The 46,207-nt window shown below is 62.8% G+C and carries 41 protein-coding genes and 2 tRNA genes; 20 read left to right on the top strand and 23 right to left on the bottom strand.

What is annotated here, in order from left to right:
- Positions 1 to 128: 128 nt before the first annotated feature.
- Positions 129 to 746 carry a 30S ribosomal protein S4 gene (gene rpsD, locus NKH95_RS31780; RefSeq protein ID WP_023759539.1) on the bottom strand — a complete coding sequence of 206 codons (618 nt, stop codon included), beginning with the start codon at positions 744 to 746 and terminating at the stop codon, positions 129 to 131.
- A 375-nt stretch (positions 747 to 1,121) separates the two neighbouring features.
- Here rpsD and NKH95_RS31775 point away from each other — a divergent pair, with 375 nt between their 5' ends.
- Positions 1,122 to 1,331 carry a hypothetical protein gene (locus NKH95_RS31775; protein ID WP_023810329.1) on the top strand — a complete coding sequence of 70 codons (210 nt, stop codon included), beginning with the start codon at positions 1,122 to 1,124 and terminating at the stop codon, positions 1,329 to 1,331.
- Between the two features lie 84 nt (positions 1,332 to 1,415).
- Here NKH95_RS31775 and NKH95_RS31770 read toward each other — a convergent pair whose 3' ends face one another.
- The 3 genes from NKH95_RS31770 to NKH95_RS31760 form a co-directional block, all read right to left on the bottom strand.
- Positions 1,416 to 1,604 (bottom strand): DUF3008 family protein, encoded by a 189-nt coding sequence (locus NKH95_RS31770; RefSeq protein WP_023810328.1) that lies wholly within the window; start codon positions 1,602 to 1,604, stop codon positions 1,416 to 1,418.
- Between the two features lie 64 nt (positions 1,605 to 1,668).
- Positions 1,669 to 2,469 carry a glutamate racemase gene (murI, locus tag NKH95_RS31765; RefSeq protein ID WP_023810327.1) on the bottom strand — a complete coding sequence of 267 codons (801 nt, stop codon included), beginning with the start codon at positions 2,467 to 2,469 and terminating at the stop codon, positions 1,669 to 1,671.
- A complete protein-coding gene (locus NKH95_RS31760; RefSeq protein WP_128303273.1) occupies positions 2,462 to 3,376 on the bottom strand; it encodes an RNA methyltransferase in 915 nt (304 codons plus the stop codon). Before NKH95_RS31760 ends, murI begins: the two co-directional genes overlap by 8 nt.
- Positions 3,377 to 3,591: 215 nt before the next feature.
- Here NKH95_RS31760 and NKH95_RS31755 point away from each other — a divergent pair, with 215 nt between their 5' ends.
- Entirely contained in the window at positions 3,592 to 4,803 is a 1,212-nt protein-coding gene (locus NKH95_RS31755; RefSeq protein ID WP_127321786.1) for an NADP-dependent isocitrate dehydrogenase, read from the top strand.
- A 12-nt stretch (positions 4,804 to 4,815) separates the two neighbouring features.
- Positions 4,816 to 5,451 carry a glutathione S-transferase family protein gene (locus NKH95_RS31750; protein WP_352440145.1) on the top strand — a complete coding sequence of 212 codons (636 nt, stop codon included), beginning with the start codon at positions 4,816 to 4,818 and terminating at the stop codon, positions 5,449 to 5,451.
- Positions 5,452 to 5,678: 227 nt separating this feature from the next.
- On the opposite strand, the gene alaS is transcribed toward NKH95_RS31750, so the two are convergent.
- Both alaS and recA read right to left on the bottom strand, forming a co-directional pair.
- Positions 5,679 to 8,345: an alanine--tRNA ligase gene (gene alaS, locus NKH95_RS31745; protein ID WP_352440144.1), complete on the bottom strand. Its 2,667-nt coding sequence runs from the start codon at positions 8,343 to 8,345 to the stop codon at positions 5,679 to 5,681.
- 298 nt (positions 8,346 to 8,643) lie between these two features.
- Complete coding sequence (gene recA, locus NKH95_RS31740; RefSeq protein WP_023810321.1) at positions 8,644 to 9,744, bottom strand: recombinase RecA; 1,101 nt, start codon at positions 9,742 to 9,744, stop codon at positions 8,644 to 8,646.
- 280 nt (positions 9,745 to 10,024) lie between these two features.
- Between recA and NKH95_RS31735 the strand changes: the two genes are divergently transcribed.
- Positions 10,025 to 10,969 (top strand): carbohydrate kinase family protein, encoded by a 945-nt coding sequence (locus NKH95_RS31735; protein ID WP_352894344.1) that lies wholly within the window; start codon positions 10,025 to 10,027, stop codon positions 10,967 to 10,969.
- 75 nt (positions 10,970 to 11,044) lie between these two features.
- On the top strand, positions 11,045 to 11,962 hold the full coding sequence (locus NKH95_RS31730; RefSeq protein ID WP_352440142.1) for a pseudouridine-5'-phosphate glycosidase: 918 nt from the start codon (positions 11,045 to 11,047) through the stop codon (positions 11,960 to 11,962).
- A 205-nt stretch (positions 11,963 to 12,167) separates the two neighbouring features.
- Here the strand turns inward: NKH95_RS31730 and NKH95_RS31725 are convergent, their stop codons facing one another.
- Positions 12,168 to 12,491: a TfoX/Sxy family protein gene (locus NKH95_RS31725; protein WP_128303267.1), complete on the bottom strand. Its 324-nt coding sequence runs from the start codon at positions 12,489 to 12,491 to the stop codon at positions 12,168 to 12,170.
- A 91-nt stretch (positions 12,492 to 12,582) separates the two neighbouring features.
- Between NKH95_RS31725 and NKH95_RS31720 the strand changes: the two genes are divergently transcribed.
- Positions 12,583 to 13,080 (top strand): GFA family protein, encoded by a 498-nt coding sequence (locus NKH95_RS31720; RefSeq protein ID WP_352894341.1) that lies wholly within the window; start codon positions 12,583 to 12,585, stop codon positions 13,078 to 13,080.
- 249 nt (positions 13,081 to 13,329) lie between these two features.
- Here the strand turns inward: NKH95_RS31720 and sufA are convergent, their stop codons facing one another.
- The 7 genes from sufA to NKH95_RS31685 form a co-directional block, all read right to left on the bottom strand.
- Positions 13,330 to 13,710 carry a Fe-S cluster assembly scaffold SufA gene (gene sufA, locus NKH95_RS31715; protein ID WP_023810316.1) on the bottom strand — a complete coding sequence of 127 codons (381 nt, stop codon included), beginning with the start codon at positions 13,708 to 13,710 and terminating at the stop codon, positions 13,330 to 13,332.
- A 103-nt stretch (positions 13,711 to 13,813) separates the two neighbouring features.
- Positions 13,814 to 14,206 (bottom strand): SUF system Fe-S cluster assembly protein, encoded by a 393-nt coding sequence (locus NKH95_RS31710; RefSeq protein ID WP_352673838.1) that lies wholly within the window; start codon positions 14,204 to 14,206, stop codon positions 13,814 to 13,816.
- Between the two features lie 21 nt (positions 14,207 to 14,227).
- On the bottom strand, positions 14,228 to 15,472 hold the full coding sequence (locus NKH95_RS31705; protein WP_352894339.1) for a cysteine desulfurase: 1,245 nt from the start codon (positions 15,470 to 15,472) through the stop codon (positions 14,228 to 14,230).
- A gap of 4 nt (positions 15,473 to 15,476) precedes the next feature.
- On the bottom strand, positions 15,477 to 16,745 hold the full coding sequence (gene sufD, locus NKH95_RS31700) for a Fe-S cluster assembly protein SufD (RefSeq protein ID WP_352751548.1): 1,269 nt from the start codon (positions 16,743 to 16,745) through the stop codon (positions 15,477 to 15,479).
- A 19-nt stretch (positions 16,746 to 16,764) separates the two neighbouring features.
- A complete protein-coding gene (gene sufC, locus NKH95_RS31695; protein ID WP_352894336.1) occupies positions 16,765 to 17,520 on the bottom strand; it encodes a Fe-S cluster assembly ATPase SufC in 756 nt (251 codons plus the stop codon).
- Positions 17,521 to 17,547: 27 nt separating this feature from the next.
- Positions 17,548 to 19,065: a Fe-S cluster assembly protein SufB gene (sufB, locus tag NKH95_RS31690; RefSeq protein ID WP_352610551.1), complete on the bottom strand. Its 1,518-nt coding sequence runs from the start codon at positions 19,063 to 19,065 to the stop codon at positions 17,548 to 17,550.
- A gap of 186 nt (positions 19,066 to 19,251) precedes the next feature.
- A complete protein-coding gene (locus NKH95_RS31685; protein ID WP_352610550.1) occupies positions 19,252 to 20,415 on the bottom strand; it encodes a cysteine desulfurase family protein in 1,164 nt (387 codons plus the stop codon).
- Positions 20,416 to 20,651: 236 nt separating this feature from the next.
- Between NKH95_RS31685 and NKH95_RS31680 the strand changes: the two genes are divergently transcribed.
- Both NKH95_RS31680 and NKH95_RS31675 read left to right on the top strand, forming a co-directional pair.
- Entirely contained in the window at positions 20,652 to 21,326 is a 675-nt protein-coding gene (locus tag NKH95_RS31680; protein WP_023669128.1) for an alpha/beta hydrolase, read from the top strand.
- A gap of 21 nt (positions 21,327 to 21,347) precedes the next feature.
- Positions 21,348 to 21,998 carry an FMN-binding negative transcriptional regulator gene (locus NKH95_RS31675; protein ID WP_352440138.1) on the top strand — a complete coding sequence of 217 codons (651 nt, stop codon included), beginning with the start codon at positions 21,348 to 21,350 and terminating at the stop codon, positions 21,996 to 21,998.
- A gap of 11 nt (positions 21,999 to 22,009) precedes the next feature.
- On the opposite strand, the gene NKH95_RS31670 is transcribed toward NKH95_RS31675, so the two are convergent.
- Both NKH95_RS31670 and NKH95_RS31665 read right to left on the bottom strand, forming a co-directional pair.
- Entirely contained in the window at positions 22,010 to 22,840 is an 831-nt protein-coding gene (locus tag NKH95_RS31670) for a phosphatase PAP2 family protein (protein ID WP_352610549.1), read from the bottom strand.
- Between the two features lie 45 nt (positions 22,841 to 22,885).
- Complete coding sequence (locus NKH95_RS31665) at positions 22,886 to 24,529, bottom strand: ArnT family glycosyltransferase (protein WP_352610548.1); 1,644 nt, start codon at positions 24,527 to 24,529, stop codon at positions 22,886 to 22,888.
- A 288-nt stretch (positions 24,530 to 24,817) separates the two neighbouring features.
- Between NKH95_RS31665 and tyrS the strand changes: the two genes are divergently transcribed.
- Entirely contained in the window at positions 24,818 to 26,071 is a 1,254-nt protein-coding gene (gene tyrS / locus NKH95_RS31660) for a tyrosine--tRNA ligase (RefSeq protein WP_352610547.1), read from the top strand.
- Between the two features lie 6 nt (positions 26,072 to 26,077).
- On the opposite strand, the gene NKH95_RS31655 is transcribed toward tyrS, so the two are convergent.
- Positions 26,078 to 29,458: a hypothetical protein gene (locus tag NKH95_RS31655; protein WP_352894332.1), complete on the bottom strand. Its 3,381-nt coding sequence runs from the start codon at positions 29,456 to 29,458 to the stop codon at positions 26,078 to 26,080.
- Positions 29,459 to 29,553: 95 nt separating this feature from the next.
- Between NKH95_RS31655 and NKH95_RS31650 the strand changes: the two genes are divergently transcribed.
- The gene (locus tag NKH95_RS31650) at positions 29,554 to 30,021 is read left to right on the top strand and encodes a peroxiredoxin (protein ID WP_128305433.1); all 468 of its coding nucleotides are present in this window, start codon (positions 29,554 to 29,556) and stop codon (positions 30,019 to 30,021) included.
- Between the two features lie 151 nt (positions 30,022 to 30,172).
- Positions 30,173 to 31,477: a M23 family metallopeptidase gene (locus NKH95_RS31645; RefSeq protein WP_352894329.1), complete on the top strand. Its 1,305-nt coding sequence runs from the start codon at positions 30,173 to 30,175 to the stop codon at positions 31,475 to 31,477.
- A gap of 49 nt (positions 31,478 to 31,526) precedes the next feature.
- Here the strand turns inward: NKH95_RS31645 and NKH95_RS31640 are convergent, their stop codons facing one another.
- Positions 31,527 to 32,756: a M20 metallopeptidase family protein gene (locus tag NKH95_RS31640; protein ID WP_352894327.1), complete on the bottom strand. Its 1,230-nt coding sequence runs from the start codon at positions 32,754 to 32,756 to the stop codon at positions 31,527 to 31,529.
- Positions 32,743 to 33,921 carry a M24 family metallopeptidase gene (locus NKH95_RS31635; RefSeq protein ID WP_352894325.1) on the bottom strand — a complete coding sequence of 393 codons (1,179 nt, stop codon included), beginning with the start codon at positions 33,919 to 33,921 and terminating at the stop codon, positions 32,743 to 32,745. Before NKH95_RS31635 ends, NKH95_RS31640 begins: the two co-directional genes overlap by 14 nt.
- Before the next feature lie 224 nt (positions 33,922 to 34,145).
- Between NKH95_RS31635 and NKH95_RS31630 the strand changes: the two genes are divergently transcribed.
- From NKH95_RS31630 to NKH95_RS31610, 5 genes are all read left to right on the top strand, one after another.
- Positions 34,146 to 35,312, top strand: coding sequence for an ROK family transcriptional regulator (locus NKH95_RS31630; RefSeq protein ID WP_352894323.1), 1,167 nt, complete (start codon positions 34,146 to 34,148; stop codon positions 35,310 to 35,312).
- Positions 35,309 to 36,073, top strand: a complete 765-nt coding sequence (locus NKH95_RS31625; RefSeq protein WP_352894321.1) for an ATP-binding cassette domain-containing protein — start codon at positions 35,309 to 35,311, stop codon at positions 36,071 to 36,073. Before NKH95_RS31630 ends, NKH95_RS31625 begins: the two co-directional genes overlap by 4 nt.
- Positions 36,074 to 36,111: 38 nt before the next feature.
- A complete protein-coding gene (locus NKH95_RS31620) occupies positions 36,112 to 37,152 on the top strand; it encodes a sugar ABC transporter substrate-binding protein (protein ID WP_013532176.1) in 1,041 nt (346 codons plus the stop codon).
- A 144-nt stretch (positions 37,153 to 37,296) separates the two neighbouring features.
- Positions 37,297 to 38,292, top strand: coding sequence for an ABC transporter permease (locus tag NKH95_RS31615; protein WP_023810300.1), 996 nt, complete (start codon positions 37,297 to 37,299; stop codon positions 38,290 to 38,292).
- Between the two features lie 13 nt (positions 38,293 to 38,305).
- Positions 38,306 to 39,076, top strand: a complete 771-nt coding sequence (locus NKH95_RS31610) for an SDR family oxidoreductase (protein WP_023810299.1) — start codon at positions 38,306 to 38,308, stop codon at positions 39,074 to 39,076.
- A 61-nt stretch (positions 39,077 to 39,137) separates the two neighbouring features.
- Here the strand turns inward: NKH95_RS31610 and NKH95_RS31605 are convergent.
- Positions 39,138 to 39,213: transfer RNA gene (locus tag NKH95_RS31605), tRNA-Val, on the bottom strand.
- 216 nt (positions 39,214 to 39,429) lie between these two features.
- Here NKH95_RS31605 and NKH95_RS31600 point away from each other — a divergent pair.
- The 3 genes from NKH95_RS31600 to NKH95_RS31590 all read left to right on the top strand — a co-directional run bounded on the left by NKH95_RS31600 (position 39,430) and on the right by NKH95_RS31590 (position 41,568).
- Positions 39,430 to 39,506 (top strand) — tRNA-Asp (locus tag NKH95_RS31600).
- Between the two features lie 386 nt (positions 39,507 to 39,892).
- Positions 39,893 to 40,453, top strand: coding sequence for a polysaccharide biosynthesis C-terminal domain-containing protein (locus NKH95_RS31595; RefSeq protein ID WP_023810298.1), 561 nt, complete (start codon positions 39,893 to 39,895; stop codon positions 40,451 to 40,453).
- A complete protein-coding gene (locus NKH95_RS31590) occupies positions 40,447 to 41,568 on the top strand; it encodes a glycosyltransferase family 2 protein (protein WP_023810297.1) in 1,122 nt (373 codons plus the stop codon). Before NKH95_RS31595 ends, NKH95_RS31590 begins: the two co-directional genes overlap by 7 nt.
- Before the next feature lie 53 nt (positions 41,569 to 41,621).
- Here the strand turns inward: NKH95_RS31590 and rbsK are convergent, their stop codons facing one another.
- Genes rbsK through NKH95_RS31575 form a run of 3 tightly spaced genes read right to left on the bottom strand, consistent with a single transcriptional unit; the run spans position 41,622 to position 44,103 of the window.
- Positions 41,622 to 42,566 (bottom strand): ribokinase, encoded by a 945-nt coding sequence (rbsK, locus tag NKH95_RS31585; RefSeq protein WP_023810296.1) that lies wholly within the window; start codon positions 42,564 to 42,566, stop codon positions 41,622 to 41,624.
- Positions 42,567 to 42,570: 4 nt separating this feature from the next.
- Positions 42,571 to 43,023, bottom strand: coding sequence for an RbsD/FucU family protein (locus tag NKH95_RS31580; RefSeq protein ID WP_023810295.1), 453 nt, complete (start codon positions 43,021 to 43,023; stop codon positions 42,571 to 42,573).
- Between the two features lie 21 nt (positions 43,024 to 43,044).
- On the bottom strand, positions 43,045 to 44,103 hold the full coding sequence (locus tag NKH95_RS31575; protein ID WP_023810294.1) for an ABC transporter ATP-binding protein: 1,059 nt from the start codon (positions 44,101 to 44,103) through the stop codon (positions 43,045 to 43,047).
- A 289-nt stretch (positions 44,104 to 44,392) separates the two neighbouring features.
- Between NKH95_RS31575 and NKH95_RS31570 the strand changes: the two genes are divergently transcribed.
- Positions 44,393 to 46,057 (top strand): ABC transporter substrate-binding protein, encoded by a 1,665-nt coding sequence (locus NKH95_RS31570; RefSeq protein WP_023810293.1) that lies wholly within the window; start codon positions 44,393 to 44,395, stop codon positions 46,055 to 46,057.
- Positions 46,058 to 46,207 lie beyond the last annotated feature (150 nt).

Here is a 46,207-nt window from a genome sequence, read left to right as displayed (position 1 = left end):
GGCGATCATGCCCCCGTGTCGTCAAAAAGCTACCAGCCAAATATCCTGTCAGAACACTGAAGGTGCCTAAGTGAACTGCATTAGCCTCGACGGGCGGCCTTTGCTTGGTATCGCAGAACGCGCTCGTTTTAGCGCGAATAGAATTCGACGACCAGGTTCGGTTCCATCTGCACGGCGAACGGAACGTCCGCAAGGCCAGGGATGCGCGAGAAGGTCGCGACCATCTTGTTGTGATCGGCTTCGATGTAGTCCGGCACGTCGCGCTCGGCGAGACCGACCGCTTCCAGAACGATGACCAGCTGCTTGGACTTTTCGCGCACTTCGACGACATCGCCCGGCTTGCAGCGATACGAGCCGATATTGACACGCTTGCCGTTGACGTTGACGTGGCCGTGGTTGACGAACTGACGGGCGGCGAAAATGGTCGGCACGAACTTGGCGCGGTAGACGACCGCGTCGAGACGCGATTCGAGCAGGCCGATCAGGTTCTCCGAGGTGTCGCCCTTGCGGCGGTCAGCCTCTTCATAGACCTTGCGGAACTGCTTTTCCGAAACATCGCCATAGTGACCCTTCAGCTTCTGCTTGGCGCGCAGCTGCAGGCCGAAATCGGAAAGCTTGCCCTTGCGGCGCTGGCCATGCTGGCCAGGACCGTATTCACGCTTGTTGACCGGGGACTTCGGGCGGCCCCAGATATTTTCGCCGAGACGGCGGTCGATCTTGTACTTCGCGGATTCGCGCTTGCTCATCGCATTCCCTTTTCAAAACAATACACCCGGAACCTCATGGTCCGGGTGAAGGAAACGCGCCCTCCTCTGGCCTCCGTTTTCGAGACCTGACAGGGTTTTCCCACGCAACGCGGCGGAAAACCCACGGGACACGTCAGTTCAAACAAGATAGTAGAATTGGATTTCCACGCATCTTGCCCACATAAAGAAAACCACCGGGCATTGCGGCCCGGTGTTGGCGCGCTGATTAAACGGAGATTTAACCGGTGTCAAGCTTGTGGCTGGCGTAGGCCATGGCGACGATATAGCGTCTCTGGGTTGAGTACAGTGCCGGATGTGGCGGGAGGTTGCGCCAGCGGCATCAGGAAGGGACCGGAGCAGAGGAGCTACATTCGCATGAAGAAATTCTTCCTTACCCTGACAGGAGCCGCTGTGTTGGCGGGATCCATGGCGGTCCTGACACCGGAGCCGGCGGAGGCCAGGCATTGGCAAGGACACCGGCATCACCAGGCTTGCCGCATCGTGATCAAGAAGAAGGTTATCTGGCGGCACGGCCACAAGAAGGTCATACGCTACAAGATCAAGCGCTGCAGCGGGCGCTGGTAGGCTCCTATCCGGTCTCAGGCGGCCGATATCATTTCAAAGCCCGCGGTCTTGGCCGCGGGCTCTTTGATTCCGGATGCTTAACCCTTAGTCTTTCGACTTCTTCTCCGGCAGGCCCTTGCGCTTCGTCTCGGCGAATTCCTCGAGCTGCTTTTCGCTCATCGATTCGTACATTCCCTTGGAAGCGCCCTGGAGTTCGCTCTTCTTGGTCTCGCCGCGCTTGGCCGACAGAGCCGCGCCGGCGGCTTTCTGCTGGGCTTTCGAGGTGGCTGGCATGGCTCTTTCTCCCGTTAGAATCTGGAGAAAAACGCAACGACTGCCGTGATGTTCCGCTTCGGAATCACGACATCGCCAGCCCGAAGCCCTGTATTAGGCGACGGGTCGGAAAATCGGCTCTTTTCGATGTGAAGACGGCAAGGTCGGGGCCTTCAGGCAGCATCTCGCCACGACCGCTCGGATCGATGTCGGCGAGAAGCGACAGCGCCCGGCGCGCGATCGCTTCAGCGGGGTCGAGCCAATCGACCGGCCAGGGCGCCGTCTTGCGCATGCGATTGGCCAGAAAGGGGTAGTGTGTGCAGGCGAGCACGACGATATCCGTACGCAGCGCATCATGTTCGACGAAGCACGGCGTAATCTCGGTGCGCACGGCTTCTTCATCGACGAAGCCCTCACGCATGTAGATCTCAGCCAGTCCCGCCAGCCTGTCGCTGCCGACCAGGCGGACATGGCATTTCTGCGCCCATTTGCTGATCAGGTCGCGCGTGTATTGGCGCTTGACGGTGCCAGGCGTCGCCAGCACCGAAACCAGCCCTGAGCGCGTGCGTTCCGCCGCCGGCTTGATCGCAGGCACCATGCCGACGAAAGGATGCTCGGGAAATCTATCGCGCAACGCATCGATCACCAACGTCGAGGCGGTGTTGCAGGCGATGACGGAAATGGCCGGCGCAAAGCGCTCCAGCAGTTTGCCGAACAATTCGAGTATATGCGCCCTCAGCGCCGGCTCTTCCCAAGCGCCGTAGGGAAACGCAGCGTCGTCGGCGACATAGATGAAGCGGCGGTCGGGCATCAGCACGCGTGCCTCGCGCAGCACGGTAAGCCCGCCGATGCCCGAATCGAACATCAGGATCGGCCGCTCAGTCATTGTCGGTTCCTTTTCCGCCAAGCGGCGGTATGTCATCGTCCTTGCCGGTGTCGGCAAAGCGCGCCGCCTCCGCCTTGCGGGCACGCGCGGCGGCCGCGGGCAAGCGCCGCGGATCGTCGCCAGGGGACCCGTCGCCGCGCGGCATCGCCGGAGAAAACCTGTCGAGCGACGAGATGATGCCGCGCAGCACCTTGAGCTCCGGTTCGGCAAAGCCGGGGCGTGTGAGCACCGCGCGCAGATTGTCGACCATTTTCGGCTTCTTCGGCGCCGGCCGGAAATAGCCGCGCGCTTCCAATGCGCCTTCCAGATACGCAAACAGGCCGTGCAATTCTTCCTTGCTTGCCGGCTTCATGTCCGGGCCGGAAAAATTGGTCTTGGTCTCATCTTCCAGGCCGGACTTCATCCATTCATAGGACATCAGCAGCGCGGCCTGGGCGATGTTGAGCGAGGAGAAATCGGGATCGACCGGGAAAGTGACGATCTCGTCGGCCAAGCCGACCTCGTCATTGTAGAGGCCGAAGCGTTCGCGTCCGAACAGGATGCCAGTGCGTTGTCCCATTGCATGATGGGTCCGAAGCATCCTGCCCGCCTCCACCGGCCCGCGCACGGATTTGAAGCCGTCGCGCTGCCTGGCCGTGGTTGCGAAGACAAAATTCAAGTCGGCGAGCGCCGAGGCCAGGTCGTCGAACACTCTCACGGCGTCGATGACATGGTCGGCGCGGCTGGCCGCCGCGCGTGCCTTCTCGCTCGGCCAACCATCACGCGGGTTGACCAGGCGCAGCTCCGACAGACCGAAATTGGCCATGGCGCGCGCGACCATGCCGATGTTCTCGCCAAGCTGCGGCTCGACGAGGATGATCGCCGGGCCGGCGACTGCAATGCTATCGGGATCTTTGATGACGGGCATGATTGTCAATGAACTGCTGTTTGCGGCATTTCAGCGTCCCTGCCATATTCGGCCGGGAAAATGAAGCATTCGCAAATGACGACGGCTCTGGCCTCCAATTCGTGACCGATCGCCGTTTGCGTGGCCAAAAGCGCTTTGATATACGGGCGACATCTCCCGGCCCAACGCCACGCGGGCAAGGCCGTCCCATATCCCAGCAACGAGGCATTCTTTCCATGGCGAAGATCAAGGTGGCGAACCCGGTCGTCGAACTCGACGGCGACGAGATGACCCGCATCATCTGGCAGTTCATCAAGGACAAGCTGATCCACCCTTATCTCGACCTCAAGCTTGAATATTACGACCTCGGCATCGAGCATCGCGACGCCACCAACGACCAGGTGACCATCGATTCGGCCAACGCCATCAAGAAACACGGCGTCGGCGTGAAATGCGCGACGATCACGCCCGACGAACAGCGCGTCGAGGAGTTCAAGCTGAAGAAGATGTGGAAGTCGCCGAACGGCACCATCCGCAACATCCTCGGCGGCACCATCTTCCGCGAGCCGATCATCATGAAGAACGTGCCGCGCCTGGTGCCCGGCTGGACCAAGCCGATCATCGTCGGCCGTCATGCCTTCGGCGACCAGTACCGCGCCACCGATTTCCGCTTCCCCGGCAAGGGCAAGCTGACCATCAAATTCGTGGGTGAGGACGGCCAGGTGATCGAGCACGATGTGTACGACGCGCCCGGCGCCGGTGTCGCCATGGCCATGTACAATCTCGACGACTCGATCCGCGAGTTTGCCCGCGCCTCGCTGAACTACGGCCTGCTGCGCAACTATCCGGTCTATCTGTCGACCAAGAACACTATCCTCAAGGCCTATGACGGCCGCTTCAAGGACATCTTCCAGGAGGTCTACGAGGCTGAATTCGAGGCCGAGTTCAAGTCGAAGAAGCTGTGGTACGAGCACCGCCTGATCGACGACATGGTGGCCTCCGCCCTGAAATGGTCGGGCGGCTATGTCTGGGCCTGCAAGAACTATGACGGTGACGTGCAGTCCGACACGGTTGCTCAGGGTTTCGGCTCGCTCGGCCTGATGACATCGGTGCTGATGACACCGGACGGCAAGACCGTGGAAGCCGAAGCCGCGCATGGCACCGTCACCCGCCATTATCGCCAGCATCAGAAGGGCGAGGAAACCTCGACCAATTCGATCGCCTCGATCTTCGCCTGGACGCGCGGCCTCGCGCACCGCGCCAAGCTCGACGACAATGCCGACCTAAAGCGTTTCTCCGAAACGCTGGAAAAGGTCTGCATCCAGACGGTCGAGTCCGGCTTCATGACCAAGGACCTGTCGCTCTTGATCGGCCCCGACCAGCCCTGGCTGTCGACCACCGGTTTCCTCGACAAGATCGACGAGAACCTGCAGAAGGCGATGGCCTGACAAGTAAGCAAGATGGGCAAGCCCATCGTCTACGGGGCGGAGTACAGCGTCTATCTACGCATCGTCCGCCTCGTACTCGCGGAAAAAGGCATCGACTACGAGCTTGTGCCGGTCGATGTCTTTGCCGCCGATGGCGTTCCCGCCTGGTATTTCGAGCATCATCCGTTCGGCCGCATCCCGGCCTTCGAGCATGACGGGTTTCGCCTCTTCGAGACAAGCGCGATTGCGCGCTATGTCGAGGAGGCGTTCGACGGGCCGACGCTGCAGCCTGCCGACGCGCGCGGCCGCGCCAGGATGGGCCAGATCATCGGCATGCTCGACGCCTATGGCTATCGCGCGATGGTCTGGGATGTTGCCGTCGAGCGGCTGGAGAAAGAGGCCCCCGACGAGGCGCTGATCGCCAGCGGGCTGCGCCAGGCCGAAACGGTGCTCGGGGTGCTTACCTCACTCAAGGCTCCCGGACCGTGGCTGCTCGGCGACCAGCTCACGCTGGCCGACCTGCACGCGGCACCCATCATCGCCTATTTCCTCAATGTCGCCGAAGGGCAAGGCCTGTTGGCACGGTTCGCGGACATCCAGGACTGGTATGCGCGCATTGCGGCTCGGCCGAGCTTCGTGCGGACTGAACAAGCCCGCGATAAGTATTGAGAGGCCTGCGGGACAGCGCCCCCCTCTGTCCTGCCGGACATCTCCCCCACGAGTGGGGAGATTGGCAGCGTCCGCTAAGGCGCCTATTCCGGCGCGGTTTTATTTCCACGTGGGAGATTGGCGAAAGCCGACGCGACGTCCGATCTCCCCCCAAGTGGGGGAGATGTCCGGCAGGACAGAGGGGGGCGCTGGCCCTCCAACCGTTGCTATAAATTCAGCCCACTAGCCTACGCCGCTTCGAGTGCCGCCCTCACCGCTGCAATCGCATCATCGGCCTTGGAAGCGTCGGGGCCACCGGCCTGGGCCATGTCGGGCCGCCCGCCGCCGCCCTGCCCGCCCAATGCGGCGGAGGCCACGCGGACAAGGTCGACGGCGCTGAAGCGGCCGATGAGGTCGTCGGTGACGGCCACCACGACGCTTGCCTTGTTGTCTTCGCCGGCGCCGACGAAGACGACGACGCCGGAGCCGAGCGAGCTCTTGCCGGCATCGGCCAGCGGCTTCAAATCCTTCGGCGAGACACCGGAGACCGTCTTGCCGAGGAAGCCGACACCGGCGACCGTCTCATTGGCGGCTGGAGCATCGGCTGACGATCCCCCGCCCAGCGCCAGCTTCTTGCGCGCCTCGGTCAATTCCTTCTCGAGCTTCTTGCGCTCTTCGAGCAGCGTCTCGACGCGCGCCGGCACATCGGCCGGCGAAATCTTGAGCACGGCCGCCGTCGCCTTCAAACGCCGGTCCTGCTCGTCGAGATGTTTGCGCGCGGCTTCGCCGGTCAGCGCCTCGATGCGGCGCACGCCGGCGGCGACCGCGCTGTCCGACACGACACGCACCAGGCCGATATCGCCGGTCGCCCGGACATGCGTGCCACCGCAGAGCTCGACCGAATAGGGCCGGTTGGCCTTGGCGCCGTGCACCCCGGTGCCCATGGACACGACGCGCACTTCGTCACCATACTTCTCGCCAAACAGCGCCATGGCGCCTTCGGCAATGGCATCGTCGACCGACATCAGGCGCGTGGACACCGGGCTGTTCTGCACGACGATCTCGTTGGCCATGCGCTCGACCTCTTCGAGGTCCTCCGATGAAATGGGTTTGTTGTGCGAGATGTCGAAGCGCAGGCGCTCGGGCGCCACCAGCGAGCCCTTCTGCGCGACATGGCTGCCCAGCACCTCGCGCAGCGCCTCATGGATCAAATGCGTCGCGGAATGGTTGGCGCGCAACCTGGAGCGGCGCGCATGATCTACCTTCAGTTCGACGGCGGCGCCCGTCTTGACCGTGCCGCTGGCAACCTTGCCGATATGCACGAACAGCCCGTCGGCCTTTTTCTGCGTATCGGAAACCTCGATCGAGAAGCCCTCGCCTGAAATAACGCCGGTGTCGCCCATCTGGCCGCCGGACTCGGCATAGAACGGCGTCTGGTTGACGACGATCGCCACTGCGTCACCCTTGCCGGCGCTGTCGACGGTCTTGCCGTCCCTGACCAGCGCCTGGATGATGCCTTCGGCAGCTTCAGTCTCATATCCGAGGAACTCGGTGGCGCCGGCCTTCTCGCGCACGGAGAACCAGATGGTCTCGGTCGCCGCGTCGCCGGACCCAGCCCAGTGCTTGCGCGCCTCGGCCTTCTGCTGCTCCATCGCATTGGTGAAGCCGGCAAGATCGACAGAGATGCTGCGCTGGCGCAGCGCGTCCTGCGTCAGATCGAGCGGGAAGCCATAGGTGTCGTAGAGCTTGAAGGCCGTCTCGCCGTCCAGCATGTCGCCGGCATGAAGCGTTTCGGTCGCCTCCGAAAGCAGGCCGAGGCCGCGCACCAGCGTCTTGCGAAACCTGGTCTCCTCGAGCTTCAGCGTCTCGGTGATCAACTGTTCGCCGCGCAGCAGTTCCGGATAGGCCTGACCCATTTCGCGCACCAGCGCCGGCACCAGCTTCCACATCAGCGGTTCGTTGGCACCGAGCAACTGCGCATGACGCATGGCGCGGCGCATGATGCGACGCAGGACATAGCCACGGCCTTCGTTCGAAGGCAGCACGCCATCGGCGACCAGGAAGGAGGACGAGCGCAGATGATCGGCAATGACCCGGTAGGACGCGACAGTCTCCTTGTCGGGACCATGCCCGATCGCGGACGAGGCGGCGTCGATCAGGTGGCGGAACAGATCGGTCTCGAAGACGCTTTCCACCCCTTGCAGGATGGACGCCATGCGCTCCAGGCCCATGCCGGTGTCGATCGAGGGGCGCGGCAGGTCGATCCGCTCCTCCTTCGTCACCTGTTCATACTGCATGAACACCAGGTTCCAGAATTCCAGGAAACGGTCGCCATCTTCCTCCGGGCTGCCGGGAGGACCACCCCAGATGTGCTCGCCGCGGTCGATGAAGATCTCCGAACACGGACCGCACGGGCCGGTATCGCCCATCGCCCAGAAATTGTCCGATGTCGCGATGCGAATGATGCGGTCGTCGGAAAACCCGGCGATCTTCTTCCAGAAACCGGCCGCCTCGTCGTCCGTATGATAGACGGTGACCAGCAGCTTGTCCTTGTTCAGCCCGAACTCCCTGGTGATCAGGTTCCAGGCAAGCTCGATGGCTCGCTCCTTGAAATAGTCGCCAAAGGAAAAATTGCCGAGCATCTCGAAGAAGGTCAGATGGCGCGCAGTGTAGCCGACATTGTCGAGATCGTTGTGCTTGCCGCCGGCGCGCACGCTCTTCTGGGCTGTCGACGCGCGCGAATAGGGCCGCTTCTCCAAACCGGTGAAGACATTCTTGAACTGCACCATGCCGGCGTTGGTGAACATCAGTGTCGGATCGTTGCGCGGCACCAGCGGGCTCGACGCGACGATCTCGTGACCCTCCTTGCGGAAGTAGTCGAGAAATGTCGACCGGATCTCGTTCACGCCACTCATGAATGCTGCCTTTTCGGAAGAGCCGCCGGCAAACCGGCGGAAATGGGCTCTGCGTTTTTAGAAGATTAGGACTTGGCCTTTTAGCCGCCGCGCCTCACCCTGTCCAGAAACACGGAATTGGTCCAATCCACGGCCTTTGCCGGCCGTTCGAACCGGCCTGTTTTCGCTGCCGAAACGCAAAACCGCCGGCACTGGGCCGGCGGTTTCGAAACGCAATAACGCGGAACTCAATTACATAAGCCTGAGATAATAGAACGCGATTATGGCCGAACTCCGGCCGGCATCGCGCACGAAGCTGTTACATGGCGCCGGATTCTTCCTCGAAACCGTCGTCTTCGCCGCGCTCAGGGCCGCCATTCTCGAGGAATTTCTCGGCGATCAGCCCGGCATTCTGCCTGATCGACAACTCGATCTCGCGTGCCGTGTCGGGATTGTCACGAAGGAACAGCTTGGCATTTTCGCGGCCCTGGCCGAGACGCTGCGAATTATAAGAAAACCAGGCGCCAGACTTCTCGACAATACCGGCCTTGACCCCGAGATCGACCAGTTCGCCGGTTTTGGACACGCCCTCACCAAACATGATGTCGAATTCGACCACCTTGAAGGGCGGCGCCAGCTTGTTCTTGACCACCTTGACGCGGGTCTGGTTGCCGACAACCTCGTCGCGGTCCTTGATCGAGCCGATGCGGCGGATGTCAAGACGCACCGAAGCGTAGAATTTCAGCGCGTTGCCGCCCGTCGTGGTCTCGGGCGAACCAAACATGACGCCGATCTTCATGCGGATCTGGTTGATGAAGATGACCATGGTGTTGGAGCGCGAGATCGACGCGGTCAGCTTGCGCAGCGCCTGGCTCATCAAGCGGGCCTGCAGGCCGGGCAGCGAATCGCCCATCTCACCTTCAATTTCGGCGCGTGGCGTCAGCGCCGCGACCGAATCGACCACCAGCACGTCGATGGCGCCGGAGCGCACCAGCGTGTCGCAGATTTCCAGCGCCTGCTCACCGGTGTCGGGCTGCGAGATCAGGAGGTTTTCGAGATCAACGCCAAGCTTGCGGGCATAGACCGGATCGAGCGCATGCTCGGCATCGACGAAGGCGCAGATGCCGCCCTTCTTCTGGGCTTCCGCAACGGTGTGCAGCGCCAACGTCGTCTTGCCCGAGCTTTCCGGCCCGTAGATCTCGATGATGCGGCCGCGCGGCAAGCCACCAACACCAAGCGCGATGTCTAGGCCAAGCGAGCCGGTCGGCACCGTTTCAATCTCGACGACCTGATCGTTGGCGCCGAGCCGCATGATCGAGCCCTTGCCGAAAGCCCGCTCGATTTGCGACAGCGCCGCATCCAGAGCCTTTGATTTGTCCACTGCCTTGTCCTCTACCAGCCGCAAAGAATTCTGAGCCATGATACATCACCCCTTGGTCGTCAATGAAGGCCGGACAATCCGTAATCCCTGCCTATTTGTACCTTTTTTGTTCTCATTTGGCAAGAGGGGTCAAATATCTGAAAAACAAACAATATCCGGATTTGTTCTTTTTTTGTCCAAGGATTCGATCAGGGATGCACCACACGTTGGGCCAGACGGCTCGGTTGTTTCGATCTGCCGAATCGCCGCCTTGCATGCGAAGCTCCGTCGCGCAGCCTAGCGCTTGTGCGGCTGGAATAACAAAGGTCATATCGCCGACATGCTGAAATCCACGAAAATACTGGCCGTAGGCGGCGCCCATATCGACCGGCGCGGCCAGGTGTCCGGCGCTTACGTGCCGGCTGCCTCCAATCCCGGCACGATGCGCGAGGATGTCGGCGGCGGCGTCTTCAACGCTTTGCGCAGCGCCGTGCGGCGCGGCGTCTCCGCGTCGCTCATGTCGGTTCGCGGCGGCGATGCCGCTGCCGACACCGTTTCGCGAGCCATCGCCGAGGCAGGCATTACCGACCTGTCGGCGGTCTTCCTCGACCGCACGACGCCGAGCTACACGGCGCTGATCGACAGTGAGGGCGAGCTGATCGTCGGCTTTGCCGACATGGCGCTCTATGATTTGGCGTTTCCCAAGCAGATCAGGCGCTCCAAGGTGCGGGAGGTGATCGCTGGCGCCGATGCGATCCTGTGCGACGCCAATCTGCCCTCTTCGGCGCTGGAACGGCTGGTGGCGCTCGCCGCGGGCAAGCCGATTTTCGCCATTGCCATCTCGCCGGCCAAGGTGGTGCGGCTGATACCGGTGCTGAAGGAGCTCTCGCTCGTCTTCATGAACCGGCGCGAGGCCATGGTGCTGGCCGGCGTCGCCGCGACTGCCACGGAGCGCGAGGTCGTCGACGGGTTGCGATGCAGCGGCCTTGTCAGCGGCGTGGTGACGGCGGGCAGCGAGCCCATGCTGGGCTTCGATGAAGCCAGCGCCTTCTCGATCCTGCCGCCGCCGCCAAGAAAGGTCGCTGACGTCACCGGCGCTGGCGATGCGCTGGCGGGCGCTACGGTTGCTGCCTTGCTGCGTGGCCTGCCGCTGCGGGCAGCTCTGCGCGAAGGCATTGCCGGGGCGACGCTTGCCATCGAAAGCGCCAGCGCCGTTCCGGAGTTCACCGCGGCTGATTTCACTGAGGCATTGGCTCTTGTGCCGGATGCCAGGGAAGTGGCATGAGACCGGCGAATTCATAGTGCCGCGATGTTGCCTGGTGTCCCGACGGACGCGCCGCATTCCGGATTGGAGACCCTGATGACCCCTGAGACCGCCGGCCCCTTCATCGACATCCACGCGCCGGTGGCGCAGGCCCTGGCGGCCGGCCGGCCGGTGGTGGCGCTGGAAAGCACCATCATCACCCATGGCATGCCCTACCCCGACAATGGCGCCATGGCGGCCGATGTCGAAAAGATCATCACCGATGGCGGCGCCGTGCCGGCGACCATCGCCGTGGTTGGCGGCCGCATCAAGATCGGGCTTTCGGACGGCGAGCGCGAATCGCTGGCGATGACGGGCGACGCCATGAAGCTGTCGCGCGCCGATCTCGGTTTTGCCGTGGCGCAAGGGCGCACCGGTGGCACCACGGTCGCCGCCACGATGATCGCGGCGCATATGGTCGGCATAAAAGTGTTCGCCACCGGCGGCATTGGCGGCGTGCACAAGGGCGCCGAAAAGAGTTTTGACATTTCCGCCGATCTCGACGAGCTGGCGCGCACCCCGGTCATCGTCGTCTCGGCCGGCGCCAAGGCGATCCTCGACATCGAAAAGACGCTGGAGGTGCTGGAGACGCGCGGCGTGCCGGTGATCGGCCATGGCTGCGAGACGATGCCAGCCTTCTGGTCGCGACATTCGCCATTCCGCGCGCCGCTGACCTTGCACGAGCCGGAAGAGATCGCGCATTTCTACCAGACGAGGGCAGCGCTGGGGCTCGCCGGCGGCATGCTGATCGCCAATCCTGTGCCGGAAAACCATGAAATCCCGGCTGAGGAGATGGCGGGCTATATCGACGCCGCGCAGAAGGCCGCAGAAGCGCTCAACGTGACCGGCAAGGCGGTGACACCCTTCCTGCTGTCGAAAATCCTCGAACTGACCGGCGGCAGGAGCCTCAAGACCAACATCGCGCTGGTGGAAAACAACGCGCGGCTGGCGGCACGGATTGCGAAGGCGTTGTAGGCCAACGTCGGCGGGACAGCACCCCCCTCTGTCCTGCCGGACATCTCCCCCGCAAGGGGGGAGATCGAATGTCGTCAACGCCTCTGCCAATCTTCAACGTTGAAAAAAGCAGGCAGACGGTGAAACCGCCAATCTCCCCCCTTGCGGGGGAGATGGCCGGCAGGCCAGAGGGGGGTGGTGTCCCTCGACCGTCCCAAGGCTGGCATCACTTCCCCGCCCGCCGTCCAGCCGCATACGCCCGCCGTACCCAGGCCGCCATCTCGTCGGGATCATCGAAAGCGCTGTCGGGAACGCCCCAGTAGGGCATGGCGACCAGCTTGCCGTGGCGCGAGCCGGTATAGGTCCATTGCGTGCAGCCGGCGGCCTCGAACTCGGGCGCGCTTTGCTCGTCGGCCTTCAGCATCAACTCACCGCGCAGCACGATGGCGACGATGACACCGTCGAAATAGATGCCCTTGCCGCCGAACAGTTTGCGGATGCTGACAGGGCCGAGGCCCTCGAACAGTTCGGCGATGCGTTCATTGTCCATGCCGCGATCATGTCACCGGCGTTTGGCCTTGTCATCGCCGCAACCAAAATCATGCTGACAGGTTGTGTGAGGTCGATCGGAGTTTCCCGCCATGCCCGTCCTGCTCAAAGGGTCCTGCCGCTGCAATGCCGTGCGTTTCGAGGTGGAGAGCCACACGCCGGCGCCATTCATACTGTGCTACTGTTCGATCTGCCGCAAGCAGCAGGGCGGCGGCGGGTTTGCCATCAATCTCGGTGCGGACAACGAAACACTGAACATCAGGGGCAAGCGCAGCCTCGGCGTCTTTCGGGCGGAGATCGAGGACGACGAGCATCCGCATTGCGAAATCTCGACCGGCGAGCGCAATTTCTGCAAGAAATGCGGGGCGGCCCTTTGGCTCTACGATCCGACATGGCCGGAACTGGTGCATCCCTTCGCCTCGGCGATCGACAGCGATTTACCCATTCCGCCAAGCAAGGTGCACCTGATGCTGAAATACAAGGCGAACTGGGTGGAGCCGGAGGTTGGCAAGCATGACAAGGTCTTCGACGTCTATCCCGAGGAATCGATCGCCGACTGGCACAAGCGGACGGGCATGTGGGTGGATTAGCGTCCTTCACCCCGTTTACGGCGGGGCGGTTGCATATGGGTTTTTACGAAGAGGACCCCCACCCTAACCCTCCCCACAAGGGGGAGGGAACGCTGCCGCGCGCCATCCTTTTGGCGTCGAAACCTCGGGGATTTGCGGAATCAGCGCCTACCAAGTCTCCCTCCCCCTTGTGGGGAGGGATTAAGGGGGTATTCGTAGAGCGCAAGCCAGTCATATGCGATCACCCCTGCCGCTTACGGGGCTGGAAGATCAGGCCGAGGCGCGTGCTTCTGCCAGCGCCTTCAGGTCGGCCGGCTTGAGTTCGACGGATTCGCCGCAACCGCAAGCCGAACTCTGGTTCGGGTTGCGGAATGTGAAGCCGGTGCGAAGCGTCGTCTGCTCGAAATCCATCTCGGTGCCGAACAGGAATAGCGCTGCCTCGGGCGCCACATAGACATGCGCGCCATCGCGCTCGATATGGTCGTCCTTGGTGTTGGGCTCGGTCACCAGATCGACCGTATATTCCATCCCGGCGCAGCCGCCCTTCTTGATGCCGAGGCGGATGCCATGCGCGTTGTCGCGGGTGGCGACAATCTCGCGCACCCGGTCGGCGGCCTTTTCGGTCATCGTGATGACGGCGAAGCGTCCCATTCTTTTTCCTTCCATTCCATGCAGGTTCAAGGCCTGCCGAATGATTCCTCACCTAAAATGGTGAAGTTTTATCCCTGGTGCAAGTGCACCAGCCTCTGTCGGGCTAGTACCAACCCACCGCCACCTGCGCCTCTTCCGACATGCGGTCGGCCGACCATGGCGGGTCGAAAGTCATGTTGACCTCGACGCCGGACACGCCTTCGACGGCGCCGACGGCATTCTCCACCCAGCCGGGCATTTCGCCGGCGACAGGGCAGCCCGGAGCGGTCAGCGTCATGTCGATCTTGACCGAGCGATTGTCCTCGATGTCGATCTTATAGATCAGGCCGAGCTCGTAGATATCGGCTGGGATTTCCGGATCGTAGACGGTCTTCAGCGCCGAGACGATGTCGTCGGTCAGCCGCGCCAGCTCGTCGGCTGGAATGGCCGATCCCGAAACCAGCGCATTGGGCGCTGTTTCCGGAATGGTCTCGGCTGCGATGCTCACATCATCCATGGTCGTCACCCAAAAAAATCGTCATCCAAAGAATTTGCGCGCTTTTTCAAGCGCCTCGGCCAAAGCGTCGACTTCGGCCCTGGTATTATACATGCCGAACGATGCCCTGCATGTGGAGGTTACGCCGAAGCGTTTCAACAGCGGCTTGGCGCAATGGGTGCCGGCGCGGACAGCAACGCCCTGCCTGTCGATCACCATCGACACGTCATGCGCATGAATGCCTTGCAGCTCAAACGAGATGATGGCGCCCTTGCCGGGCGCATCGCCGAAGATGCGCAGCGAATTGATGGCGCGCAGCCGCTCATGCGCGTAGTTCTTGAGGTCTTCCTCATGGGCGGCAATGCGCTCGCGGCCGATTTTTTCCATATAGTCGAGCGCAGCACCCAGCCCGATCGCCTGGACGATCGGCGGCGTGCCGGCTTCGAAACGGTGCGGCGGCTCGTTGTAGGTGACGATGTCTTCCGTCACCTCTTCGATCATCTCGCCGCCGCCCATGAAGGGCCGCATGCCCTGGAGAATGTCCTTCTTGCCGTAGAGAACGCCGATGCCCGAGGGGCCGTAGACCTTGTGGCCGGTGAAGACGAAGAAGTCGCAGTCGAGATCCTGCACATCGATCGGCATATGCACGGCGCTCTGGCTGCCGTCTACAAGGACGGGAATTCCACGCGAATGCGCAATGCGCACGATCTCCTTGATCGGCGTCACCGTGCCCAGCGCATTCGACATCTGCGTGATGGCGACCAGCTTGGTGCGGTCGGTCAGCCGCTTCTCGAATTCGTCGATGTGGAATACGCCGAGATCGTCGACCGGCACCCAGACCAGTTTGGCGCCCTGCCGCTCGCGGATGAAATGCCACGGCACGATATTGGAGTGGTGCTCCATGATCGACAGCACGATCTCGTCGCCCTCGCCGATGTTGGGCATGCCATAGCCATAGGCGACCGTGTTGATGGCCGAAGTCGTATTCGAGGTGAAGACGATGTTGTCGGTGCTTGGCGCGTTGAGGAAGCGGCGCACCGTCTCACGGGCCTTTTCGTAGGCGTCGGTCGCGGCGTTCGAGAGAAAATGCAGGCCGCGGTGGACGTTGGCGTATTCCTGGGAATAGGCATGCTGGATTGTGTCCAGCACCACCTGCGGCTTCTGTGCCGAGGCGCCATTGTCGAGATAGACCAGCGGCTTGCCGTAGACTTCCCGCGACAGGATCGGGAAATCGCGGCGAATCGCTTCGACGTCGTAGAAATCTCCGCTCTTGCCCGGTGCGTTCATCAGATCACCCGTGTGCCACGAACCAGCCGTCGAGCCGCGCTTCCAGCGCCTCGACGATCGCCTCGTCCTCCAGTTCCTCGATCACCTCCGCGACGAAGGCCTTCACGAGCAGCCCCCGCGCGCTTTTCTCGTCGACGCCGCGCGCCATCAGGTAGAACAGATGGTCGTGGTCTATTTCGGTGACCGTCGCGCCGTGGCCGCAAATCACGTCGTCGGCGAAGATTTCAAGCTCCGGCTTGGTCGAGAACTCGCCATCGTCCGACAAAAGCAGCGTGTTGCAGGCCATCTTGGCGTTGGTCTTCTGCGCATATTGATGGACGTTGATGCGGCCCTGGAACACACCGCGCGCCTTGCCCGTCACCACATTGCGGATCACTTCCGTAGAGGTCGTGTGCGGCACGGCGTGGTCGAGCACCATGGTCACGTCGGTGTGGGTGTCGCCGGCCAGCAGGTTGATGCCGCGAAGCTTGAAATCGGCGCCTTCGCCAGTCGTCCTGACCATGATCTCCTGGCGCACGAGCTTGCCGCCGGCGTTCATGACGAACAGCGTCAGTTTCGCATTCTTGCCGATATGGGCCTTGAACTGCGCCAGATGCGTCGCCGTTTCCGGCTGCTCCTGGACGACCAGCCACGTTACCTCGGCGCCCTCGTCGAGCACGATCTGACTTACCGAGCTGCTCAAGGCAGCGCCATCACCCGTCTGCCGTTCGACGATGACGGCCTTGGCGCTGGCGCCGACGCGCACGGGCAGGCGCACATGCGTCTGGCCGCCAGCCTGCAGGTTCTGCAGTTCGATCGGCTTTTCCAGCTTCGTCCCATCGGCAATATCGATGAAATAACCATCGGCAACGAAAGCCGTGTTCAGCGCGCCGATGGCATCGTCGCTGCCATAGGGATCGAGCCCCGGTGCGATGCTGCCGTCGATCAGCTTTTCCGAAAGGCGCTGGAAGGTGACGCCTTCAAGGACAGGCACCTTGGCGTCGGACTTGCCGTTCAGGATCGACACCACGGCGGAACCTTCGACGATCGGTGCGATGGCTTTAGCCATGGCGGCCGGGTCGAAGTCCGGCACGGTATTCAGCAACCGGCGCAGGTCGGTATAGTGCCAGGATTCGACGCGCCGCGTCGGCAGACCGTGCTTGATCGTCTCGATGGCGTCGTCGCGCTTCAGCATCACCGCGCCGTCGCCCGGCAGCAGCGACAATCGGTCGCCGAACGCGTCGATCAACGCTGTCTCGGCCGGTGTCCGCTGCGGTTGTGCGTGCATATTCATCAAACTGCCCTCTGGCATCTCACGCTGCTTCGCCGATCACGCCGGCATAGCCATTGGCTTCCAAATCGAGCGCCAGCGACTTGTCGCCTGACTTGATGACCTGGCCCTTGTAGAGCACGTGCACGGTGTCGGGCACGATGTGCTCAAGCAGGCGCTGGTAGTGGGTGATGACCAGGAACGCCCGGTCCGGCGCCCGCAGCGCGTTGACGCCGTCGGACACGATCTTCAGCGCATCGATGTCGAGGCCGGAATCGGTCTCGTCGAGCACGCACAATTTCGGCTCCAGCAGCTTCATCTGCAGGATCTCGGCGCGCTTCTTCTCGCCGCCGGAGAAGCCGACATTGAGCGGCCGCTTGAGCATCGCCATGTCCATGCTGAGCGAGGCGGCGGCTTCCTTCACCCGCTTGAGGAATTCCGGGATCTTCAGCGGCTCCTCGCCACGTGTCTTGCGCTGCTCGTTCATCGCCACTTTCAGGAATTCCATGGTCGCGACGCCCGGTATCTCCATCGGATACTGGAAGGCGAGGAAGATGCCTGACGTGGCGCGCTCGGCCGGATCCATTTCGAGGATCGACTGGCCGTTGTAGAGGATGTCGCCTTCGGTCACTTCATAGTCCTCGCGGCCGGCGAGGATGTAGGACAGCGTCGATTTTCCCGAGCCGTTCGGCCCCATGATCGCGGCGACCTGGCCGGCTTTCACCGTCAGGTTCAAGCCGCGGATGATCTCGGTGCCGTCATCGACGATGCGGGCGTGCAGGTTTCTGATTTCAAGCATTTTTTCGTTTCCTGAATATATATCCGGTCAGCCGACCGAGCCCTCAAGGCTAATCCCGATCAGCTTCTGCGCTTCGACCGCGAATTCCATCGGCAGTTGCTGGATGACATCCTTGACGAAGCCGTTGACGATCAGCGCGATCGCTTCCTCTTCCGGGATGCCGCGCTGCATGACGTAGAATTTCTGGTCCTCGGAAATCTTCGACGTCGTCGCCTCGTGCTCGAACTGCGCCGTCGAATTCTTGGCTTCCATGTAAGGCACGGTGTGCGCGCCGCACTGGTCGCCGATCAGCAGACTGTCGCAGTTGGTGAAATTGCGGGCGTTGGTCGCTTTGCGATGCGCCGAGACCTGGCCGCGATAGGTGTTCTGCGAGTAGCCGGCGGCGATACCCTTGGAGATGATGCGGCTCGACGTGTTCTTGCCAAGATGGATCATCTTGGTGCCGCTATCGACCTGCTGATAACCGTTCGACACGGCGATCGAATAGAATTCGCCTTGGGAATCGTCGCCACGCAGGATGCAGCTCGGATATTTCCAGGTGATGGCCGAGCCGGTCTCCACCTGCGTCCACGAGATCTTCGAGCGGTCACCCCGGCAGTCGCCGCGCTTGGTGACGAAATTGTAGATGCCGCCCTTGCCCTCGGCGTCGCCGGGGTACCAGTTCTGCACCGTCGAATATTTGATCTCGGCATCGTCGAGCGCCACCAGCTCGACCACCGCGGCATGCAGCTGGTTCTCGTCGCGCTGCGGGGCCGTGCAGCCCTCGAGATAAGAGACGTAAGCCCCCTCCTCGGCGATGATCAATGTGCGCTCGAACTGGCCGGTGTTCTTCTCGTTCATGCGGAAATAAGTCGACAGCTCCATCGGGCAGCGCACGCCCTTGGGCACGAAGACGAAGGAGCCGTCGGTGAACACGGCGGAGTTCAGCGTCGCGTAGTAATTGTCGGAGGTCGGCACGACCGAACCGAGATACTTCTGCACCAGCTCCGGATGCTCGCGGATGGCTTCCGAGATCGAACAGAAAATGACGCCGGCCTGCGCCAGCTCCTTCTTGAAGGTGGTGACGACGGAGACGGAATCGAACACGGCGTCGACAGCGACGCGGCCCGATTTGTAGACGTTATCGCTGACCTCCTCGAGCTCCGAGGCATCGGTCTTCTGCACACCGGCAAGGATTTCCTGCTCCCGCAGCGGAATGCCGAGCTTTTCATAGACCTTCAAGAGTTCGGGATCGACATCGCTGAGCGAGGTCGGGCCGGGCGTGCTCTTGGGCGCCGCATAGAAATAGATGTCCTGGAAATCGATCTTCGGATAGTGGACGCGCGCCCAGGTCGGCTCGTCAAGCGTCAGCCAGCGGCGATACGCTTCCAGACGCCATTCCAGCATCCAGGACGGCTCGTCCTTCTTGGCCGAAATGAAACGGATGATGTCTTCGCTGAGGCCCTTGGGGGCCTTGTCCATCGCGATTTCGGTCTGGAATCCGTATTTGTATTGGTCGACGTCGATCTTTCGGACCCGATCGATCGTGTCCTGCACAGCAGGCATATGCGTTCTCCATCCACGCCGGGGTCAAGGCCCGACAGTTTTCAAACTATGGCACCGCCAAAACCGAACCCCAAGAGGTGCTCGCGGCGGCGTAAGTTTAATATAGTGCGCTTCGACCGGGAATTCACCCGGCCAGCATGAAACGCACGGCTCTACCAGGCCGAAAGGCCCAAATTCGTCCAACCGCTACGCGGCCCGTTCTCTATCCGCCCTACGTGCGGCAATACCCGCAAGCGCGGTGCGGAAAAGCTCAACGTCTTCCGCGCCGGTCGCCGGTCCGATGGACACCCGCAAGGCGCCGAGACTGTCGCCGTATCCCATGGCTTTCAGCACATGGCTCGGTCCGACCTTGCCAGACGAACAGGCAGAGCCGGCCGACAGCGCCACACCGGCCAGATCGAAGGCGATCTGCGCGGTTTCGGCTTTGACGCCCGCAATAGCGAAGAATGCCGTATTGGCAAGCCTTGGCGCACCGGTTCCGAAGATTTCCGCGTCCGGCACCAGCGTTTTCACGATGGCCTCGATCTCGTCGCGGCGCCGGCGCACCGCATCCATGGCCGGCAATCCGGCAAGGGCCTCGCGGGCGGCCGCGCCAAAACCGGCAATGGCAGCGAGGTTTTCAGTGCCGCCGCGATGGCCCTTTTCCTGGCCACCGCCAGTGACCAGCGGCTTCGGCATCATCAGATCCGAAGCCGCGACCATGGCGCCGACGCCCTTGGGACCGCCGATCTTGTGCGAGGACAGAATCAGATAATCGGCGTAACCAGCTGATAGATCGATCGAAACACGCCCGGCGGCCTGCACGGTGTCGACAATGAGGATACCGCCCGCCGCCTTGACAATCCCGGCGATGCGATCGATCGGCTGGATGACGCCGGTTTCGTTGTTGGCGGTGTGGATGGCGACCAGCGGCAGGCCTTCGCTCTTGTCATGACCGCCGAGCACCGATGCCAAGGCGCCGAGATCGGCGATGCCGTTGGCGTCGACACCGATCCGGGTAACCTGCGCTGCCGGGAAGTGTCCGCCATTCAACAGGCAGGGATGATCGGCCTCGGACACGTAAAGCCGGCTCATGCGCACGGTGCCGCGCCCCATCCGCCAGTCTGGTGACAGCAGCGTCGAGGCTGCTTCCGTCGCACCGGAGGTGAACACGATATGCTCCGCCTTGGCGTTGACGAGCGCCGCCACGTCACGCCTGGCGGTCTCGATCAGGCGGCGGGCCGCACGCCCCTCGGCGTGAACCGATGACGGATTGGCGGCGACGTCAAGCGCCGCGACCATAGCCTCGCGGGCCGCGGCAAGCAGCGGCGCACTGGCATTATAATCGAGATAGGCGCGTTTTGCGGCCATTTTCGTCCGTCAAGTCCCGTCAGAAGCCATTCCGATGTCGTATGGCGTTATTTCCTTGAAATTCCAAGGCGAGCCGTCCTATTTACGCGGCTTGCGGCGCGGGTGGCCGGGCTCGATGTCTTGCCACCCAGTTTTGAACAATTCTAAACTAGCTTCTAAGAAGACGCTCGCCCTGCGTCAAGGCCAGAGGAAACGTTCCAGGCACCGCGCGTTCGTATTACCAAGTGGAGTATTTTATGCCTGAGGTCATTTTCACCGGTCCTGCCGGCCGCCTGGAGGGTCGCTATCAGCCTTCCAAGGAAAAAAGCGCGCCGATTGCCATCGTCCTGCACCCGCATCCGCAATTCGGCGGCACGATGAACAACAAGATCGTCTACGACCTCTTCTACATGTTCCAGAAGCGGGATTTCACCACGCTGCGCTTCAATTTCCGCGGCATCGGCCGCAGTCAGGGCGAATTCGACCACGGCACCGGCGAGTTGTCGGATGCCGCCGCGGCGCTGGATTGGGTGCAGTCGCTGCATCCCGATTCCAAGAGCTGCTGGGTCGCCGGCTACTCCTTCGGCTCCTGGATCGGGATGCAGCTTCTGATGCGCCGGCCGGAGATCGAAGGCTTCATCTCGATCGCGCCGCAGCCCAACACCTATGATTTCTCGTTCCTGGCGCCCTGCCCGTCATCGGGCCTGATCATCCATGGCGATGCCGACAAGGTGGCGCCGCCGAAGGATGTGCAGGGCCTGGTCGACAAGCTGCACACGCAGAAGGGCATCACCATCACGCAAAAGACGTTGCCCGGCGCCAACCATTTCTTCGCCAACGATGCCGACCTGCTGCTCGAGGAATGCGCCGACTATCTCGACCGCCGGCTGGCCGGCGAATTGTCGGATCCGCGTCCGAAGCGGCTGAGATAAACAAGAAAAGAACGGACGGCGATGTACGAGCCTCCTCATTTCAGGGAAACGCGGCCGGAAATCCTGCACGGGCTGATCCGGACGCATCCGCTGGGCCTGTTGATTTCCAACGGGTCCGATGGGCCGGTCGCCAACGCTGTCCCGTTCCTGCTCGACGCGGAAATCGGGCCTAACGGCAGGCTGCGCGCCCATCTGGCGCGGGCCAACCCGCAATGGCGCCTGCTGGCCGACAATCCGGCTTCACCGGTATTGATCGTCTTCCAGGGCAGCGATGCCTATGTGACGCCGTCCTGGTACGAGACCAAGCGCGAGACCGGCAAGGTGGTGCCGACCTGGAATTATGCCATCGTGCAGGTTCGCGGCACAGTCAAGGTGATGGATGACCAGGATTGGCTGGCGCAGCAGATCGCCGATCTGACGGCGTCGCAGGAAGGCGCTCGCCAAGCGCCCTGGGCAGTGACCGACGCGCCGGAGCCGTTCATCCAGTCGCAGATCAAAGGCATTATCGGGCTGGAAATCGAGATCAGCGAAATCCACGGCAAGTGGAAGGTCAGCCAGAACCGGCCTGTGGCCGATCGCGTCGGCGTTGCCCAAGGGCTGGAAAGCGAAGACCACCAGTCGCCCGGCATGGCCGGCCTAGTCAGATCCTATGGCGGGCTGGACGGCAACTGAACTTCGGATGCTCAGGCAGCCTTCCTTGTCGGTCCGATCAGCCAAAACGTTGTCTTGCGGACCGGCAGTCCCGAAGGCATCGGCCGGAAGATGAAGCCGAGCCGGGCAAAGACCAGCCCGCAGGCCAGCGCGAAACCGCAGCCAAGGCCGAAGCCGGCGACGGTGTCGCTGGGATAGTGCGCGCCAACGAAGATACGGGTCGAGGCGATGCAGGCAGTGATCGCCAGGGCGATGTACCAGCGCCGCGGAAACAACAGCAAAGCGACCCCGAACACCGCGCCCATCGTCGTACCATGGCCGGATGGAAAGCCGGCGAAGCGCGCATCGAAAGCGAAGGGGTGAAGGGTAAGCACGCCAAAGTCCTCGTAATAGAGCGGGCGAGCCCGGCCAATCGCATATTTCAGCACATTGACGGCGATTCCCGACAGGCCGGTGGCGCACAGCACCAGAAAAGCCAGGCAGGTCCAGTTGTAGAGGAGCATCAGCGAGCGCCGGGAGAGGCTTCGCCAATCCGTCAGGTTCGCGGCGACAAGCAGAAGCGCCGACGGAATGAGATACCAGCCACCCAAGCCGAACTGGGTGAAAAAGTCGGCAGTCCGGGCAAATCCCGCCGACCACTTGCCGTGAAGCATTCCGGCCGGAGTGTCGAGACGAACAAACGCTGCCGCCGTCAGCAAAATCCAGACCAGCACCCAGACCGACCACAAAACGTTCGGGTATCTGGCCGGACGGGTGGCAAGGCGGCTTTTGGCGATCTGCATCGTATCGCGAAAATTGTCGAGCGACCGGCGCCCTACCCCAAGGAGCAGGCTCGAAACGGGCGGGCGTGATTTCACCAGCATAGGAAATTCGACCCCATTGTTGCCGTCATGGGCATCGGCGAGCCGTCACTGGGTTACACGATAGAGGCCGAGCGACAGCTTGTCTCCCGATGAATAGTTGAGGCCGTCGACCTCGGCAACGCGGTTCGCCGACTTGCCTTGCGCCGCCAGCAGCCCATTCAGTTTCTGCTCGTCGCCGACCTGCGCCAGCGCCAGGGCGCAGGCAGGATCGCCGAGCAGATGCTTGGCGACGCCATCGACATCGGTCAGGACGGTCTTGGTGCCGACCAGGAACACCAGGCTCGGCTCGTGATATTCCGCCGAAGCGAGCACCGTGGTGTCGCAAGGCCTGTTGGCCTGGAACGCCGCCTCGATCGCCGGGCTCAGCCAGATCGGCTTCAGCGAAGGCGCGATGACGCCGAACAACAGCCCATAGGTGATGCCCGCGCAAGCCGCGACGGCGCCGATGCGAGGAAGCGGAACCTGCAACTCCCGCGAGAAGGCAAGGTAGCCCGCCCCCAGTGCTGCCGCGGCGGCCGGAATGCTCCACCAGGAGAAGGTGCCGGTGAGGTAGATCGGCGCTCCGACGCAGACCGCCGCCAGGCCAAGGCTGACCACGGCAAGACCGAATGCGGTCGACCACCACAACCAATCCTGCCAGCGCCTGAGCGGCGCATTCGCCTCCTGCGGCGGCAAGGTCAGCAGCCAGCCGATCAGCAGCGCCATGCCGGGATAGGCCGGCAGGACATAGTGCGGCAGCTTGGTCGGGATCAGCTCGAACACCAGCCAGAACGGAATGTACCAGGCCAGGCAGAAACGCAACCGCGGATCGTCGCGCAGACGGTTGAGGGCCTGCAGCCCGGCGCCGACCGCGATCAGACCGAACGGCCACATGAACAAGGAATAGGTCAGCATGTAGAAGCCCGGCGGCAGGCCGTGCGATTCCTCGCCCGAGGCGACCTTGGCCATCATGTCCTTGCCGACGGCATCACTGAGAAAGGCGCAGCCGCTCTTCCAGGTGATGAGGGCCACCCAGGGCAACACGATGAGCACCACCAGAGCGACACCGCGCACGAGCTTCAGCTTCAGGAGCCAGCGCCAGTCGCGCTCGAAGGCAAACAGGGCGGCGACCGTCAGCACCGACAGGAGCGGAGCCACCGGCCCCTTGATAAGGATTCCGAGGCCTTGAGCCGCCCAGAAGATCCACGGCAAATGGGCGGCCACCGGTTCGTTGCGGCGCGATGCCAGATAAATCTGGGCGAGCGCGCCTTGCGCCGCCACGCAGCAGGCCAGCAGCATGGCGTCGGTCTTGGCGTCACGGCCCTCGAAGGCTGTGGCGAAGATAGCCGCCATTATCAGGCCGGCGGCGAGACCGGCATTGGCCCCGAACAGCTTGGTGCCTGTCCAGGCAATGCCGACGACGGCCAAGGCAATGCCAAGCATGGAGACGAGGCGGTAGACCCAGATCGGCGCCGCCGCCCCCTCGCCGCTCAGCGCCACGGCCGCCGATTGCAGCCAGTAGATGCCGATCGGCTTCTTGTAGCGCGAGGCATCCTGAAAACGGATGTCGACATAGTCGGAGGTTTCGACCATCTGCTTGGTGGCCTGGACAAAACGGGATTCGTCCCGGTCGACGGGTGGAAGGCTCGCCAGTCCGCTGAATGTCATCAGCACGCTGAACAGAAAGAGAAAGAGATAGTTCCTGTTCATCGCGGAGCTTTCCGGATCTGATCTGCGGGATGGCCCCGTCGCGGCGCCTCAGGCCCTGCCCCTGCGCGGCGCCTCAATACGCCAGCCCAAACGACGAAGCAAGGATTCGCAAACGCCATCCGCGTGGGCACCAAAACAGGAACCCGCTTTTGCTGATCGCTGGACCTTTGTCTGGCGCGCGATCAGACGCAAAACCGGAAACCACTTTTGCTGATCGCGCTTGGATGCTAAACGCCCGCGTTCATGCACATCCGAGCCACAGCGGCCGGCGCTTTCGGGAAAGAAACAATGTCCGCCTTCAAATCCGATTTCCTGCGCACGATGAGCGAGCGCGGTTTCATCCACCAGACTTCGGATGATGCCGGCCTCGACAATATCTTCGCCAAGGAGACGGTGACGGCCTATATCGGCTTCGACGCCACCGCCAAGAGCCTGCACGCCGGCTCGCTGATCCAGATCATGATGCTGCACTGGCTGCAGCAGACGGGTCATCGGCCGATCGCGTTGATGGGCGGCGGCACCTCGATGATCGGCGACCCGTCCTTCAAGGACGAGGCGCGCAAGCTTTTGACCCCGCAGGACATCGAAGACAATCTAGCCGGCATCCGCCGCAACTTCATGCCCTACCTCAAATTCGGCAGCGGTCCGAACGACGCCATCATGGTCAACAACGCCGACTGGCTGATGGAGATCAACTACGTCAATTTCCTCCGCGATGTCGGCCGTCACTTTTCCGTCAACCGCATGCTGGCGTTCGATTCCGTCAAGTTGCGGCTCGATCGCGAGCAGTCGCTGTCGTTCCTCGAATTCAACTACATGATCCTGCAGGCCTATGATTTCGTCGAGCTCTACAAGCGTCTCGGCTGCCGCCTGCAGATGGGCGGCTCCGACCAGTGGGGCAATATCATCAACGGCATCGATCTCGGCCGCCGCATGGAGGATGCGCAGCTCTATGCGCTGACGACGCCGCTGCTCACCACCTCGTCGGGCGCCAAGATGGGCAAGTCGGCTTCGGGCGCGGTCTGGCTCGATGCGGAGATGCTGAGCCCCTACGAATTCTGGCAGTACTGGCGCAACACCGAGGATGCCGACGTCGCCCGCTTCCTGAAGCTCTACACGACGCTGCCGCTGGACGAGGTGGCGCGGCTCGAACAGCTCGGCGGATCCGAGATCAATGAGGCCAAGAAGATCCTCGCCACCGAGATCACCGCCCTGCTGCACGGCCGTGCAGCCGCCGAGCAAGCCAGCGATACGGCGCGCAAGACGTTCGAGGAAGGCGCGCTCGCGGAGTCGCTACCGACCGTCGAGGTCGACAAAACGGCGCTTGAAACCGGCGTCGGTATCCTGTCGCTGCTGGTCACTGCCGGACTGGCGGCATCGAACGGCGAAGCGCGGCGGCATGTGCAGGGCGGTGCCGTGCGCCTGAACGACGAGCCGGTGAGCGACGAGCGCCGCCTGGTGACATCAAAGGATTTGAGTCCGGAAAACATCGCAAAGCTGTCTTTGGGAAAGAAAAAACACATTCTGGTGCGGCCAGTCTGAACTCGATCACCGGTACTCGAAGATCGACCTGAATATTCCAGGCGCGATCACCGACAGCGGATTGATGTCCAGCAGCGGCTTGTTGGCATTGCCCTTGAGCCGGTAAGTGACACCGATCAGGCCACGGTCGCGACCATTGCCGAGCAGCGCGCCAACGATGGGCAGTTCGCCGAAGATGCGATTGAGGCCATAGACCGGCATGAACGTGCCGGTCATGTCCATGTTGTTGTTCTGGTCGTAGAGCGTGCCCTGGAACGTCGTCCCGATGCGCGGTCCGCGCAGCACGCCATTGGCCAGTTTCAGATAGCCGCTGCCCTTGTCGATCTCGGCGTAGCCGCGTTCGAACTTCACCCGCGATGTGTCCAGCTTGCCCTTGACCGCCTGGTTGAGGCTGCGGTTGTCGCCGGCCGGCGTGGTCGAGACGATGGAGGCGAGTTTCGGTTCGTTGACGACGAAAAAGTTGCTGGTGTCGACCTTGCCCTTGAGCGATCCGTCGCTCGGCCCGGCCAGTGCGAGCGTGATCGCGCCGCCTTCCATATGCTCGTAGATGTTGAGGAATCTCAGGATGGCGCCGGCGTCCGCGGACTGCATGTTGAGCGCGCGCCGGCCGGCGCCAGTGGTGTTGCTGATCGATATGGCGGCGCCTGAACTTGCCGTGGCGCTGACCTTCAGCCCGTTCACCCGCGAGCCGGCCGCGCTGTAGTCGAGCTTCAGATTGGACAATTGCTCGTCGTGGAAACCGGTCAGCCGGTCGACATCGGCGCTGACGGAAATGGCATCGGAACCGGTGGTCTTGGTAGCCGTGTCGACGTCCGAAGTGAACTGCTTGATGAGCGAGCGGGCATCGAGCGCGTTGCCCGATATGTCGACCGCATAGCCCTTGCCGGACCGCTTCACCGACACGGCAACGTCGTCGCCCCTGTTCAAGGTGACCTTGCTGAACCGCGCCGACGACAAGGCGCCGTTGACCAGCACGATGCTGCCGTCGACGGAGAACGTCTTTCCGTCGAGGTCGAAATCGGACAGCGTCATGGTCTCGCCGGACCTGGTCATGACGAAGGTGACCTTGGCGGGAACCCCTGCCCCCTTGCTCCAGCCCGCCCAGGGAATGTCCAGCCTGGCATTGGTCAGATCGGCCGAGACGTTCTGATCGCCGCTGCCGTTCTTGTCGATCGCCACCTTCACCGTTCCGGCAAGCAGCGGCTTCAGGCCGGGCATGGCGGCGGCGCGGATCTTGTCGTCGAGCACCAGGGCCACCTTGCGGCTGCGCGCCGGCCCGTCATCCCTAAGCGGCTCTACCAGATCGAGTTCGGCCGGAATGCCGTTCAGCAACGCCTTGGCGGAGATCACCGCCTTCTCGGGATCGACCGTGATCGAACCGTCGGCATCCGTCACGATCTGGCCCTCGAAGGGCTTGGCCAAGGACATGCCGCTGTAGTCGAGCGACACCAGCCAATCGAGCTTCGAGGAGTCGACACCGGACTGCAGCGGAATATCCGCCTTGACGTGGCCGGTGACGCTGCCCGACAACTCTTCCGGCAGGATGCCGACATGGCGCATGGCGTTGATCGGCTCGTAGGATGCGAGTTCGGCAACGGCGGATGCGTCGCCGTCGACATCGATATCGAGCGCGCCGACGACCGGCGGGCGGTTGGCCGCCTTGACCGTCAGCGTGCCGTTGCTGGCCGCCACGGTGCGGCCGCTGGGCATGTAGACGGTGCCCGAGGATAGGGAGATATCGACATCGTTGCCGCGGAAACCGACGACGCCGACCGCGTCGCGTATCGGCGGGATGCGGCCGGCGGTGTCGAATCGCGATCCCTCGATCTGGAAGCGGCCGAACACCTCATCGGCCGAAAGCGGCACGCCGTTGCCGAGCCGGCCCGGCACCACCTGGAACTGAAGGTTGGCGTCGACGACACGGCCGCCGAACAGATTGGCCAGCACCCAGAGCCGGGCATTGCGCGCCGAAAACCACGGCCACAGCTGCTTGACGTGAGAGACCTGCATGTCGTGGATGTTGAACGCCAGATTGATCCCCGGCACTTTGCCGTCGACGAACGCCACGGCAGCGGTGCCAAGCACCTCGCCGGAGCCGGCGGACCGAAGCGCGATCTGCTCGGCGACCAGTTTGTGGCTCACCGTGTTATAGACGCCGGCAATCCGGGCGAGGAAGGTGAGCGCCGGCTCGGGCGACTCCGAAGGCGCAAGCGACGACCCGTCGCTGGTCAGGTCGTAGCGATAGGAGGGTTCTTCACCCACCGCTCCGCTTGCCGGCTTCGGCCCGATCGACCCGGCGAAATCGAATGTCGAGCGGCCGGTCTTCAGCAGCAATCTGTCGACCTGGATCTTGTTGCTGCCCGCAACCAGCGTCGCATTGATATCGACGTCCGCCGGCAGCAGTCCTCGCGTGCCGAGATCTAGGACTGAACCCGTCGACGACAAAGCGGCCGTCAGCCGCGATGCGTTCGCGCCGAACCCTTCCGATCCCGTCAGCTTCAGCGCGACGGTTCCCAGCTTGCCGGCAGCGGCCGCCATGTCGCCGGTATCGGCCACATCGACGCTCGCATCCAGTGCCGTGACGCGGTGCGCCGCGATATCGCGGGATGCGGAAGCGGCAACGGTAGCCGTCCTGCCGTCGATGTCCGCCGTGGACGAGAACTGCATGCCGCCCGGGCCTGACTGTACGACGGTGGCGTCGGTGATCTTGACGAGCTTGATCGCTCCGGTTTCGGGCAGCACGAATTCGACATTGCGAAGGTCGATCCGGCGCAGCGAATCCTCCCGCACGGCATCGAGTGCGTGGTTGATGTTTCCGAACACCGCGGCGGACAGCTTCTCCGGATCGATGAGGCCGTCCGCATTGCGCAGGCCGGCGATCCAGTCGCCGCCGGACGGCATCGCAGCCACGACGATGCGGGCATCCGAGATCCTGGCGCTGGTCAGCCGCACATCTCCCCACAGCAGCGGGAACAGACGCACGCCGAAGCGCACGCGGCCGGCATCGGCCATCGGCTTGCCGTCCGATGTCTTCAAGCTGACGTCGCTGACCTGGAGCGCGATGAAACTCGAACCGTCGAGCGTGATGCGGGCAGGCCCGACCGCGACATTGACATCGACGCCCGCCAGTTTCTCGAGCGCCGTTTCCGCCTCGGTGCGAAGCCGGTCGGCTCCGATGCCGGAGGCGCCAACCAGATAAACGAGCATGGCGGCCAGCAGCACGAAAGCGACCAGACCGGCGAACAGTCGCGACAGGATGCGAAAACCGCGTCCGATCGACGCCTGACCGAGCGGCGGCACACGGCAGGCGGACGGAAAGGTCCCCAGGTCGGTGATCTCATCACGCCTGAACCGGATCTTCTCGTGCTGCGGTCGCTCCTGATCCACGCAATTTTCCGTTGTACGAACTCGATCGTGGACGAATCCCCGTCCGACACTATATCGGTGTGGCTTCGCGCGTAACCTCAAACAAGGGCATCGGTATGGCTGACCTCGACGTAGGCGATCTCGCGCCGCAATTCGACCTGCCGCGGGACGGCGGCGGATCAGTCAGCCTTGCCGCATCGTCCGGCAAGCCCATCGTGCTCTATTTCTATCCGCAGGACGACACAACAAGCTGCACGCAGGAGGCGATCAGCTTCTCGCAGCTGAAGCCGGAGTTCGAGAAGGCCGGCGCCGCGGTGATCGGCCTGTCGCCCGACCCCGTCAAGAAGCACGACAAGTTCAAGTCGAAGTACAATCTGACCATCGACCTCGCCGCCGACGAGGAGCGCAAGGTGATCGAGGCCTACCATCTGTGGGTCGAGAAATCGATGTATGGCCGCAAGTATATGGGGGTCGAGCGCGCGACGTTCCTGATCGGCCGCGACGGGCGGATCGCCAGGATTTGGCGCAAGGTCCGCGTCAAGGGCCATGCGGAAGAGGTGCTTGAGGCCGTTCGTGCGCTTTGAGATTTTACCGGCGAGGCCGGGCCGGTTTCCCTTACAACCTTGCGCACGCCTGGCGGGCAACCGCTGCGGACAAGTCGGCGCTGCAAGCCTTTGTTAACCTTAATAATGTGTAGTCAAGCTGTCGTGGTGTCGTAAACGAAAGCTTGGTCCCGTGAACGCAACCGGTCAGTCCGCAGTATTCGGCAGGCGTAAGGAGCCCCATACGGTCATCATCGCCCGGGGCAACGAGATCAGGCATTTCACGATCCGGCCGTGGCTGGCGGCCGTTATCGGCTCGGCGCTGGCCGCCATTGCCATAGGCTACCTCATGGCCACCTCCTATCTCGTGCTGCGCGACGATTTGATCGGCGCCACCACGGCGCGCCAGGCGCGCATGCAGCAAGCATATGAAGATCGCATTTCGGCGCTTCGCGCCCAGGTCGACCGCATCACCAGCCGGCAGTTGCTCGACCAGCAACTGATGGAAACCAAGGTCAGCGAACTGCTTGAACGGCAGAGCCAGCTGAGCCAGCGTCACGGCCGCCTTGGCCCGCTGCTCGAACGCGCCGAGAGCGAAGTCGGCGCAGCGCCGGCCGAATATCCGGCAGCGGTTGCGAAGCCGGACAAACGCGCCGAAGTGACCGGCAGCATCAAGGAGCCCGCGCGGAATTATGCGGTCGCCAGCCTGAGCGCCGATCCCGGGGCCGGCGACACAAGGCCGTTCTCGCTGTGGTCGACCCGCTCCGATCCGCTGCCCAACGATTCAGCCGCCGATCGTGCCGACAAGCTCTTCGTCTCGATCAACCAATCGCTGAGATCCATCGAGAGCGATCAACTGACCCGCATAAGCACGCTTGCCGACAATGCCTACAAGAGCGCCGATGCCATCACCCAGGCGCTCGAGGCGGCCGGACTGCCCGTCGACAGCGACTTCGGCAAGGGCGACAGCGATGTCGGCGGACCGCTCATCCCGGTCGACAGTTCGATGATGTTCGACAGCAAGGTCAAGGAGTTGGACGAAGCGCTTGACGCGCTCGACCATCTCAAGAAGGAAGCGCGCCAACTGCCGCTGACCAACCCCGCGCCGGGCCACTCCGTCACCAGCCCGTTCGGCGTGCGCACCGACCCGATCCTCGGCACCGCAGCACTGCATTCCGGCATGGATTTCAGGGCGCCGATCGGCATGGCCGCCAAGGTCACCGCGCCCGGCACCGTCACCAAGGCCGGCTGGAACGGCGGCTATGGCCGCATGGTGGAAGTCGACCACGGCAATGGTTTTGCGACACGTTACGGGCATCTCAGCGAGATCGACGTCACCGTCGGCGAGAAACTGGACGCCGGCGCCGTCATCGGCAAGACCGGCAGCAGCGGCCGCTCGACCGGCCCGCATCTGCACTACGAAGTCCGTCACAATGGCGAAGCGATCGATCCCTTGCGCTTCCTCACGGTCGGCAAGAAGGTCGCCCAGTATCTGTAAGCGATCCTGGGCTCCTGCCCCATGCGCCGATGACCATCATGATGGCTGACTAAGGCGCTTCCATCGACAGAAACGCCGTCGCTGCCGCAACCAGGGTGGCCGCGCCGACCTTCAACGCGGCCTCGTCGACACGAAACCGGGCGTGATGGAGCGGAAAGACCGATCCGATCTCCTCGTTTCGGATTCCCAGCCGAAAATAGACCGAAGGACGTTTCTCGCTGTAGTAGCCAAAGTCGTCCGCGATCGTCCATCCGGGCGTGTTGAGGATGTTGTCGGCACCGATGCAGGCCTTGGCGCTGGCGGCAATCAGTTCAGTCATCTCGACATCGTTGACGACACCCGGTTCGCCCTTGTGGATGTCGACCTCGACACGCGCGCCGTGGCTTGTCGCTACCCCATCGGCTATCGTACGAACGCGGCGCCAGGCCCGCTCGCGGGTGGCGTCGCTGCCGCTGCGGATGGTGCCTTTCAACGTGACCTTGCCGGCGGTGACATTATAGGCGTTGCCGCCATTGATGGCCGTCACGGAAATCACCAGCGGATCGTACGGGTCGATCTCGCGCGAAACGATCTTCTGCAATTCGCTCACCAGGGAGCAAGCCACGGCCAACGCGTCGACACCTTCATGCGGTTTTGCCGCGTGCGACGCCGAGCCGATGACGGCCACATCGAAAGTGTCGCAGGCCAGAGTGTAGGGACCGGAGCCGACGGCGATCTTGCCGGTCGGTGTGTACGGATCGACGTGGACGCAGATGGCGGCGTCGATATCGTCGAGAAGCCCCTCTTCCACCACCCGCCTGCCGCCCGACGGTTCGTCCTCCTCCGCCGGCTGGAAGATCAGGCGAACGGTGCCGCCAAAACTGTCCCGCGACTGGTGAAGATGCGCGGCGACCGCGAAAGCCATCGATGCATGGGCGTCGTGGCCGCAGGCATGCATCACGCCTGGATTCGTCGATGCATAATCGACGCCGGACTCCTCCTCGATCGGCAAGGCATCGATGTCGGCGCGAATGGCGACCTTTCGATTTGACGGCTTGCCGGTGCCGGCAATATCGACGGCAAGGCCAAAGCCGGCGACGTCGCGAATGTCGGCAATTCCCTGATCCACCAGCATCTGCCTGAGATAACGCTGCGTGCCGGCCTCTTGGTTCGAGAGCTCGGGATTGCGGTGCAGATGGCGGCGGACCTCGATCATCCGATCGAGAATTCCGGCGGCGATATCGGTCGTCACGGTTTTCGCAACACCACCCGCCGTGGCCGAACCCTCAGGATTTGACATGGATCTCTCGCGGGAACTTCGTCAGGGTCTCATGGCCGGTTTCGGTGACCAGGATGGTCTCGCTGATCTCGATGCCCCAGCCGTCCATCCACATGCCGAGGATGGAATGAACGACATTGCCCGGTTCAAGCACGGTCTTGTCGCCCGGCCTGAGGCTGATCGTGTGCTCGCCCCAATCCGGCGGATAGGCAACCCCGATGGAGTAGCCGATGCGCGATTCCTTCTTCAGTCCGTAGCGCTGGATGACCTTGCGCCAGGCGGCTTCGACGGCTTCGGCTGATGTTCCCGGCCTGACCGCGTCGAGCACCGCATCCATGCCCTCGATCACCGCTTTTGCCGTGTCCGAAACGTTTGTCGGCGTCTTGCCAAGCTGCATGGTCCTGGCGAGGCCTGCGGCATAGCGGCGGCAGACGCCGGCAAGTTCCAGCGCAATCGTCTCGTTTTCCCCGAACCGCCTGTCGCTCCACATGATGTGCGGCGCCGAGGCATTCTCGCCACCGAGGATTGTCGGTGGAAGCGCGGTGATGTCGCCGGCAAAATCCGGGCTGCCCGCAATCTGCGCCGCCTGGATGGCGGCGATGGCGTCGCACTCGCGAACACCCGGTGCGATCACTTCGAAGGCCCGCGTGACGGCCGCTTCGGCCAGGGTCGATGCCTTGCGCAAATACGCGATCTCGGGCGCCGATTTGACCGCGCGGATCCAGTTCACCAGCAGGTCGGCATCGTGCCATTTTGCGTTGGGAAGTCCGGCGACAAGCCGGGCGTGCGCCTTGGGGGAAAAATAATAGGCTTCGAGTTCGATGCCGATACGGCGGCTCCCCCAGTCCCTGGCGACGATCCAGCTCGCGATCCAGTCCATGGGATGGCGATCGACGCGCTGGACATGGTCTTCCGGAAAGCCGACCACGTTTTCCGGCTTCATCCAGGCGGTCAGAAGACCGCCGGCCGCATCCATGGAGCGCCCGATCCAGACCGGCTCGACCTCCTCGATTGGAACCAGCACCACCTGCGGCGTGTAGAACGACCAGCCGTCATAGCCGGTGATATAATGCTGGTTGGCAACGTCGTTGACGACAAGGAGCTCGAGACCGCGCTTCGCCATCTCGGTGCGTATCTTGCGAAGCCGCTGTTGGTACTCGTCGCGGGCAAACGGCAATTCGATCATCTTTGCTCCATGCTTTGTCGGATCAACGGTCGCGGGGTTCGCTCACCATTGAAGGGTTTCGATCAGGCGGCAATCAGCCAGGGCGGCGTGTGAGCAGGTCCTGAACCGAATACGTCCTCCACGCCCTGCTTTTGGCCCGGGCTTCGTTATCTGACTATTTTTGAATTCCATTTGACTGAATAAATAAGCGGTGCCAAGTTACGCTCTCCTAAGAGGCGCAAGGCATGGCACTGCGGGGGACCAATCAGGAGTTCGGGCGGCCGTACAACCGGCGCATCGTTCTTGAGTCCATCCGCCTGCATGGGCCGATCGCCCGCGGCGAGATCGCCCGGCGCGTCGGCCTCACCGTCCAGACGGTGTCGACCATCGTTCGTGAGCTGGAAGATCAGGGCTACATCCTGTCGCTGCGCGAAGAGCCGAAGGGGCGCGGTCTGCCGCCGGCAACGCTCCGGATCAACCCCGATGGCGGCTATGCCGTCGGCATCCACATCACTCCGCTTGGTATCAGCGCCGCCTTGATCAATCTGAGCGGCGACGTGATCGAGAGCATCTACCGCGAGGCGCCGAATGCGACGCCGGACCACGCCTTCGAGCTGATCGGGGCGATGGTGGTGGAATTGACCAGACTACGGGCTGGCGGACGAGTGCTGGGCGTCGGCATGGCCCTGCCCGGCCCATTCGACGTGGAGTCCATGAGTTTCGTCGGGCCGACCACCATGACCGGCTGGAAGGATGTAGCGCTGCGCGAACGGCTGGCGGCCTCCACCGGGTTGCCGGCCTTCTTTGAAACCGATATGGCCGCGGCCGCCATGGGCGAGCGCCTCTACGGCCTCGGCGCCCAGTTTTCCGAATATTACTATCTCTATTTCGGTGTCGGCCTTGGCGGCGTCATGGTTCATGACGGCAGCGCCTTGCGCGGCGCCTGGGGAAATGCCGGCGAAATCGGGCACATTCCCGTCATTCCGGGCGGCCAGGCTTGCCCGTGCGGCAACAGCGGCTGTCTCGAAAGATATTTGTCGCTCGAAGCGCTCCGGCGCTGGAACGGCAGCGAGGCGGATTGGGTCGCCGAAGTCGCGCCGATCTTTCACAACGCCGTCGCCGTCATCGAGAACCTGTTCGACCCGGAGACGGTCATCCTCGGCGGGCTGGCGTCCACCGACCTGCTCGAAATGCTGGCTGGTTCGGCCGGAGGCCTGCACAACTCCGTCTCGGCCCGCAAGGACCGCACGACGCCGAGGGTTGTGGTCGCACGCGGCGGACAGCATTCCGTGCTGCGCGGCGCCGCCGCCCTTGCGGTTTCCGGGGTGCTGTCACCTCGCTTCGGGCAGATGTTCGCGGCCGAACGCGAACGCGAGCGCGACCTTCTCAAAGGCAGGGAGATTGCGGCATGAGTGAACCCCTGCTGGTGCTCGACAACGTCACCAAGAACTATGGCGCGATCGAAGCGCTGAAGGGCATCAGCTTCTCGATCGGCAAGGGCGAGGTCGTGGCGCTGCTGGGCGACAACGGCGCCGGCAAATCGACGCTGGTCAAGATTATCGCCGGCGGACTGGAGCCGACCTCCGGCCGAATGCTGTTCGAGGGCAAGGAGTTCCTTGCCCGGTCGCCCGCAGAGGCCAAGGCAGCCGGCATCGAGACCGTCTACCAGGATCTCTCGCTGTGCACCAATGTCGACGTGGTCGCCAATTTCTTCATGGGCCGTGAGATCACGCGCAAGTTTCTCGGCATTCCCGTGCTCGACGAGCGCGCCATGGAAGCCGTCGTCGGAAAGGCGCTGGCCAATGCCGGCACCCGCATTCCCTCGCTGCGGGCCAATGTCGAGCATCTCTCGGGCGGCCAGCGGCAAGCCATCGAGCTCAACCGCTTCGTGCACTGGGGCGGCAAGCTGGTGCTGCTCGACGAACCGTTCGCCGCCCTCGGTGTCGAACAGACGCGGCGCGGTCTCGACATGATCCGCCAGGTGGCGAACCAGGGCATCGGCGTCGTCATCATCACCCATATCATGCAGCAGGCTTTTCAGGTCGCCGACCGGATCGTGGTGATCCGCCAAGGCGTCGTGGCCGGCGATGTCGCACGCAATAAAACAAGTCCCGATGCGGTGATCAACATGATCACCGGTGAGACGCTTGCCGGTGCCGGACCGACAGGCTGAGGGACAAAGAGGGGTCCGGCTTAAGAGGAGCGAACGACATGAAGCGAATACTTCTTGCTGTCTTCGGTATCCTTGCACTGGCCTTTGCCACGCTCACGCCGGCATTCGCCCAGTCCAAGGGTATCGTCTACTATATGGTGCCGACCCTGCTGGACGAGTTTCAGACCGGCTCGGTGAGCGCGCTGGAACTGTTCCTGAAGCAGACCGGCTACGAGATGAAGACGCTGAACGCCGACAACAAGACCGACGCCCAGCAATCGCAGATGAACGATGTCATCGCGCTGAAGCCGGCGGCCATCATCCTGGCGGCAGTTGACTTCAATGCACTGAAACCGTCGATCGAGGCAGCCCGCGCCGCCGGCATCCCGGTGGTCGAGTTCGACCGCCAGATCACCTCGACGCCATCCGACTTCACCTCTGTCGCCGGAACGGTCGAGATCGGCTACGTCGCCGCGGACCAGGCCGAGAAGCTGCTGAAAGCCAAGAACGGCTCGGTGAAGGGCAAGGTTCTGCAGGTGCTCGGCGATCCCGGCGATCCCTATACGCTCGACATCCAGAAGGGCTTCGAGGAGAAGATGAAGGCGTTTCCGGACGTCAAGATCATCTCGCTTCCGGCCATGCAATGGGAAGCCAGCAATGCCGGCACAATCGTTGCCGACCAGATGTTGGCAAACCCCGACATCGACCTGATCTTCAGCCATGCCGCGCACCTTTCGGTCGCCGCCGTCGCCTCGCTCGAGGCAGCCGGCAAGAAGCCGGGCGACGTCATGCTGATGAGCTCGAACGGCGCTCCGGTCGGCCTCGACCTGATCCGCAAGGGCTGGCTCAACGCCGAAATCGAGCAGCCGCTCTACGCGCAGGCCGCGGCTGTCGCCATGTTCATGGACAAGATCGTCAAGAAGCAAGAGATCAAGCCCGGTGAATACGACGTGCTCGGCTTGAAATCGACCGTGACCAAGGAAGCCTGGGGTCCGAACATCAAGATCCCCGGTGCCGCCATCACCAAGGAAAACGTCGACAATCCGGCCTTCTGGGGCAACCAGAAGCCGCCGACGGACACCGTCAAGTCGGTCGAATAGTCATTGAAAGCGCTCCGGGCCGTAACGGCCCGGAGCCTGCCCCTTCACACCGCCGCGTCCGAAAGGATGCCGTGGCGAATTTGAATCCGCGCCTTAACCCGACGAAATCGAGTTGATTTCGCGGGGCGCCAACCGGATCAGCCCATGAACCCGCGCACACGCAAAGCCCTGGAGTTCGTACTCGACAACCTCGTCTGGTTCATGCTGCTGTTCGTGCTGGTGGTCTTCTCCATCTTCGTCCCGAACTACTTTCAGCTCGGCATTTTCGCCAACATCATCGAGGCTTCCAGCGTGCTCGGCGTCATGTCGATCGGCCTGGCGCTGGTGATCATCGCCGGCCACATGGATCTGTCGGTCGAATCCGTCGCAGCGCTCAGCGCCATGGCGGTCGGCATCCTGTTTTGCTCGTCGGGCATCGGCATGGGCGTGCAGCTGCATCCCGAATGGCTGATGGTTCCGGTTTCGCTGCTGCTGGCGCTGGCAGTCGGCGGCCTCATCGGCGCCTTCAACGGCTATCTGGTGGTCAAGGTGAAGATGAGCGCCTTCATCATTACCTTGGCGTCCTACATCTGGGTGCGCGGCCTCGTGCTGGTCGTGTCAGGCGGCCGCTCGGCACAGGACCTGGCGCCGGCCATCCGCTGGTTCGGCATCCAGCGCCTGATCGGCTTGCCGCTGACCGCCTGGATCGCGGTTGGCTGCTTCGTCGTCTTTTCGCTGATCATGGCCAAGACGCCGTTCGGCCGGCATCTGGTGATGATCGGCGGCAACGAGACGGCGACCTTCCGCGCCGGCATCCGCGTCAACCGCAATCTCATCATCGCCTTCGTTCTCGCCGGCGCCATTGCCGGCCTTGCCGGCTGGCTGCTGGCGATCCGCACCTCGGGCGCCACCGCCAATCTCGGCGTCGGCCTGCTGTTCAACGCGTTCGCCGCGGTCGTCATCGGCGGGGTCAGCCTGAAAGGCGGTGTCGGCACCCTCCCCGGCGTCTATGCCGGCGTGCTTTTGCTCTCGGCCATCAACACGGCGATCAATTTGATGGGCCTGCCGGCCAATTTCACCCAGGTGATCCACGGCCTGCTGGTGCTGGCGGCCGTGCTGCTCGACGCCTTCAAGCAAACCATTCGCCAAAGACTCGCATGACAGGACGGCTCGCATGACCAATCGGTTACAAGACAAGGTAGCGCTGATCATCGGCAGCGCCCGCGGCATCGGCAAGGGCATCGCGCTACGCTTTGCCGAGGAAGGCGCGAGGCTGGTGCTCGCCGACACCGAGGTCGAGGCCGGGCAAGCCACCGCTGGCGAGTTGGGCGTCCCCTTCATCCGCACCGACATCTCGCAAATGAGCGACGCCGAGGCCGCCGTGGCGCTGGCGCTCAAACTCCATGGCCGCCTCGACGTCATCGTGCAGAATGCCGGCATCTATCCCTGGCAGCTGATCGAGAACACCAGCACTGATGACTGGGACCGCGTCATGGCGGTCAATCTGCGCGGCACCTTCAATGCCAGCCGCGCGGCCCTGGTGCCGATGAAGGCGCAAGGCTTCGGCCGCATGCTCTACACCTCGTCCATTACCGGCCCGCATGTCACCAGCCCGGGCCATGGCCACTATTCGGCCAGCAAGGCCGGCATCAACGGCTTCATCCGCGCCGCCGCACTGGAATTCTCCGGCTACGGCATCACCGTCAACGGCGTCGAGCCCGGCAACATCCTGACCGAAGCCATCGAGCTGCATCGCGGCGCGGCTTACATCAAGAACATGGAGGACTCCATTCCGCTCGGCCGCCTCGGCAGCCCGCGCGACGTCGCCAACGCCTTCCTGTTCCTCGCCTCCGACGATGCCAGCTACATCACCGGCACGACCATTGTTGTCGATGGCGGACAGCTGCTGCCCGAGGGCAATGATTTCCGTCTGTTGCCGCCTTGAGTGCAGCACGAACCAGACGACTCGGGTCCGTGTCTGGCAACAGTTTGAATGGACTATGGAATGGTGGGCGATGACGGGCTCGAACCGCCGACATCTTCGGTGTAAACGAAGCGCTCTACCAACTGAGCTAATCGCCCGCTCCGGGCCGGACCTTTAAGCGGTCAGGGTCCGCTTCGCAAGGCCAAATGAATGCAGGACGCCCTGGTTGGATGCCGGTTTTGCCAACAAAACGCCGGCTGTCAAAAAACCTTCTCCTGTTTGCTGTTATGCTGTCCTGTCACGCTTGACACCCGGTGGCGAACCCCTTATCCAGCGCCCCAACGACGAACACGGCTGACACGTGTTCGCCATGCGCGGGTGTAGCTCAGTTGGTTAGAGTGCCGGCCTGTCACGCCGGAGGTCGCGGGTTCGAGCCCCGTCACTCGCGCCATTTCTCTCAAGGGTATCAAGCCCTTGGCTTCAGAGAAATGTCGACATTGATTGTCAAAAAATCATCTTGGATGAGGCAACTCGGATTGTCTCGGATCTGAGTTTGATCTCCCAAGCATAGACCCAGGAACCGCCTCTGCAACGTCGGCATTGACGACGCCGCGCTCTGGTCGCGTCAACCGGCGCAAGCAAGGCGCCGCCCAAATCCTGTCAGTCGCACGCCGGCGCGCACCCGCACGTCTGGCCATCCCCTGTCTCCGATCCCATCCAACCGCCCCCGAAAAAGTCATCATGGCTGCACGAACCTGTGAGCTCGATCAGGACATCCATCGAAAATTGTGAGAGGAAGGTCGATCTGAAGGCAGTCAAACAGCGGGGACTTTGTTCATGAGCGATCACACCAGCCTGAATCTTCTGGAGACCACACTTGCCGCCGCCCAGCAGGATCAACGGACTCTGGACGAGCAGCGGCAAAGCACCACGCCTCTTGTGGACGGCATGTCCTTTTTCGACAGCATCCGGCACAATGACGACCGCGGCAGCGTCACGGAGATCTATGACCCGCGCTGGGGTTGGCATGCCGACCCGCTGGTCTTTTCCTACATGTTCACAATTCGCCCTGGCTTGGTGAAAGGGTGGGGCCTGCACAAGCTGCACGAGGACCGCTATTTTGTGATCAGCGGCGAGATGGAACTGGTCCTTTATGACCCTCGCCCCGAATCCAGCACATACGGCAAGATTTCGAAGGTTTACCTCTCCAGCAATCATCCACGCCTGGTCAATATTCCGAAATTTGTCTGGCATGCCGACCGAAACATCGGAACATCCGACGTGGTCGCCATCAACTTCCCAACGATACAATACGATCACGCAAATCCCGATAAGTATCGCCTGCCGATCGATACCGATCTCATCCCCCATGATTTCGGCAGCGCGAAGGGATGGTGAGCAAGCCCCGCTTTTCCATCCTCATGCCGACGCACTCGCGCGTGGATGTCATCGGTGTGGCTATCCAATCGGTGCTGGACCAGACCGTCGACGATTTTGAATTGCTGGTCGTCGGCGACGGCTGCGCGGCCGGCACGGCCGAGGTGGTCGAAGCCTTCCATGACAGCCGCATTCGTTTCTTCGATCTCCCCAAGGCGCCGAACTTCGGCTACGCGAACCGCAACATCGTGCTGCGTGAGGCACGCGGCGAGCTGATTGGCTTTGCCGCCGATGACGACCTCCTGTTTCCGGATCATTTTGAGATCCTGGCGGATGGCCTCAAAACTGGAGCTGCCATCGCGTACAGTCAGGCGCTGTGGGTTTCCACCGATGGCATCGCAGCCCCCTTCCTGACCAATCTGGACCTGGCCGACGAGTTCAGGGGGTTCACTGAGGTCGGCAACACGATACCCGCCAGTTGCTTCCTGTATCGGGCCGATTGCCTGCCGTCGCGAGATGTCTGGCCCGAAGACGTCGCATCGGCCGGGGACTGGCAATTGTGGCGGCGAATCATGCGCGAGAATCCGCGAAACCCCTTCACCTATTGCCGCGTTCCAACCGTCCTGCATTTCAGCGCCGCATGGAAAAAATCACGGCACTCCGCAGTATCCCAACTCGCCACACTGCTTGATATCGCCGACAGAGCCGGCTGGTGGCCTTCGGCCTTGCGAGTCTGGATACCGAACGCCAGCAAGGAACAATCCGAATACTCGCGCCTCATGCGCGTTGATCCCAGGGCCTGGAGCGAGCAGATGCGCCGTGCCGTCGGGGATCTGGTAGCGCGCCTTGCCTGGGAGGATGTGCAGACGATCCGACCGATGCTTGCAAGCGCTGAAGCCGAGAAGGCGACATTGCATTCTGAAATCTCAAGGTTGCGCAGTGCGCTTGAGGCGGCTCACCAAAGCAGCGTCGGGCTGCAGAGCGCCGCTTCGGATGCCAGGAACGAGAAGGACGAGATCGAACAAAGGTTGCAAGCGTGCCAGATGCAAGTCGCGGCCTTGCATCAGTCCAGAAGCTGGCGCTTCACAGGCCCGCTGCGCAATATCTCCACAAGCTTGCGTTCGAAAAAACCATAGGGCCTCAAGAACTGGCCGGAGGCGGCGTCAGCGGCCAGTCAGCCAAGCCGATCTTATCCCCCAGCCAGCAGCGCCTCGACCTCCCGAAGCGTCGGCATTGACGGCGCGGTCCCTGGCCGGGTCACCGAAATGCCAGCGACGGCACAGGCGAAGCGCACCGCTTGCAGCGGCTCCACGCCCCTCGAAAGTGCTGCGGCAAGCCCGCCATTGAAGGCATCGCCTGCCCCCGTGGTTTCGGCCACCGGCCCGGCACTGACGGCTGGAACATGGTCCGAGCGGGTCTTAGAGTGCAAAAGCGCGCCCTTGTCGCCGAGCGTGACGATGACCGTGCCGACCCCCTTTTCGAGCAGGCTGTCCGCGGCGCGCCGCGCCTCGTCGACCGAGGACACCTTCATCCCGGTCAGTTCCTCCGTCTCGGTCTCGTTGGGTGTGAGGTAGTCGCAGAGCGTGTAGATGCGGTCGGGAAGCTTTGCCGCGGGGGCCGGATTGAGGATCGTCGTCACCCCTGCCCCACGCGCGATCTCCAGCGCCCGCATGGCTGCTTCGATCGGCTGTTCGAGTTGGGTGACAAAGACGCCGGCACCGCCGATCAGCCCGGCATTGGCCTCGATATCGGCTGACGAGATCAGCATGGCGGCACCGGGGCTGACGATGATGGCGTTGTTGCCGGTGGTCTCCTCGACGAAGATGTAGGCGGCACCGGTGTAGCTTTCCGGCGTGTCGATGACGGCATTCTTGACGCCCGCCTGCGCCCAGGTCTGCCTGGCCATGTCGGCGAAGGGATCGACGCCGAGGCGGGTGAGGAAGGTGACGTCGGCGCCGAGCTTCCCGGCGGCCACGGCCTGGTTCGAGCCCTTGCCGCCCGGCCCCAGCGTGAAGGATGTGCCGAGGATGGTTTCGCCCATGCGCGGCTGCCGCTGCGCCCTGTAGGCGGTGTCGGCGACGAACACACCCAGGATGACGACCGGCTTCATGACGACCGGCTTGCCCGAAGCCATGCCGCTACTCCGCATCCGGCGGCACGACGCCCTTGCGGAAGGCGAAGCAGCCGTAGAAGCGGCGCTCACCTGTCTGGATCACGCAATAGGCCTGTTTGGCGCGCTCGTAGAAAGCATAACGCTCGACCGCGATCATCGGCCACGACTTGCCCTCGGCGTTGTCGACCTCCTTCTGCACTTCGCTTTGCACGGGCGGAATCTCGTCCGGCTTGCCGACAATCTCCATGCGTGCGGCCGAATCATCGACGAATGTGTCGAGCGGGTAGAGCGACAGCACCGCCTTGACCACTTGCGCCGCCGAGGCATCGATGCGCAGCACGCGGCCGAGCGCCGTCTGGCGCGCCACCGAATCGGACGGAAAATTGGTGTCGGCGATGATCAGATCATCGCCATGCCCCATTGCCCGCAATGCCTGCAGCACGTCGGCATTGAGCAGCGGGTTGATGCCTTTGAGCATGGTATTCCTCGTGAGTTGGGATCAGAGACGCTTGCCGGTCTCTGCGTCGAAAAGGTGGATCTGATCGAGCCGGGGCTTCAGGGTCAGCGTGTCGCCGGGCTTGAAGTCGTGCCGCTCACGAAACAGCGCCACCATCTCGCCGTCGCCGAAGCGCAGGAACACCAGCGTTTCCGAGCCGGTCGGCTCGACCACCGAAATCTTCGCTGGCACGCCATCGGGATGGATCTCGAGATGCTCCGGGCGCACGCCATAGACGACAGCCTGGCCATCCTGCGCTGCATTGCCTGGTGCAATCGGGAACAGCGTGCCTGCAATGTCGACACCGGGCCTGGCACCCTTGCGCATGACGCCCTTGAGCAGGTTCATCGAGGGCGAACCGATGAAGCCGGCGACAAACAGGTTGGCCGGTCTGTCGAACAGTTCGAGCGGCGCGCCGACCTGCTCGATGCGGCCGTCGCGCATGACGACGATCTTGTCGGCCATGGTCATGGCTTCGATCTGGTCGTGGGTGACGTAGATGGTAGTGGTCTTCAGCCGCTGGTGCAGCTCCTTGATCTCGGTGCGCATCTGCACGCGCAGCTTGGCGTCGAGATTGGAGAGCGGCTCGTCGAACAGGAACACTTGCGGATTGCGCACGATGGCGCGGCCCATGGCCACGCGCTGGCGCTGGCCGCCGGAAAGCTGGCGGGGATAGCGCTTCAGATAAGGGTTGAGGTCGAGGATATCGGCGGCGCGCTTGACCCGCTCGGCGACCACGGCCGGATCGGTTTTCCTGAGCTTGAGGGCAAAGGCCATGTTCTGCTCGACCGTCTTGTGCGGATAGAGCGCATAGTTCTGGAACACCATGGCGATGTCGCGCTTGGCCGGCGGCAGATGATTGACGACGCGGTCGCCGATGGCGATCGTGCCGGCGGAGACGGTCTCCAACCCAGCCACCATCCTGAGCAACGTGGACTTGCCGCAACCCGAAGGGCCAACCAGCACCACGAACTGTCCGTCTGCGATATCGACGCTGACTTCGTGCAGAACCTTGACCGTTCCAAAGGCCTTGGCCACCTTGCTGATCGCGACTTGCGCCATATCTCCCCCATCGGCTCCATTAGCCGTAGGCGCAGAAGCTACCCAACGCGACCTGCCAGGGCAAGTCGGTCTCTTATAGATAAAAACCCGCTCTCGTTGACACGGCGTTTGGTTGTGAGAATAGTGGCAGGCGCTGGTCAAAATGTCGGTACCCGATCCGCAGGGAATTTCAATCGACGCAGGGTGGGGTCCTGCCTAATTCGTTTCCGAACCGGGGAGCATCCTTGGCGCTCCAGCGTCCGACAGTTGGCCGATTTATTCACACTGATGTTCTGGGAGGAAATAGGCGATGAGAACGGGTCTTTACGAGAAACTGGTTCGTGCCGGCGCCACAAGGCGCGACATATTGAAGGGCGCGGCCAGCATGGCCGCGATCGCAGCCGCATCCGGCGCCGGACTTGGCGCCTTGACGCGACCGGCCTCCGCGGCAAGCGAATTGCGCTCCAAAATCCTGCAGATCCCCGGCGTCGGCAAAGGCCAGCCGACGGACGCCGATTTCCAGAAGGTCGGTGAACTCTGCCTCGAGGCGACCAAGGCCAACGTCAAGGAAGGCGAATTCGCCGGCGTCGAGCTGACCTTCATGGGTCTCAACAACCAGAACCTGCACAATGTGCTGTTCCGCGGCTTCCTGAAGCCATGGGAGACCTATACCGGCGCCAAGATCAACTGGATCGACCTGGCGCAGGCCGACTACAACGCCCGCCTGCAGCAGTCGATCGCCACCGGCACCGTCGATTTCGACATCATCGAGATGGGCGCGCCGTTCGAAGGCGATGTCTGCGGCAAGGGCCTGACCTCGGAAATGCCGGATTGGGTCAAGGACCAGATCGACATGAAGGACGTCGTGGCCTATCTGCAGCCGCCGGTCGGCACCTGGGACGGCAAGCAATACCGCGTGACCGTCGACGGCGACGCGCACAATTTCAACTACCGCACCGACGTGTTTACCGATGCCGACCTCGCCAAGGCCTGGAAGGACGGCGGCGGCGAAGGTGAATGGGGCGTGCCGAAGACCTGGCAGCAGGTCCAGGCGGTGACGAAGTTCCTCAAGGGAAAGAAACTCAAGGACCAGGACGTCTTTGGCTATCTCGACGCGCCCAAGGCGTGGGGTGGTTTCGGCTTCTATTTCCTCGGCAGCCGCGCTAGCGCCTATGCCAAGCATCCGGACGACAAGGCCTGGCTGTTCGACGCCGACACGATGAAGCCGCGCGTCAACAATCCGGCCTGGGTGCGCGCCATCCAGGACGTCATCGACGCGCTGCCGTCCGAACCCGCCGACCAGATCAACGCCGATCCGAACACGACCGCCTTCCAGCAGTTCCTGGCCGGCACCGGCTCGATGGTCACCTGGTGGGGCGACGTCGGCTCCAACGTCAAGACCAACGACTCTTCCGTCGTCGGCGACGTCACCGGCTTCTCGATCCTGCCTGGCTCGGACGATGTCTACAATGCGAAGACCGGCGCCTGGGACAAGCTCGCCAGCGGCCCGAACTATGCGCCCAACTGCGCCTATCTCGGCTGGGGCGTCTATGTCATGGCCCGCGTCGATGCCGACGAAAAGAAGAAGAAGGCGGCATGGTCCGCCGCCGCTCATCTCGGCGGCAAGGACCTGTCGATCTGGACGGCGATGTATCCATCGGGCTTCCAGCCTTACCGCAACTCGCATTTCGACATTCCCGAATGGGTGGCGGCCGGCTACGACGAGGCGTTCATCACCTCCTACCTCAAGTCGGAATCCGACAGCTACAACCATCCGAACGCGGCGATCGAGCCACGCATCCCCGGCATCTTCCAGTACTACAGCGCCGCCGAGGACATCCTGGCCAACACTTTCGCCGGCAAGATGAAGGCGCAGGAAGGCGCCGACGCCATTGCGGCGGCCTGGGAGAAGCTGACCGACCAGATCGGCCGCGACAACCAGATCAAGCTCTACAAAGCTTCGCTCGGCATGTAGGCTGGCCTATGAACCGTGGGGGGGGGGGCCCCCCCCCCCCCGAGTGAGACGCGACCGGGGCCCCGCGGGCAGGATAACGAGGGGTATTTTTTGTGGGCAAGCGAAGCACGCGCACCCCAGGCCCGCGGCCGCCCGCCCCACCGCGGCGGT

It is taken from the genome of Mesorhizobium sp. M0848, from assembly GCF_040319805.1.
GTDB lineage: Bacteria > Pseudomonadota > Alphaproteobacteria > Rhizobiales > Rhizobiaceae > Mesorhizobium.
Note: the sequence above shows the minus strand (reverse complement) of the source record. Positions and strands in the feature narration are given on the sequence as shown.

What these genes read in the sequence shown, in the direction of transcription:
- rpsD (WP_023759539.1), bottom strand. Translation starts at nt 746, where the DNA reads ATGAGCAAGCGCGAATCCGCGAAGTACAAGATCGACCGCCGTCTCGGC.
- NKH95_RS31775 (WP_023810329.1), top strand. Translation starts at nt 1,122, where the DNA reads ATGAAGAAATTCTTCCTTACCCTGACAGGAGCCGCTGTGTTGGCGGGA.
- NKH95_RS31770 (WP_023810328.1), bottom strand. Translation starts at nt 1,604, where the DNA reads ATGCCAGCCACCTCGAAAGCCCAGCAGAAAGCCGCCGGCGCGGCTCTG.
- murI (WP_023810327.1), bottom strand. Translation starts at nt 2,469, where the DNA reads ATGACTGAGCGGCCGATCCTGATGTTCGATTCGGGCATCGGCGGGCTT.
- NKH95_RS31760 (WP_128303273.1), bottom strand. Translation starts at nt 3,376, where the DNA reads ATGCCCGTCATCAAAGATCCCGATAGCATTGCAGTCGCCGGCCCGGCG.
- NKH95_RS31755 (WP_127321786.1), top strand. Translation starts at nt 3,592, where the DNA reads ATGGCGAAGATCAAGGTGGCGAACCCGGTCGTCGAACTCGACGGCGAC.
- NKH95_RS31750 (WP_352440145.1), top strand. Translation starts at nt 4,816, where the DNA reads ATGGGCAAGCCCATCGTCTACGGGGCGGAGTACAGCGTCTATCTACGC.
- alaS (WP_352440144.1), bottom strand. Translation starts at nt 8,345, where the DNA reads ATGAGTGGCGTGAACGAGATCCGGTCGACATTTCTCGACTACTTCCGC.
- recA (WP_023810321.1), bottom strand. Translation starts at nt 9,744, where the DNA reads ATGGCTCAGAATTCTTTGCGGCTGGTAGAGGACAAGGCAGTGGACAAA.
- NKH95_RS31735 (WP_352894344.1), top strand. Translation starts at nt 10,025, where the DNA reads ATGCTGAAATCCACGAAAATACTGGCCGTAGGCGGCGCCCATATCGAC.
- NKH95_RS31730 (WP_352440142.1), top strand. Translation starts at nt 11,045, where the DNA reads ATGACCCCTGAGACCGCCGGCCCCTTCATCGACATCCACGCGCCGGTG.
- NKH95_RS31725 (WP_128303267.1), bottom strand. Translation starts at nt 12,491, where the DNA reads ATGGACAATGAACGCATCGCCGAACTGTTCGAGGGCCTCGGCCCTGTC.
- NKH95_RS31720 (WP_352894341.1), top strand. Translation starts at nt 12,583, where the DNA reads ATGCCCGTCCTGCTCAAAGGGTCCTGCCGCTGCAATGCCGTGCGTTTC.
- sufA (WP_023810316.1), bottom strand. Translation starts at nt 13,710, where the DNA reads ATGGGACGCTTCGCCGTCATCACGATGACCGAAAAGGCCGCCGACCGG.
- NKH95_RS31710 (WP_352673838.1), bottom strand. Translation starts at nt 14,206, where the DNA reads ATGGATGATGTGAGCATCGCAGCCGAGACCATTCCGGAAACAGCGCCC.
- NKH95_RS31705 (WP_352894339.1), bottom strand. Translation starts at nt 15,472, where the DNA reads ATGAACGCACCGGGCAAGAGCGGAGATTTCTACGACGTCGAAGCGATT.
- sufD (WP_352751548.1), bottom strand. Translation starts at nt 16,745, where the DNA reads ATGAATATGCACGCACAACCGCAGCGGACACCGGCCGAGACAGCGTTG.
- sufC (WP_352894336.1), bottom strand. Translation starts at nt 17,520, where the DNA reads ATGCTTGAAATCAGAAACCTGCACGCCCGCATCGTCGATGACGGCACC.
- sufB (WP_352610551.1), bottom strand. Translation starts at nt 19,065, where the DNA reads ATGCCTGCTGTGCAGGACACGATCGATCGGGTCCGAAAGATCGACGTC.
- NKH95_RS31685 (WP_352610550.1), bottom strand. Translation starts at nt 20,415, where the DNA reads ATGGCCGCAAAACGCGCCTATCTCGATTATAATGCCAGTGCGCCGCTG.
- NKH95_RS31680 (WP_023669128.1), top strand. Translation starts at nt 20,652, where the DNA reads ATGCCTGAGGTCATTTTCACCGGTCCTGCCGGCCGCCTGGAGGGTCGC.
- NKH95_RS31675 (WP_352440138.1), top strand. Translation starts at nt 21,348, where the DNA reads ATGTACGAGCCTCCTCATTTCAGGGAAACGCGGCCGGAAATCCTGCAC.
- NKH95_RS31670 (WP_352610549.1), bottom strand. Translation starts at nt 22,840, where the DNA reads ATGCTGGTGAAATCACGCCCGCCCGTTTCGAGCCTGCTCCTTGGGGTA.
- NKH95_RS31665 (WP_352610548.1), bottom strand. Translation starts at nt 24,529, where the DNA reads ATGAACAGGAACTATCTCTTTCTCTTTCTGTTCAGCGTGCTGATGACA.
- tyrS (WP_352610547.1), top strand. Translation starts at nt 24,818, where the DNA reads ATGTCCGCCTTCAAATCCGATTTCCTGCGCACGATGAGCGAGCGCGGT.
- NKH95_RS31650 (WP_128305433.1), top strand. Translation starts at nt 29,554, where the DNA reads ATGGCTGACCTCGACGTAGGCGATCTCGCGCCGCAATTCGACCTGCCG.
- NKH95_RS31640 (WP_352894327.1), bottom strand. Translation starts at nt 32,756, where the DNA reads ATGTCAAATCCTGAGGGTTCGGCCACGGCGGGTGGTGTTGCGAAAACC.
- NKH95_RS31635 (WP_352894325.1), bottom strand. Translation starts at nt 33,921, where the DNA reads ATGATCGAATTGCCGTTTGCCCGCGACGAGTACCAACAGCGGCTTCGC.
- NKH95_RS31630 (WP_352894323.1), top strand. Translation starts at nt 34,146, where the DNA reads ATGGCACTGCGGGGGACCAATCAGGAGTTCGGGCGGCCGTACAACCGG.
- NKH95_RS31625 (WP_352894321.1), top strand. Translation starts at nt 35,309, where the DNA reads ATGAGTGAACCCCTGCTGGTGCTCGACAACGTCACCAAGAACTATGGC.
- NKH95_RS31620 (WP_013532176.1), top strand. Translation starts at nt 36,112, where the DNA reads ATGAAGCGAATACTTCTTGCTGTCTTCGGTATCCTTGCACTGGCCTTT.
- NKH95_RS31615 (WP_023810300.1), top strand. Translation starts at nt 37,297, where the DNA reads ATGAACCCGCGCACACGCAAAGCCCTGGAGTTCGTACTCGACAACCTC.
- NKH95_RS31610 (WP_023810299.1), top strand. Translation starts at nt 38,306, where the DNA reads ATGACCAATCGGTTACAAGACAAGGTAGCGCTGATCATCGGCAGCGCC.
- NKH95_RS31595 (WP_023810298.1), top strand. Translation starts at nt 39,893, where the DNA reads ATGAGCGATCACACCAGCCTGAATCTTCTGGAGACCACACTTGCCGCC.
- NKH95_RS31590 (WP_023810297.1), top strand. Translation starts at nt 40,447, where the DNA reads ATGGTGAGCAAGCCCCGCTTTTCCATCCTCATGCCGACGCACTCGCGC.
- rbsK (WP_023810296.1), bottom strand. Translation starts at nt 42,566, where the DNA reads ATGGCTTCGGGCAAGCCGGTCGTCATGAAGCCGGTCGTCATCCTGGGT.
- NKH95_RS31580 (WP_023810295.1), bottom strand. Translation starts at nt 43,023, where the DNA reads ATGCTCAAAGGCATCAACCCGCTGCTCAATGCCGACGTGCTGCAGGCA.
- NKH95_RS31575 (WP_023810294.1), bottom strand. Translation starts at nt 44,103, where the DNA reads ATGGCGCAAGTCGCGATCAGCAAGGTGGCCAAGGCCTTTGGAACGGTC.
- NKH95_RS31570 (WP_023810293.1), top strand. Translation starts at nt 44,393, where the DNA reads ATGAGAACGGGTCTTTACGAGAAACTGGTTCGTGCCGGCGCCACAAGG.